Consider the following 57,007-nt stretch of genomic DNA (forward strand, 5'->3'; position numbering starts at 1 on the left):
CAGGGTTTCAGCAAATCCCCGTAAGGTAAATTTCTGCTAAATTTGCCGGATATGCGTATTACCCTTATCGGTTCGGGCAACGTAGCCACACATCTGGCAGCAGCCTTAAAAAATGCCGGGCACAAAATTATACAGGTTTATAGCCCCAACTATCAAAATGCCGTGTTGTTGGCTTACCACGTTGGCGCCGCAGCTATTGATGATCTGAGTGCTATCGATCAGCACACAGATATTTTTATTGTTTCGGTAAAGGATGATGTGATTGAAGAAATAGCCGCCAAATTAGCTCCGCATCAAAAACTTATCGTCCATACGTCGGGCGCAACGGCATTATTACCGGGTACCAATACAGGCGTTTTTTACCCGCTGCAAACCTTTAGTAAAACAAAGGAAGTTGACTTTAGACAGGTGCCTTTGTGTATTGAGGGCAGCAATGAGCAGATTACCGAGTTATTAGAAGAATTAGGCCGTACCATTAGCAATAAGGTGTCGTGTGTTAATTCCGGACAGCGTAAAATATTGCATCTGGCTGCTGTTTTTGCTTGTAATTTCCCTAATGCGTTGTATGCTATGGCACAAGGATTATTGGCAGATCATCAGCTCGACTTTAACCTGTTGCGCCCGCTTATCCTGGAAACAGCAGAAAAGGTGCAGCAAAACCTGCCTGCCAATGTACAAACCGGACCAGCCGTTCGCCGTGATCAGAAAACGATGGATAACCACCTGGAATTATTGAATGAGCAGCCTGTATTGCAGCATATTTACAAAACCCTTAGTCAGTGTATTATCAAAATGGATAATGACCTTAATGGCGATAAGTAATTTTGTTACTTTTGCATCAAATGAACGTTTTTACACTAAAGATAAATTTCGAGGAAAAGGATCATGATCCGGTTGAGCTGCCCATAGCAGAAGGCGAATCGGTATTGGATGTTTGCCTTGAAAACGGAATTGAATTACAACATAACTGCGGCGGCGTTTGCGGCTGCAGCACCTGCCATGTTTATGTTACTGATGGAATGGATAACATCCAGGAAATATCTGACAAAGAAGAAGATTTTATCGACCGCGCCGTTAACCCACGTATTACCTCGAGATTAGGTTGCCAGTGTGTGGTTATAGATGGTGATATCGCCGTTACTATTCCAGATCAGTCGCAATTTATGGGGCATTAATTTATAAATCAATCTACAATTTATGGATCACACAAAATTTGAACTCCCGATATATTGGGCCGATCACGAAGATATTGCTATGGGCCTTTACGAAAAGTTTGGCGACGATTTTGACGAGTCGAAAATATACCGCATCCGTTTTACCGATTTGTTAGACTGGATATTGAGCCTGCCTAATTTTGCCGGTACCCGCGAACAAAGCACCGAAGGCCATTTGGAACAAATACAATCGGCCTGGGTTTACGAGTGGAGAGATAACCAGTAAGAACAGATGCAAGAAATAAGAATCAGGAATCAAGATTTTTAAATAAGTGTTGATTTTTTGTCTTAACTCTCGATTCTTAACTCCTGATTATATGCTAAACAAGCTCAAGCAAATTACCACCTTTATCTTTGATGTAGACGGTGTATTAACCGATGGCTCCGTGTTTGTTACCGAAGGTGGCGATCAATGCCGTACATTTAATACCAGGGATGGTTATGCTTTACAGTTGGCTGTTAAATGCGGCTACCAGGTGTGTGCAATAACGGGTGCAAAATCCGAAGGAGTGAGGCTCCGGTTAAACAGTTTGGGTGTCACTAATGTTTATTTAGGGGCACATACTAAAATCGATTTGTTTAAAAGCTATATCGCCGGCAAAGGCATTGAGCCTGACACAATTTTATACATGGGTGATGATATCCCGGATATCGACATCATGAAACAGGTGGGCCTGCCAACCTGCCCGGCCGATGCAGCTGAAGAGGTTAAAGCAGTAGCTCAATATGTTTCGCCATTAGTAGGCGGGCGCGGTTGCGTGCGCGATGTGGTGGAAAAAGTATTGAAGATACAGGGCAAATGGATGAGCAGTAATGCAATGAGCATATAGTTCATTGGCTCATTAGTTCAATAGTTCATTTGTCTTATCGCTTTGTTATATTCGGACGTCACAACTTAATGAACAAATGACCAATGAACAAATGAACCTTCCCAAAGTAATTCTCGCATCAAAATCGCCACGCAGGCAAGAGCTTTTAAAGCTGATGAACATCGACTTTAGGGTGGTGCTGAAAGAAGTTGATGAATCATACCCCGATGGCTTAAGCCCTATAGAGATTGCCTTACACATTGCCGAAAAAAAATGCCATGCTTTTGACGAGATGGTTGAAGGCGAGGCAGTGGTTACAGCCGATACCATAGTGAGCATTGACGACCAGATACTGGGTAAACCCGAAACCCCCGAACATGCCATAGCCATGCTGCAAACTTTATCGGGACGTAAGCACCAGGTAATTACCGGCGTTTGTATCTTATATAACCAGCGGTATAATTTGTTTTACGATGTATCGGATGTGCTTTTCAGGGTACTTACCGATGAAGAGATCACCTATTACGTTGAGAAATATCAGCCACTGGATAAAGCCGGCTCATATGGCATACAAGAGTGGATAGGATTGGTAGGCATCGAAAGAATAGATGGTTCTTATACGAACGTGGTTGGCCTGCCCACCGAAAAATTATACCAGCAATTGCTAAAGTTGGGGTAACTCTTTAACCAGACTTGCCATTACACCTTCTTTTAACGAATAAGTCGACATCCCCACGTTGCTGATCTTCAGCTTATCCATCACAAACCGTGTAATCAGCGATGCTACCACGATCATATCCACGCGCAACGGGATAACGCCTTTCATTTGTGCCCGTTCCTGGTGGTTTGAATGGATGATCAGATTTGTGGCATCCATAAAATCGCTCAGGTCGAAATCATAGCTATGGGTTTGTTTTGCATCAAACTTGCGTTGGTTTTGCAGCTCGATCACTTCGGCAAAGGTTTCAAAGGCACCGGCCGAACCGATCAGTTTTTCGATAGGAGTGGCCTCAACTGCGTTAAACAGGTCGGATAGGGTTTCTTCGAGGTACTGATGTAAATCGCAGATGCATTCAGGTGTTATCGGGTCGATGCGGTGAAATTTGTCCATCATCCGCGCAGCGCCTATTTCAAAACTTTGCTTCCACAGTATCCCCGTATCGGTACACAAAATAAACTCGATACTGCCACCACCGATATCCATAATGAGCGAAGTACTTGCCGAAAGACACCCCGAAGCCTTAACGCCCTCGTAAATATAGGCGGCTTCCTGCTGGCCGTCTATCAGCTCGATCTCAATACTGGTTTGAGCTTTTACCTCGTCGATAAACTGTTGCCCGTTTGCCGCATTGCGCAGCATGGAGGTGGCCATACATTTTATTATACCTGCACGGTTAGCCTTAACTTGCTCACCGAATTTCTGCATGGCTTTGATACCCCGTTCAAATGCTGCCGGCTGAATAAAACCTTTATTAATGCCGCCTTCGCCTAATTTTACCGGCTCCTGTATGTGGTAAACCTCGCGGGTAATACCGTTTTCGGCTTCCGCAATAAGTAAATGAAAGGTGTTTGTGCCAAGATCCATTACGGCTATGCGGTTGCTCATGCAGCTATAAATTAAAAATCACCGTAAAGGTTTTAAAAAATTACAAAAGCCCAAAAACATAATCATTTTGGGCTTTCTTATCTTAATTCTTGACTCTTGTTTCTCGACTCTTACTCAAAATACTCCTTCATCCGTTCAAAAAAGCTCTTTTCATTTTTGCCCGGGTTAGGTTTAAAGTTAGGCGAGTGCTGTAGTTTTTCTAGCAGATCGCGCTCTTCGCGGCTTAGTGCCTTTGGTGTCCAGATATTGATATGCACCAGTTGATCACCACGCTGATAGCTGTTCACTTCGGGTACGCCTTTGCCTTTTAAGCGTAGTATACGTCCGCCTTGTGTTCCAGGGTCTATCTTGATCTTGGCCTTGCCGTCAATGGTAGGTACTTCAATACTTGTACCCAATGCCGCATCAACAAAGCTGATGTGCAGGTCATAGATCACGTTATTACCATCACGTTTTAAAGTTTCGTGCGGTATTTCTTCTATCAGGATGATCAGGTCGCCCGGCACTCCGCCACGTGGGGCAGCGTTACCTTTGCCGCCCATGCTCAGTTGCATACCTTCGCTCACACCGGCCGGGATGTTAATGGTAATGGTTTCCTCGCCTCGTACCACACCATCGCCATGGCAAACGCTGCATTTAGCAGTTATTTGTGTGCCTTCGCCGTTACAGGTAGGGCAGGTGCTGGTAGTTTGCATCTGGCCCAGTATGGTATTGGTTACCCGGCGAACAGCGCCCTGGCCGCCGCAGGTTTTACAGGTTTGAAACGATGATTTATCCTTCGCGCCTGTACCATCGCAGGTACCGCAAAGCACTTGCTTATTTACTTTGATCTTCTTTTCGGCGCCATTGGCAATTTCTTCCAGGCTCAAACGTACTTTGATACGCAGGTTACTGCCTTTGCTTACGCGCCTGCCACCGCCGCCGCGTTGCTGGCCACCACCAAAAAAGCCGTCAAACGGACTGCCGCCGCCAAAAATATCACCAAACTGACTGAATATGTCATCCATATTCATGCCGCCGCCATAACCACCGCCATTGGCAGATGACGCATTGGCAGCATGGCCGTATTGGTCATAACGTGCACGTTTATCAGCATTACTCAATACCTCATAGGCTTCAGCAGCTTCCTTAAAATTTTCTTCGGCCTGCTTATCATCCGGGTTTTTATCCGGGTGATATTTGATCGCCATTTTACGGTACGCCTTTTTTACCTCATCTGCCGATGAACCTTTAGGTATACCCAGTACGTCGTAATAATCTCTTTTTGACATGTATTTGTTAAGTATTATATGTTATTGAGTTATTGGGTTATTGGTTATTAGGTTGTTCTGATAAGTTTTGTGCCACTTAATAACCTAATAACTAAATAACTAATAACTTATCCTCCAACTACCACTTTTGCAAAGCGTATAACTTTATCATTTAAAAAATAACCTTTTTCCAGTTCATCAACCACTTTACCCTTCATGTCGTCTCCGGCAGGTATATTAGTGATGGCTTCGTGTATATCAGCATCAAAGGTTTCACCCTTGGTTTGCATTTCTTTTACGCCTTTGCCGGTTAAAATGTGCTTCAACTTGTTTTGCACAAGCGCCACACCTTCTTTAACAGAGATAATATCAGTGGCGGTTTCCATGGCTTTTAGTGCCCGGTCAAAATCATCAAGTACAGGCAATAACGCCGTCAAAACGTCTTTGCCGCCGCTCAATAATATTTCCTGCCGCTCTTTTGCTGTACGGCGACGAAAATTATCAAACTCGGCGTACAGGCGCAGATATTTGTCATTGGCCTCTTTTAACTCTTCCTTCAGTTTCTCTTCTGCAGATGGTTGAGCTTCTGTTTGTTCCTGATTATCCTCATCAACCTTTAATGGTTCCTGCGCGTCGTTTACATCCTGTATCTCACTCATAATTTCATTCGCATTTTCGGGAGCTTCGTGCTCCTTCTTTTTTTCTTTAACATGTCGTTAAAATTCATAATTACATCGGGCAAATCAACTACCTTGCCATTGTTCAAATCGCGACAAGCTGTCAGCGTAGCGCCATTTTTGTGAAACATTCTGTCCGGTTAACGGCTGTTGGCAGTAACCCTGACAGGTTTATTAAATTTTTGCGTCAGGGTATATTTGCGATACCGATCCATTATCTTTAACTCAAATTATTACCCAATGGAACCTCAAGGCACAAAAGCAAACCCCTGGAAATTAACCACTCCTCCCGGAACATCCGAATACGAAATGTACAGAGATGTAAAAGGCGGCAAAGAAGTAATTGTATGCGTGGGAGGCAAAACAACCCTGCTGTATGATGCCCGCTGTCTGGACGACCTGCACCAGATGCTTAAGCAGCACGGCGACTGGATGGACCTTGGTGGTGCCGACGAACAAAAGGAAGCCAAAGCCGGAACCGTTGAAGCCTGGGGCCGCGATACCGGTAACCCTGTTGGCGGCTGGTACGGCCTGAAGAAGGGCCTGCGCGGCCGTTTTGGCGTTTATGTACCGCCTTTGATGGAAGTACTTGGCCTGGCCGAGCTTACCCACGATGCAAAGAACAATAAAATGAAAGCCAGGTGAGCGTCATGCAATATCCCGGGATTTGATTTCGGCTTTATGATGATCCGGCTAATTCAATCATTCAAACTCAAAAAAACATAGGTATATAGGGTATTTTCACAATTTCCATCTTGATTCTTGCCTCCTGAATCTTTTTCAGGGTGGGTATTTGTCGGTATTTTTAATGAAAAATCAGGCAATATCCCTGTTTAAACGCTGTAAGGTGCTTTTATGGCTTTTTACACCCACCAAACAGGGTGGGTATGAGGTGGGTATACCCACCTCGTCCTTATCTACGCTCGCTTGTAACGGGTGCTTAACATGGTTTTGGGTTTAAACGCCACAAAAAACACATAGGTATTCTTCGGTATTTTTACGTGTTTTTTATCGAAAATCTCATTTAAAGCCAGAATTTGAGCTTTTTGTATCTTAAACACCGATGAAACACATAGGTATCACATCGGTATACCGATGTCTCTTTTTTTGTGCGATGAGATCAAAGAACTGTTTAGCCGAAACCCGGCTGAATTGTATAAATATACGGTTTTTTGGTGGGATAAGCAAGAGAATATCACCTATAATGGCGCAAGTCTTGTGCGGTTGTTTGCGGGCTGATGACTTGTGACTCTGCTGTTCGAAGTCTCCGACTTCGGATAACTGAGAAAATCACACCCTGATTATTAACTGTTTTACGTTATTTTAATACCGTTAAATAATTTAACAGTATTAAATTTAAGATCATTTAAACGTTTAAATGCCCTTTTAAATGCCTTAATGACTGGAAATGCTAAGTACTTGGTATAATTAAATAATTTAACACTGTTAAATTTGATTTGAAATCCAACTCTGCTGTTCGAAGTCTCCAGGCTTCGAACCTATATGCCCAGTAGTCTTCAGACTACATACATATTCATCCGAAGTCAGAGACTTCGAATAGCAGGGCTAATCATTATTACAACTACTTTAACAGAAACGGGCAAATAACCCTTTGGTTATTTGCCCGTTAACTTTAGCCCCTAACCTTTATTGTGCAACAGGGACATATAGACCGGACGTTTGGATAAAGTTCTATCGGGTCTCTTAAATACGACCCTGCATCGAAAAGATTGTCAATGCTTTTTATTTTTGATCATCAGATCATGTGTCATCATCACTAATTTTCTAAACTTCGCACCCGAAGTATCAGCTGGGTATTCGGGGTTACCAACTTTAGGCGTTATCATCAGGAACGACGAATTGCCGCCGAATCTTTGTGCAACACCGTGACAGCCCTGGCAGCCGCCCATGCTTAAAGGCACACCTTTATAAAACAAATTCGGGTTGTGATCATGCGGGTATTTAATGCTACTGCCATTAAAATTGGCCAGGGTTGAGTCGGTTTCAACCACAAAATTAGCCAGGAAGAAATTGGGATCATTGCCGGCATTGGTATAGTTTACCGGCGTTCCCTGTACACCTACCAGGCGGTAATATTTCCATATCGACTTCGGATTTTTTTGTTTGATCAGGCGATGAGCGTAGGCCGTAGCGCTATCGGCAATGGCAGTGATAGGGTGTAGCCTTTTGGCAGGCACCAGGTTTTTGCTGGGCACGGGTTGCAGTACCTGGTAGCTCATGCTGTCGGCAACCACGTTTACGTGCTCAAAAGTGGCAAAAATAAATGCAGGATAGTTTTTGGTTTTATGTATGATGTGCAGGCCTATTAAAGCGTACTTTTTGTTCTCATAATAAGCCTTGCCATTACCACCGCCTTTATAAACAATAACGTTACGCATAAAAAACCTGCTACTGTCCTCACCTGGTAACAACTGCCGCCATGCTGTTTTTACCTCAACGGCACCTTCCATTTTAGTGCCAAGCGTACCACATGGCAGGCACACGGCGCCATTTACCTTTTGCATATTGCAGGGGTCTGTCGAGATAAGCGAATCGTTTGCTGCGGCTAATTTGTTGGCGTTTTGCAAGGCTGCTGCAGTTTTAAAGTTAGCGGCCACATAATTATACTCTACTTTGTTAACCTTAGCCTGGTAAAGCACCTGATATTGTTTTTGGTATTGATTAGTGTGCGCAAACAAGTTGCACGAGCCGATCTCGCTCGCCTCGTCCAGGTTATCAAAAAGCGTATAACTGGCATTGTTTAACCGTGCCAGGCTTATACCGTAGCTATAATGCGGCTGCTTGTTGAAATTTTGTATCGAATCGCTATAAGGTCTGAATTCACTCCGGTGCGCATAGGTTTCCCATACAACATGGTCGGGGTAAGCCGCAGTAGTATCGCTGCCATAATTCCAGGTAGTGTCGGGGTGGTCGCGTAAACTATCTTTGCTGTACGACGATTTCCAGTTCAGCGCCAAAAACTCGTTCCAGGCAAAGGCTGCAAGGTCGCTGTCGCTTGCTGCGGCATGCAGGTCCGAAGGGATGGTGTCGCTAAGGCTAATATTAAAACCAGATGCAACGCCTTTTTTCGAACTATTGCTGCACCTGTTAAACATAAATACTACTGCAAGCAGCAATGTTAAATACAATAAGTACTTTTTCATAATGATAAGATTTTTAAGGTGTTAATTGGTATTAAATATATAAAAAGTATTTTTATTTTAATATATTTTACATTTAATAGATATTTTTTGCAGTAAAATGATCGCTGAGTAGGGTCGGGGACAAATATCATAACTAAAAAGTCCCGACAACCTTTCAGTTATCGGGACCATAGACTCATCAACATATCTTCAGTCTGTTACAGCATTTTTATTCCTCGTCTATGGGCCTAAACTTTTTTAGTATATCTCCTCTGCTGTTCGAAGTCTCCAGACTTCGAACCTATATGCCCAGTAGTCTTCAGACTACATACATATTCATCCGAAGTCTCTGACTTCGGATAGCGGGGAGTCAAATAAATGCCCTCTGTACTATGTTTTTTCTTTGTGACCCTTTTTGTAAAATCACTTCACGACTCCATAAACCCAGTCTGGTGAAATAGACCAATTATTCCATTAATTCTTTTAATATTTCTTTCCCTGTTAATGTTCGACTGGTTCTATTGTCATCTGTGATAATAGTTAATCTTAATTTATTATCACTTTTAAGAAACTCTGATGAAAATTTAATTTTTCCAATCACTTTCCAAGTTTGAGATAAGATTGGCATTCGTTGAATATTTATAGTTGACTCATTACCTTCTAAATTCAACTTATGGTGCACTTCATTAGTGAAATAATGTTCTACTTTGTTGCCATTTACTGTGCTGTTATATACATAATCGACCGCATTTTTAGAACCTGCGATAATAAAATCTACGTGATGTATTACTAATTGTCCAACATTTGTTGCCAAGACTTCGTATTCCATAGGAACTGATTTATCACTACTAAGCCAAACACTTTCTATCACTTTAGAAAAGCATGGTCTAAAGTTAATTTCAGCCTGTGTTCTTGTTTGTCTATTGATTATGTCTTTAATTTCCCAATCATCCATCGGCACTGACTGAAAATTATATCTTCTGTAATATTTTTTATCATAAGCTTGATGTGCCGTATTACTTGGTGGAATTTCAACAACATACACAACCTGATTATTGGCGGCAGAGCCAATTGTAATGGGGTGAATTAAAATACCATGAATAGTTGGATTTATTCTTGAATTAATAATTTGTTCCAAAGTTTCTTTTGAGAACAATGTTCTATCGATAGGATCAATGCAATCTGGTAAATATTGGGCCCCAACTTGTTTCTCGGTCATGCCATAGATAATTAACCCACCGTTGGAGTTAGCAAATGCAGATACGTCTTTAGAGATTTCTGTCTTTTTGCTGTCAGTATTTTGCAAAGAACCCGAAGCTTTATAATCAAGATTAATATTTTCTTCTATTTGATTATCAATGTATTCCTGCAACTTGTCTTGATTCCACATCGTGTGCTCCTTTATATAATACTCAATACTAAGCAACTAATCACAAATAAACAACCTGACCCTATAACTCCACAAACACACTCTTCAACCCAACACTCGCCACACCAACCATACTTTTACCTTTCCGCATGTCAACCGATATCTGCGCGCGGCCATTATAAGCCTGTACCTTGCGCGAGCCTGTCGAAGTACCCAGGTCATCCAGTAAAATACCGTCCCCGGCAAGGGAGAAATTGATCCAGTTGGCAGCATCAAGGCATTGCACGTTATTAGCATCATATAGTTTTACCTGCACGGTAGCAATACCGTCTTTCTCGCCAATTTTTTCCATCACCAGTTTGGCAGGTTTGCCCCATTTGTCGGTTTGGTATTGCTGGTCAATCTCGTCGGTAATGGTGGTTTTACCTTTTTTAGCGATCACCTTGATATGGTTATTGCCTTTGTTAAATACTACGTTCCAGCGCAGGCCCGCTGCGGGGAAATCCTGGCTGTTACGTTTTTTAATGCCGTAGCTTTTGCCGTTCACCCATAATTCGGCTTCATCGCAGTTAGAAAACACTTTTACCATCTTTTCTTCACCGGCATCGCCCCAGCGCACCGGCCAGGTATGCCCGTAAATATGCGCCATGGGCTTTTCGGCCCAGTACGATTGCACTACGTAATATTCTTCTTTAGGGGTCTGGTCATGCGCTACAACACCCTTCTGGTTAATAAATGGCACCGGGTTGTCCGGGCGCAGGGGAGTAGCGAAATCCTTAAAGGTCCAGAAAGCGGTACCGGTTAACCAGGGCATGCTTTCCTGCTCTTTCAGCGTCCAGTCGAACAGGTTGCAGATATAGCTTTCGCTCCAGTCGCCATCCTTCGAGTAGCTTACCTCAACTTTGGTAGTATCGCCAGGTTTTTTGGTTTTAGGTTTTACATATTCCGGGTTTTCCGAAAAACGGAACTGGTGGCTGTCGCCGCCCCATTCCACATGTAAAAAGTGCTTAACTCCTTTAAAACCTTTTTCTTCCAGGTCTTTATAATTGGTGTACAAACCCTTGCCATACCAGCCCGCCCAAATGGTAGGCGAATACACATCCACAATATCCTTGCAAAAATCGCAGCGGCGGATGGCTGTTTTGCGCGATGGGTCAAGGCGGTGCGCCAGATCGTTCTGCTCGCTCATAAAGGCGCGGATCTTTTGCTTGTCGAATTCCTCAAAATCGCCGGCCCAGTCGTTCTCGTTACCCAAACTCCAGATGATGATGGCCGGGTGATTATAATGCTGCTCTATCATATTGGTGAGCATGCTGCGGGCCTGATTTTTATACACATCGCTGCCAAGGCCGCCGCGGCACCAGGGCGTTTCTTCCCAAACCAGCAGCCCCAGGCTGTCGCACAGGTCAAGCACCAATTTCGATTGCTGGTAATGTCCCAAACGGATAAAATTGGCGCCCATATCTTTGATCATCTGCAGATCAATGCGCGTCATATCCTCGGTCATGGCGGCTGCTACACCGGCCTGATCGGCGTGCAGGTGTGTGCCGCGTAATAGCAAACGTTTGCCGTTCAGCATAAACGGGCCATTATCTACAAACTCAAAATTGCGGAAGCCTACCTTTTCGGTTTGTTTTACAGTGCCTGCATCGCTGGTCACAGTTACATCAACAGTATACAATTGCGGATTTGATGGCGACCAGATCACCGGGTTTTTCACCGCGAATAAACCAATAGGTTCATCAGCATTTAAGCTGCTCAGTTTGCTGCTTGTTTGATTGATCACCTTACCGCGCGGGTCGCTGATCACCACTTGTACATTTGCCTGGCTTACCTTGCCGGGATTATAAAAACGGGCCTTGATGTTGAGTTTACCCATCTTACCATCCTTATCCACTTCCGCTGCTGCAAAAACTTTATCCAGCGACAGGGCAGGGGCATACACTAAATTAAGATAACGGTATAACCCACCATACACACAAAAATCCGACATCCGCGAAGGAATACTTTCCACATCGCGCGAGTTATCGCAGCGGATCTCGATCGGCACTTTACCGTTAAAACGTTTCGTAAAGGCCTCGGTCTTTTTAAACTCGGCCACAGCATCGGTAATATCCACCGTCCATTCGTCATAACCGCCTAAATGATATCCCACCTTAGTGGTATACACATAAACCTCGGTTTTTTGGCCCGCGCCTTCAAAATGGAGCAATGTGCGGCCGTTGGTATAATTGTTTTGGATATCAAGTTTGGTGCGATACCATCCTGGCCCCTGGTAGTAATTGCCCGCAGGATCAACCGCATCGCGACTGTTAAAGCAATGCGGTAAAGTAACGGCTTGCCATACAGGTACTGCCTCGGGGTTATCGGGCGCAGGGATAGGGCGCACGGCTTCCCAAACACCACCCAGGTCTTGTTTTATAAACTCCCAGTTATTGGTTAAACGTATTTTTTGCTGGGCTAGGGCAGGTGCAAACCCACTGACAACAACTAACAGAACTGACAATACTTTTTTTACAGGCGACATAATTATGCGGAGATCGGTTTAAATCGAACCGCAAACTAAACATTTTTGCTGCAGCAATAAAAGTAAGTGTGATTAGTACACTAAAAGCAGCCAAAATAGTTTACTGATAAGCCAATTACGCATAATATTGAGGGCGTGATACTGCCTGGTTATGATTGATAAATTATTGTTTCTGCAGGCATCGCTTAACACCAAATTATAGCTTACTTTGTGGCGTTCATAAACACCCTACTATCATGACTTATTGCTTAGGCATTAAAGTAAAGAAAGGCCTTGTGGCTATAGCCGATACCCGCATTACTAGCGGTACTGATGTTACCATTAAAAAGAAACTGTCGGTATTTCAAAAGGAAAACTGTTCCCTGTTTATCATGACCAGCGGCTTACGCTCGGTACGCGATAAAGCCATCGTTTATTTTGATGAGTTGCTGGATACGGAATCCGACAGTTATAACAAGCTTTATAAAGTGGTTAACGCTTTTGGCGAACAGGTAAAACGTGTAGCTACAGAGGATAAAGCTACCCTCGAGAAATCAGGCTTTAAGTTTAACCTCAATACCATCATCGGCGGACAAATGAAGGATGATGACGAACACAAATTGTTCTTGCTCTATCCCGAAGGTAACTGGGTTGAACTGGGCGAGGGGGCACCGTATGTGATCATTGGTAATGCCGCACAGGGGAAGGCGATTTTAAATCGGATATTGAACCGGGATACCAGTTTAAAGCTGGCACTTAAAGCCGGTTTCCTGTCGTTCGATTCAACGCGTATCAGTGCAGCCGATGTCGACTTTCCGATAGACATCGCCCTTTATGAGAACGGAAGCTTTAACATGGTAGAACATCATTACGAAAAAGAAGACCTGCAGCGGGTTTCGGCACAATGGGATAAAGAACTTAAATCGGCATTGAAAAGTATTTCAAACCAATGGATGGATAGCGTGTTTAATCAGCTCGGCAAAGAAAATAAAAAGGATAAGAAGGGTAAAAAAGTATGAAGTTTAAAGTAACAGGGCAATTAGGGTACGATGTAAAAGGACCCAGTACATTTATATGGAACATCCACACCCTGCGTACTTCGGGTCAAACCGTGCTCGAAGAATCGTTCAACATTGAACCTTACTTTAAAATTGAAGAACTAAAATCGCAGCACACCGAAAACCGGTATGTACGTGTAGAAATTCCCGAACCTTGCTTTGTGAGTATCTATTACCAGGCTTTGGTTGATACCTCCTTTAAAAAAATTGATGGCGGTAAACTGGATAGTGTGCCGGTAACGCAGCTCGATCCATCGGTGTTGCCGTATCTGTATCCAAGCCGTTATTGCCAGTCGGATAAGTTGCACCGTTTTGCCAACAGCCGTTTTGGTAAGATCAGCAATGCCTTTGAAAAAGTGCTGGCCCTTACCAAATGGATCCACGATAACGTTGAATACCTCAGCGGCTCTACCAATTCGCAAACCTCGGCTTATGATACCGCCACCGAACAGGCCGGCGTTTGCCGCGATTTTGCACACCTGGGTATAGCGCTTTGCCGCACATTGGATATCCCGGCAAGGTACTTTACCGGTTACTCTTACATGCTAAAACCACAGGATTTTCACGCTTGCTTTGAGGCATTTTTAGGCGGCGAATGGGTAGTGTTTGATGCCACACATCTGGCACCGCTAAACGGCCTGGTGAAGATTGCTACCGGTCGCGATGCTGCCGATACAGCCATTGCTACCATTTTCGGTAACGTTATTTGTAGCACTACCTCGGCAAACTGCGAATTGGCCGAAGATAACTTTGAACCCGTTTACTACGACGGTAAAAAGCATTTCGGGTTTACTTATTTGTAGAATGCGGTATTAGCTGCTACTGCTACTAAACACTGCTACCCGTTCAAGCTATCTGCACGTCCTCTAACACTTTACCGTTTTCGCATTTAATAATCCGTGACGGGAAAGCTCTAATGATCTGGTAGTCGTGCGTAGCAACCAAAACAGCGGTACCGCTCTGGCTGATCTGTTTCAACAGCATCACCAAATCTTCCGATGTTTCGGGGTCAAGGTTACCGGTAGGTTCGTCGGCTAAAATAATCTCCGGGTCATTCAGCAAAGCGCGGGCAACAACCACACGCTGCTGTTCACCGCCCGAAAGCTCGTGCGGCATTTTATTGATCTTTGAGCGCAGGCCCACTTTTTCTAAAACGTCTTTGGTACGCTCGGCTATCAGGTTTTTATCGTTCCAGCCGGTAGCTTTCATTACAAACTCCAGGTTCTGGGCTACGGTACGATCGGTCAGCAATTGAAAATCCTGGAAAACGATGCCCAGCTTACGGCGCAAAAACGGAATTTCTTTATCCGTCAATTTTTTCAGGTCGTACCCGCAGGCATGGCCCTCGCCGTTATTGATTTTTAAATCACCATAAATTATCTTCATCAAACTACTCTTGCCCGACCCGGTTTGACCGATCAGCCAAACAAAATCGCCTTTATCCACATGCAGGTTTACCGACGACAATACCAGGTGTTTTTGTTGAAAAACATCAACACCGCTTAATTTTATAACAGAATTACCGATCATAGCTCAGAGTTCCAGTTTTAGTATCTGCCCGAATGGCAGCTCTTTTACAATATTCATTATATATTCGGCCTTATCCGCAAGCCCAACCTTATCCAGCGATTTTTCCGGCCTGTCTATCCTGAAATAGGCCAGCAGGGTAAATTTTTCATCGCGCAGCTGTACATAATCGGGTATTTTGGCAACGCCTTTTACTTTGATGATATACATTTTAGTTCATGGTTCATAGCTCATAGTTCATTGGTCATTCATAATTTTATTAAACTATGAACCATCAACCATCAACCATGATCTTTTTCTCAAAGGTAGTAATCCGTTTATAATTTAAGGAGTGAAATTATAAACATCAGGTTATATAGGGCACCCCAGATCGGGGCACCCTGTTTTTTATTAGCTACTCGCCACAAACGGCGATTTCCTGATGAATTGTTTGTCATCAATTTGACTGATCAAAAAATCAGCGAGATCACTGGTATTGATATTTTCGCCGGGGCAATCTTCAAGGCTTATTGCCAGCTTCCCTTTTTCCTCGGTCTGTATAATCATCGGCAAACGCACCATCGTCCAATCAATATCACTTGCGGTAACAATATCATAAGCTTTTTGCTTATCCGCTACCACAACCGGGAAATTGCTGCGCATCCATTCGGATTTGGCAATGTTTTGCTCGCTTTTCCCGTCGCCAGGTACATCAATATTCAACCCGCAAACAAAAATGTAGCGTTTAATGCCGCATTGTTTCATTAGGGTAGTGATGTTGATTGCTGCCGGGCCCGATATCAATGGCTCGTCCTTGCCTTGCCCCAGCGTGCTGATCACTGCATCGCACTCAGTTAACAGCTCTTTGATTGCCGGTATATTCTGAATATCGCCTTCTACAACACGGAGCTCCGGGTGGGCGAGGGTATATGCGTTCGGTTTACGGATTAGGGCTTTAACACTATATCCATCCTGCAAAAGTTGTTTGACGAGGTATTTACCGGCTTTACCGGTAGCGCCGATAACGGCGACTGTTATATGTTGATTCATGTGATTGTCTTTTAATAAAATAATGAAATAGCCTGCATCAAAAAGTAATGCAAAGCCTGCAGACCAGAGATAGCCTGCGTTTAGAGTTCGTTCAATATTTTATTAAGACAGTAAGATGCCACTAAGATAGCATTAATCGCTAAAAGAATTTGCACATCTGCACATTTACTCATCTGCACATCAGGTTACAACCCCGCCAAAAATGCCATCGTATCCACACCATCTGCATAATCCCACAGTTTAGGCTTCTGGCTTTCGCCGAAACCGACGATCTGATTATCCAGGTGTAATTCGGCATCGCTTACGATGCATTGGATCTGTTCGTTTAAACCGGCCAGCCGTATCTGCGCATTGTCCAGGTCATCATAGTATTCAAAATACAAAACCGCCAGGGGCGAGGCCATCCGCTCATCTTCCTTCAGCAGCAAAAAACCATTGTCAAAATGCTTATCGCCGTTAACCAGGTAAATCGACTTATTATAATCGTAATTGTTATTGTATTTATGATGGTTGATGATCGGCTGGTGAGGCTCTATAGCTTCAAAAAAGGGCACAAAATCATAGCCTTTAGGTACAAACAGCTTCGATACGTTGCGGCATCCCAACCCAAAAAAATCAAAAATATCATGCCCCAATAAAAACAGCTGTTCTGTACTTTCCTTATCGGTAAGCACGGCCACGCTATTGCGGTTTTTGCGGATAATGTTCGGTACCTTGCCAAAATAATACTCAAAATAACGCGAGGTGTTATTGCTTCCTGTAGCGATAACGGCGTCAAAACCGGCCAGCCGATCAACAAAGCTAAAGCTGTCTTTAAACTCTGGTGCAATCTCAACAAGCATGTACAAAATGTATTTGATCAGTCTCGCATCCTGGCTCGAAGCTTTGATCACAGCGTGATGACCACTTGCCAGCACACACAGCACATCATGAAAACCAACTAAGGGGATGTTACCGGCTAATATTAAACCAATTTTTTTGATGGAAGAGGGATGAGGTACGATGGAAGATGTGTTTTCTCCATTATCCATCTTACCTTTTCCATCTTCCATATCGAGCCATCTTTCCAGGTCTTCACCATTAAGCATCTTCCCGATAGCCTTAACCGCGTTCAGGGTGTTCAACGGGGTAAACCAGGCATTATAATGTTGCTCGCTTTGTATAATGGCTGATAATTGCTCATCGGGATCGCTTAATTGTGCTCCCAACTGCGAAAGTCTATCGATTAAGTATATTTTTTTTGCTTGTGACATATTAATGGCATTGAGTGAAACTGCAAAACGGATTTTTTGTTATATTTGCAGCGTAAGAGCCGAAGGGCAAAGTTAATTTTAGTTAGATATATATTTATAAAAAAAACATGGCAATAAAAATCACTGACGAATGCATCAACTGCGGAGCTTGTGAGCCTGAATGCCCAAACAATGCTATTTATGATGCAGGCGCAGCGTGGCGTTTCTCTGATGGTACTGATTTAAAGGGAGTTATAGACTTTGGCGATGGTAATACCTTAAATGCCGAAGAAACCCAGGCGGCTTTAAGCGACGATGTTTATTATATAGTACCTGATAAATGTACCGAGTGTGTTGGCTTTCATGATGAGCCACAATGCGCTGCCGTTTGCCCGGTTGATTGCTGTGTAGACGATGAAGACGTGCGCGAAACTAAAGAAGAATTGCTGGCCAAAAAAGAATGGCTGCACATACAAGGATAATTTTTTAAACGATTATAGTTAAAAGGGAATACATTTTTAAATGTATTCCCTTTTTGTTTACAGATGTATCTCCATTCTGATATCAGCACGCGCGTAAGGCGATGCGTCGATTGGTATTTCAATAAAGCCCGATTTTTTATACAGATTAATTGCAGGCACTAATTTGGTGTTTGATTCGAGCCACACGCGTTTGGCGTTTAGCTGACGGGCCTTATCAACGGTGGCCAACAATATCCGTTCACCAATTTTACGGCCGCGGAAACGCGGACTGACAGCCATCTTAGCTAATTCGTATTCTGCTTCCCCGGTTTTAACCAGTGCACAGGTAGCGGCTATCTCACTCCCCAGTTTGGCAAATAATATGGCGCCTCCATCATTTAAAATATGCTCTTCCGGATGGTTCAGTTGCTCCAGGTCGTGCTGCTCAACGGTAAAATGGGTGTTTATCCATTCAATATTTAAGCCTTTAAAGTACTTGCTTAATTCCGGTCTGTAGTCCAGTATCTGTATCTCACTTTCAGCTACCGGCGAAAACATAGCTTGAAACCGTTCATAATACGGCTGGCTTGCTAACAGCGCTTCGGTTTCTTTAATTGCCGTTAACAAATTGTATTGCTGACTTTCGAACAGCTCTTTATTTAACCTCTTGATCTTTACCCATACCTCATCAAATTTAGCTAACGATTCCTTACCCTTCTTCGAAAGCCTGAGCATGCGCTTCCTGCTATCCTTGGCTGATTTGAAAGATTCGATATAGCCCAGTTTCTCTAATTCACCCGCCAAATGGATCACGCCGGGGTGGGTAAGGTTAAGTTTATCAGCAAGGTCGGTAATGCTGGTTTCGCCCTCTCTGCTTAAAAGGTAATAAAGCGTAAAATACTTGGGTTCGAATTCAAGCTGCTGATCCTTATAGATCAGGGTTACGTCTTTCGAGAACATTTCGTAAAGCCTCTTCATTCGCGCGCCGATGGCTAACTCCTCCAGTTCATCAATTATGCCAATATTCATAATAAAACTATTTACGTAAGTACTTACCAAATTTATGACGACAGATTTATATTTCCAAATGTTTTGTTAAGTTTTACCAGTAGTCTAAGTTTGCGCTTATGGAATACGGAATAGCTAACCTGGCAGTAGTGCCTTTACGTGCACAGCCTAAACACGCCGCCGAGCAGGTATCGCAGTTGTTATTTGGCGAAACCTTCGAAATTATGGAGCGCCACGAAAACTGGCTGCGCATCATCACCGGTTTCGACGGTTACGAAGGCTGGCTTAACGAATTGCAGTTCGCACCGATAGATGCTGATACTTATACAAAAGTTTCGTCGCCCCAAACCGTAACCACCAGGTCCTTCGTCGCCGCAGCTTTAAAAGAAGCTGACAACTCATTGTTATACATACCTTTTGGAAGCACATTGCCATTTTTTGCCAACGGCAAATGTACCGTCGGAAGCGATAGTTTTAGCGTCGACACCAACGGCAACATGGAAAACCTGTTGGAGATAGCTTATTCGTTCATTAATACGCCATACCAATGGGGAGGCCGTACACACTTTGGTATCGACTGCTCGGGTTTTGCACAGGCGGTTTTACGTACCCAGGGCGTTAATTTACGTCGCGACGCCTGGCAACAGGCCGACCAGGGGCAGGTGGTCGACTTTTTACAAGGCGCTACCTTAGGCGACCTTGCCTTTTTTGATAACGAAGAGGGCCGTATCACCCACGTAGGCATCATGCTCAATAACGAAATGATCATCCACGCATCCGGCAGGGTAAAAATGGATCAGATCGACGATCAGGGCATCTACTCAGCCGAGCAGAAAAAATATACGCATAAGCTGAGGATAATTAAGAGGTATATTTAAAACGATGTCATCTCGAACGATAGTGAGAGATCTTCTGCGGGTGACTGGTCTACGGCAAGCATATCACTTACGTGTCATTGCGAGGAACTAAGCAATCGCACGGAGAAAGGTGTACGCTCTGCTAAGCCGCTCTGTATAGCAAGCGATTGCCACGTCATCACTGCGCTCTTTCCCGCAATACCATCGTTTTTAATACGGGATACAAAACAAAAATACCAGCCCGCATAAGCAAACTGGTATTCAATCAAACTATAGTAAAAAACAGTCTTTACCGCTGATTCTCGTATGATTAAATGATTTCGCTGATTTTTATCGGTGAAATCATTTTTAAAATCACTGAAATTTCCTTCAATAATCAACGGAATCAGCGTAATCAAAAAAATCAGCGGTCTTACATTGCTTCCGATACCACCTCGGTAACCTCAGGCACCATGCGTTTAAGCAGGTTCTCGATACCCGATTTTAACGTAATGGTTGACGATGGGCAGCCGCTGCACGAGCCACGTAGCTCCACGGTAACCACACCTTCGTTAAACGATTTATAAGTTATTGCGCCGCCATCCTGCTCAACAGCCGGGCGAACGTAATCCTGTAATATCTGCTGGATCTTAATTTCCGACTCAGTGCCTTCAAAAACAACTTCTTCCTGCTCTTTCAGTTGAACCAATAGTTCAGATTCAACCGCGCCCTTTACAAATTCTTTCACAATTGGTTCCACATCGTTCCAGTCGCTGCCTTCGGTTTTGGTAACCGTTACAAAGTTGCTGGCGAAGAAAACTCCGTTAACAAAAGAAAACTTGAATAACTCTTTGGCAAAAGGCGATTTTTCGGCACTCTCTTTAGTAGGGTAGTCAACACTGCCGTTGATCAGCAACTTGTTTACAATAAACTTCATTGTTGCCGGGTTCGGGGTCGATTCGGTATATACGTTGATATTCATGACTTTTCTTAAATATGATACGACAAAATTACTTAGCTTTTTCCAGTTTCAAACACACTCGCTATAGTATGACCTGTAAATGACACCTTGAATATCGAACGCTGAATGTTAAATGACGAATATCAAAGTTTTTTACTTCATCATTCAGTATTCGATATTTCTTTTTTTCAAATCCCTGTATAACTACCCGGACTAATCATCCTGATCTCCGCCTTCACATCTTCGCCAACATTCAGCGTTTCCACAAAATCAGCAATCGTATTGGCATTGATCTCCTGGTTGGTACGGGTCAGTTCCTTTAATGCCTCGTATGGGTTGGGGTATCCTTCCCGGCGAAGCACAGTTTGTATGGCCTCGGCAACCACGGCCCAGTTAGCTTCCAGGTGCGCATTTAAGGCCGCCTGGTTCAGCAGCAATTTACCCAAACCCTTCATGGTCGATTTCATCGCGATCAGCGTATGTGCTACCGGAACACCGATATTACGCAACACGGTCGAATCAGTCAAATCACGCTGCAAGCGCGAAATAGGCAATTTGGCTGCTAAATGTTCAAACAAAGCATTGGCAATACCCAAATTACCTTCCGAGTTTTCAAAGTCGATCGGGTTAACCTTATGCGGCATAGCCGATGAACCGATCTCGCCTGCCTTGATCTTTTGTTTAAAATAATTCATCGATATGTACGTCCACATATCCCGGTCAAGGTCGATCAAAATGTTATTGATACGTTTCAGTGCATCGCAATGTGCCGCAAAATTATCGTAATGCTCAATCTGTGTGGTGTTTTGCGAACGTTTTAACCCTAAGGTATTATTTACAAAGCTGTTGCCGAATGCTTTCCAGTCGTTAGCCGGATAGCCTACAAAGTGTGCGTTAAAGTTACCGGTTGCCCCGCCAAATTTAGCCGAGTAAGGTACTTGCGCAAACAGCTCCAATTGCGCTTCCAGGCGTTCAACATACACCATAATTTCTTTGCCAAGCCTTGTCGGCGATGCCGGCTGCCCGTGGGTATGCGCCAGCATCGGTATGTTTTTCCACTCTTCGGCATAGGCGTTAAGCTGAGCTATAACTGCTTTGATGTTGGGCAGGTAAATTTCGTCGATAGCCAGTTTAAACGAGTAGGGTATGGCCGTATTGTTAATATCCTGCGATGTTAACCCAAAGTGAATGAACTCCTTATGCTCGGATAAGCCAAATTCGTCAAACTTGCTTTTAATAAAATATTCTACCGCTTTTACATCGTGGTTTGTTATTTTTTCCGTATCTTTAACAACCTGAGCATCGTTCTCCGAAAAATTTTGATAAATATCCCGTAACTTTTTAAAAAGTGATTTGTCAAAATGCTGCAGTTGAGGCAGCGGTATCTCGCATAAAGCGATGAAATATTCAATCTCAACAAATACCCTGTATTTGATCAGTGCGGCTTCTGAAAAATAAGACGAAAGTTCTTTAGTAGTATTGTAGTAACGGCCATCAACAGGTGATACCGCCGAAAGTGGTGAAAGCATTCTCTTTTTGGTTTTTTTGCAAAGATAGCAAATTAACAAGGTGCATTTAAGGGCGCAACAACTAAAACTTTACCTTTTATAATTGTCAGCTTAACGTAATGATAACACTTGGAAACTTTAAAATCAAAAAATGTTTCCATAGTTTTGCATCATTAAAATTAATCGTACTTGTCCAATTTTAACAATTTGGATAGTTATAGCAGCAAAATGGACGCGTCGGTCAAAAAAGCGATGATACAAAAAGAGAGAATATTAGCGGGAGCGGAAGAGCTTTTTTTTAAAGCGGGGATACGTAGTGTAACCATGGATGACATTGCCAGGCACCTTGGCATCTCAAAAAAAACCATTTATGTGTTTTTTAAAGATAAAGACGAGGTAGTAACGGCGCTGGTTCATCAAAAACTCCAGGAAGATAAAGAGAGGATGTGTGGTATCGTCGAAACATCGGACAATGTGATGGAGGAGCTCATTTTTATGATGAAATGCGCCGAAGAATTTTTTTCAAAGATCAATCCCATCCTCATCCACGATATGCAGAAATATCACCCTGAGTCATGGCAGTTACTGCAAAAGTTCAAAGCCGAAGTAGTGGTCGATAACCTTACGGATATATTAACACGCGGCGTTGCGCAGGGTTATATCCGCGAAAGTGTTCACCCGCGTATTATGGCAAAAATGCATATGTTCCAAACCGAGGCAGGCTTTAACACAACGTTATTTCCGCTGGCCGAATATAATACCTGGACCGTGCAGATGCAGTTTTTGGAGCACTTTTTATATGGAATATGCACAGGCGAGGGCCGCGCAATATTAGACGATTACAGAAACATTTATACAACAGCAATAAACAAACCTTAATATATATTCTACAATGAAACATTTATATCTGATAGCCGCGTGCTTGATATTATACGCAAACACAGGGCGAGCCCAAACAACACAAACATCTGCAACACCCGTTGGCTTTAGTTTAGCCGATTGTATCAACTATGCTTACCAGCACCAGGATTCTATTAAAAATGCACAACTTGATCTTAAAAATTCCGAATACACCATAAAGGAGCTTATTGGTCAGGGTTTGCCCCAGGTTAACGGTTCTGCATCTTTTCAGGACTATATGCAAATACCGGTATCATTGGTACCCGGTGAGTTTTTTGGCCAGCCCGGAACCACCATCCCGATCAAATTTGGTGTGAAGTATCAATCGTCGGTAGGGTTAAGTTTAGATCAAAAACTTTTTGATCCAACATACCTCATCAGTTTAAAAAACCGTAATGTTTATACCGAATTGTTTACCAAAAACCTTACACGTACCAGGATACAAACTAATGTAAGCGTAACTAAGGCATATTACCAGGTTTTGGTAAGCAACGAGGCCATCACTCTTTTAGATGCCAATATCAGTCAGCTAAAACAACAGCTCGATCAAACAACGGCACAAAACAAACAGGGCTTTGTTGAAAAAATTGATGTCGACCGTCTTTCGGTTTCCTACAATAACCTGGTTACCAGCCGCGAAAACGTGATCCGCTCGCTGGCTTTAAATTACGAATTGCTCAAGTTTCAAATGGGGATGCCTATCAGGCAGAACATTACCCTCACCGATAAATTGACCGATATTAAAGATGCTAACGTTGATTATCCCGAGCTGGCAAACGACACTTCTTTTTATAAAAACCGTATCGAATACAGTTTACTGCAAACTAACGAGCACTTAAATCAAATAGATGTTAAGCGTAAAAAAGCGCAGTTTTTACCGTCGGTTTCATTTTTCGGAAACGCCTCAAGCGTTTATCAGGAAAATACATTTACCAATTTGTATGGTTCTAATTTCCCTACCAGTTATATTGGTTTAAGGCTAAGCATGCCCATATTTACAGGTTTACAACACGTTTATCAAATAAAACAGGCTCAAATTGCCCTGCAAAAAGCGCAAAACAACCTGGATGATGCCAAAAACTCGCTTATCCTGCAGGCAAGCATTGCCCGTACTACTTATATGAACGGTTTGCAATCGCTCAGGAGCCAAAAGCTTAACCAGGATCTGGCCCGCGAAGTATTGCGTGTATCTAAAATTAAATACCAGCAGGGTGTAGGTTCAAGCATTGAGGTTACACAGGCTCAAACATCGCTCGAAATTGCTGATAATCAATACATACAAGCTTTATATGAAGCATTGATCAGCAAGGTCGACCTGAACAAGGCATACGGTAAAATTAACTAATCAACTATCAAACAACAGCTTATATAAACACAATGAAAACAAAAATATTACTGGTAAGCGCCATTGCATTGCTGGCCGCTTGTACAAATAAACCCAAAGACCCCAAAGCCGAATTAGCCGATCTGAAAAAGCAGCAGGCAGAGATCAACGCTAAAATACAGGCGCTTGAAACTAAAACCGGTAAAACCGATTCGGTAAAATTAACTGATGTGTCGGTAGTGGAAATTAAACCCGGCACTTTTACCAATTATGTGCAACTACAGGGTAAAATTGATGCTCAGGATAACGTAGTAGCCTATCCACAGGCATCGGGTACTATAACAGCCATTAATGTTAAGGCTGGCGATCATGTGAGCAGGGGTCAGGTTTTGGTTCAATTGGATAACAGTGTTTTAAAACAAAACATAGCCCAGGCCCAAACACAAGCCGATCTGGCCAATACTGTTTTTCAGCGTCAAAAAAACCTGTGGGATCAAAAAATCGGCACCGAGGTTCAATACTTACAGGCAAAAGCCAATATGGAAGGCGCTCAAAGACAAGTAGCATCTTTACGCCAGCAAGCCGATTATTATCGTACCATATCACCCATTAGCGGGACCGTTGATCAGATGGATCTAAAGTTGGGGCAACCAGCCGGCCCGGGTATAAACGGTATCCGTATTGTAAATACCGATAACTTAAAAGTAAAGGCCGATGTGCCCGAATCATATGCAAGCCGCATAAATCAGGGCCAAACCGTAAAAGTGCTTTTCCCGGATGCTAACGATTCTCTAACAACTAAAGTTACGTTTGCTGCTAAGGTTATCGATCCGGCATCGCGTAGTTTTAGTGTCGAGATCAAATTGCCCAACAGCAAAAACCTGCGTCCAAACATGACAGCCATCTTGAAGATTGCCGATTACAGTAAAGCCAACTCTGTTATCATCCCATTAAAGGCGGTTCAAAAATCAGAGCAAGGCGACTATGTGTTTGTTGAAGTTAATGGCGTAGCTAAACGCAAAGCAATTAAAGTAGGAACAACCTATGGTAGTCAGTCCGAAATTTTATCAGGGTTAACCGCCGGCGATAAACTGATTACCGAAGGTGCATCCGATATCGAAGATGGTGACAAAGTAAAAGTTTCTCAATAAAGTACTCACTTAAACCAAATGATCTGATATGAAAGATCTCGAAAAAGAATTTAAGCCCTCAAGCTGGGCCATCGATAATAAAACGGCGGTATATGTGCTCATATTCCTCATTACTGTATTGGGGCTGATAAGCTACAATAACCTGCCGAAAGAAAACTTTCCTGACATAGCGCAGTCAAAAGTATTTGTTACAACCCTGTACCAGGGCCAGTCTCCTCAAAATATTGAGCTGTTGGTAACCAGGCAGATCGAAAAGCAGTTAAAATCGCTAAAGGGCCTCAAAAAAGTTACCTCAAACTCGTCGCAAAACGTATCGTTAATTACAGCCGAGTTTAACGCTAACATCGCGATAAAAGATGCTAAGCAGGATGTAAAGGACGCGGTGGATAAAGCCAAGCCTGATCTTCCGCAAAATGACGCCAACCTGAAAGATCCAACTATTTCTGATATCAACGTAGCCGATTTACCTATTTTATACATCAATATATCCGGCAATTACGATCTTAAGAAGTTAAAAGAATATGCCGATAATTTAAAGGATGATATTGAAAGCTATAAAGAAATATCAAAAGTAGAAGAAGTTGGCGCACTTACACCTAACATTCAGGTTAATGTCGACCTGAATAAAATGTCGGCTGCCCAGATAGGTTATGGCGATATCATCCAGGCCATCGGTACCGAAAACATTATCAGTTCGGCCGGTAACGTCATCATTGATGGCGTGCAGCGCCCGATAGATATCAAACAGGATTTTAAAAATGCTGATGAAGTAGCCGCTATGGCTATTCGTAACCCCCAGGGCAGGGCTATTTATTTAAGGGATATTGCCGAAATTAAGGATGGCTTTAAAGATCAGGAAAGTTATGCGCGCTTAAAAACCAATGATAACCCTGATTTTAAAAACGTAATTACCTTAAATATCAGTAAACGTGCCGGCGAAAACCTCATCCAGGCTTCCGATAAGATCAATAACCTCATCGTTCAAAAGCAAAAAACAGTTTTCCCTAAAGGCTTAAATATTACCGTTACCGGCGATCAGTCTGATAAAACACGTTCAACTTTAAACGATCTGATCAACACCATCATCATCGGGTTTATCTTGGTAACCGTTATCCTGATGTTTTTTATGGGTACAACAAACGCAGTGTTTGTGGCCTTGTCGGTGCCGTTGTCGTGCTTTGTGGCGTTCCTGGTAATGCCGGCCATCGGGTTTACCCTCAACATGATCGTGTTGTTCTCGTTCCTGCTGGCATTAGGTATTGTGGTTGATGATGCCATTGTGGTTATCGAAAACACGCACCGCATTTTTGCCAATGGTAAAATACCTATTAAGCAGGCTGCCAAAATAGCCGCCGGCGAAGTTTTCTTACCGGTATTTTCGGGCACCATGACAACCCTGGCGCCGTTTGTTCCGTTAGCTTTCTGGAATAGCTTGATAGGTCACTTTATGTTCTTTTTACCTATTACGCTCATTATTACCTTGCTGGCATCGTTGCTGGTAGCTTATATCATGAACCCGGTTTTCGCGGTCGATTTTATGAAGCCGCACCACGAGGGCGAGCATGATAATCCAAAATTCGACAAAAAGGTACTCAAATCGCTGGCTATTTTTGCAGTAGTAGCTGTTTTAGCTTACCTGATGAATAAAGGTTTAGGCAATTTTGTAGTGTTTGCAGCTTTCTTATACCTGCTTAACCATTTCTTGTTGTTAAGAATGATAGATGCTTTTCAAAACAACCTTTGGCCTAAGTTCCAGTCGTGGTATGCCCGCCGTTTAGAGTGGGCCGTGCGTAGGCCGGTCACCATATTGATCGGTACTATTGTTTTGTTCTTCTTTACGTTTGTATTTATGGCCATACGCTCGCCAAAAGTTGAGTTTTTTCCAAGCGGCGACCCTAACTTTGTGTACGTGTACGTTACTTTGCCGATCGGTACCGATCAGGCCCATACTAACCAGGTTACCGAGCAGTTAGAAAAACGCGTTGCCAAAGTGGTTGAGCCCGATAAGGATATCGTATCGTCCATTATATCCAACGTAACCGTAAGCGTTACCGATCCGCAGGACGAGGACCAGGGTAAATATCCTAACAAGGGAAAAATTACCGTAGCTTTTGTTGAGTTTGGTAAACGTAATGGTAAGGATACCAAAAAGATACTGGCCAATATCCGTCGCGAAGTACAGGGTTTACCGGGTGTGAAAATAGCCGTGGCTCAAGAGCATGGCGGCCCGCCTACACAAAAGGATATCAGTCTTGAAATTATAGGCGATAATCTCGATTCGTTGGTTAAAACTGCCGACAGATTGAAGAAATATATCAACAGCCAGAATATTGCCGGCATTGAAGAGTTAACACCCGATGTGCAAAGCGATAAACCAGAAATTGTATTTGATGTTGACCGTGAACGCGCTAACCGCGAAGGAGTAAACACTAATCAAATAACACAGGCATTGGGTGCAACGGTTTATGGTGCAAAGGCCGGTGATTTTAAAAATACCAAAGAGGATAACTACGAGATCACCGTTCGCGCCAACGAGCAGCAGCGCGATAATATTGATGCTATCCGTAATCTTAAAATAACCTATCGCGATATGGCTATGAACGGCGCTATTCGCCAGGTACCTATATCGGCCTTTACCGATATCAGGTTTACCAATACTTACAGCAACATTAAGCGTAAGCAGCAGAGGCGCGTGTTAACCTTAGGCTCAAACGTGGTGCAGCCATATAATGCCAATGATGTTAACGCCAATATATTAAGGGCCATTAAAACCTTTAAACATGCCGATGATATTACTATCCGCCAGGGTGGCGGACAGGAAGATCAGGCCGAAGCCGCAACATTCCTGTTAACCGCTTTGGGCGTATCGTTTGGGTTGATCCTCATTATTTTGATGATCCAGTTTAACTCTGTCGGTAAAACTTTTATCATCATCAGCGAAATATTCTTCAGTATCATTGGTGTATTTCTTGGTGTGAGCGTTTGGGGTATGACGATCTCTATCGTTATGACAGGGGTAGGTATCATTGCACTTGCGGGTGTGGTAGTACGTAACGGTATATTACTGGTTGAGTTTACCGATATGCTGTTGGAGCAGGGCAATAACCTGCACGACGCCGTTGTTGAAGCCGCCCGTACCCGGATGACACCGGTATTGTTAACGGCTACTGCAGCCATCTGTGGATTAATACCACTGGCTGTTGGTTTCAATATCAATTTCGTGGGCTTATTTACCGAGTTTAAACCGCATATTTATTTTGGTGGTGATAACGTTGCCTTCTGGGGGCCATTGTCATGGACAATGATATTTGGTTTAGGTTTTGCAACTATCATCACGCTTATCCTTGTTCCATGTATGTACATCATCCGTGTACACATGAAAGATTGGTTCGCAAAATTAGGCGGCAAAAATGCTCCAGCCACTTCAAAAAAAGAACTGAAAGCAGAAACTGTATAAAGTAATACAGGTATATAAAAAAGATCCTTCGTAGCTTATACCGCGAAGGATCTTTTTGTTTACAAACTAAACGATTAAGCATAAAAAAAGCCGTTGCGAAATCACAACGGCTTTTCAATTTCTTAAAAAAAGAATTACATTTTTTTAGTAGAATCTTTTTTAGTGCTGTCGGTTTTAGTCGAATCCATTTTCATTTTTGATGAATCAGCCGACATTTTCATTGAATCAGCTTTTGCAGTTGAATCAGCAGCAGAAGTTGATTTTTTACCAGAGCACGAAGCGAAAGAAACCGCTAAAGCCAAAGCTAAAGCGCCTAATTTGATTGAATTTTTCATTGTTAGTTTTTTTTAAGTGATTAATTGTTACGCTTAATACCTAAAACATAAAAAGGTAACCCGCTCATTTAAAAAAAATGAGAAGATTACCTTTTTTACTATTTATTGCTAAAAATTATTTTTTAACAGTATCAGTTTTTGGTTTCACTGAAGTATCCGGCGGGTTTGTTAATGAATCTTTTTTAACTGAATCAACTTTTGTAACGGTTGAATCGGTGGTTGAGGTTGATTTGTTTCCAGAGCAAGAAGCAAAAGAAACTGCTAAAGCTAAAGCTAAGGCGCCTAATTTAATGGTGTTCTTCATTTTTTTAATTTTAAATTGTGATTAATTACAAGTTAATACTATAAACTATAAAAGGTAACCCGCTTTTTTTAAATTAACCCGCAGTATAATTTAAGTTTGTCTTGCTGATAAGCTAAAACAAAAAAGGGGCGAACAAAATTGCCGCCCCTTCAATTCTCAGTTTGCAGAATTACTTCTTTTTGGTTGCAGTGTCTGGATTTGCTACTTTAGTAGTGTCATGTTTTGCGGTGTCTGGGTGCTGTACAGAATCTTTCTTAGCTGTAGTGTCAGCGGTTGAAGTTGATTTGTTTCCAGAGCAAGAAGCAAACGATACGGCTAAAGCTAATGCCAAAGCACCTAATTTCAGGGTGTTTTTCATGTTTTGTTTAATTGTGATTAATTTAAATTGAATAGCCTAAATATAAAAGTTTAGCATTAAAAATCAAATAATGCTGCAACATTTTTACGTAAAGCATAAAAAAAGGTTAAGCAGAATAATCTGCTTAACCTTTTTACTTAATCACTTAAAAAAAGAATTACATTTTTTTAGTAGTGTCAGTTTTAGTAGTGTCAGTTTTTACACTGTCAACTTTAACAGTAGTGTCTTTTTTAACAACGGTCGAATCAACAGTAGTTGTCGATTTGTTACCACCACAAGCTGCAAACGATACAGCTAATACTAAAGCTACTGCGCCTAATTTGATTGAATTTTTCATCGGATTATCTGTTATTTAATTATAATTTAACGTTAATACAGAAAACCGAAAAAGGTAACCCCACAAAATGAATAATTTTTACATTTATTTATTACTGGTTAAAAAAACGTAATTATTATGCAAGGTTGGCGTTGATTGATAGGTAGTTGTGTGCATAAATTGCGATGTGTAAAAATTATATCCGGTTACACGTTACATTGCCGGCTAATGTTTGTGGTATTAAAAAATTACTTTTGTTTTTTTAATTAACGGAGCCTAATTTATTTAATAATTGTTGGGTTACTATTCGGTATAAAGTGTATTAATAGTGAATAAAAATATAAATATTTCAGCACCAACAGATAACGAAGCTATTTTAGGCATACTTAACAACTCGGAAAGTATGCTCAAACGTATTTACATAGCCTACTTTCCAATGGTGCTGCAATTGGTAATGAGCAACAACGGTAACGAGGACGAAGCTAAAGACGTTTACCAGGAAGCTATAATTGTTCTTTATAACAAAGTAAGATCTGGCGATTTTGAGTTAAGTAGTAAACTTAAAACCTACATTTATTCAATATGCCGCAGGCTTTGGTTAAAACGCCTTAGCCAGATGAGTAGATACGGAGGGGATATTCACGATTTCCAGGAGTATTTACCTGTCGAAGAAGATTTGATATCGCACGAGGAAAAAGACATTCAGTTCAGTAAAATGGAAGGGGCTCTCAGCCAGCTAGGCGAACCCTGCAAAACCATTATTGAAGATTTTTATATTAAAGACAGATCGATGCAGGAGATCTGCGAAAAATTTGGCTATACCAATGCGGATAATGCCAAAACACAAAAATACAAATGCCTGCAACGGCTGAAGAAGTTGTTTTTTCAGCAAAAGTAAAGGAGCGAAAAATGAGTGAGATTGAATTATTATCAGTAATAGAGCGTTATTTGAACGACGAGATGAGCGCCGAAGAGCGTGCCCGTTTCGAGGCATTGCGCCATGATAATCCAACGGTTAACAGCCGCGTTATCGAGCATCAGCAATTTACCGAACGCTTAAAAAAATACGGCGAGCGCGTTGAGTTTGAAGGCATGTTAAATGCCATCCACAACGAGATCGACGTTCAGGCATTGAAAGATGAGTTTATTCATCATCCGTCGCCAATTGTCCGCATGTGGCGTAATCACCATTCTAAAATATCGCTGGCAGCGTCAATCACTATTTTTGTAGCACTAAGTATTTTATTTTTAACAGGTTATCTTAAGTCCTTAAAGACTGATGATGCTTATACCAACTTAAGGAAGGATGTAGAAAAGATCAAGCAGACCAACAAAAACTTTGCTACTTCTATTAACCACATTAATAACAACCGCAACAGGGTTGCCCCAAGCAATTACGGCGGCGTGGGTACAGGTTTCGCACTATCGTCTGATGGATACATTGCTACCAACTTTCACGTAGTGCAGGGTGCTGATTCGGTGTACGTGCAAAATGCCAACGGCGATGGTTATCACGCCAAAATTGTTTCCGTTGATCCAGCTTCGGATTTGGCTGTTCTTAAAATTACCGATGCCTCATTTAAATCATTGGGCGCGTTACCTTATGGTTTCAAAAAGGGTAAATCAAGCCTGGGTGAAGATCTGTTTACCATTGGTTACTCAAAAAATGATGCCGACGAGCCCGTTTATAATAAAGGTTATTTAAGTTCGGCCAACGGCTTGAAAGGAGATACCTTAAAATATCAGTTAGCTTCCATGGATGTTAATTTTGGTAACAGCGGTGGCCCGTTACTGGATAGCAAAGGCAATATAGTAGGGGTGATCAGCAATAAGATCGAAGGCGCTTCTTACGCCATCAAATCCCGGTACCTGTTAAAGGCGGTTCAGTCCGATTCGCTGATCAATAAGTTGTCGCTAAACACCAAAAGCCGTATCGCAAATCTGAGCCGTACTCAACAAATCGATAAAGTACAGAATTACGTTTTTATGGTTAAAGTGTATAACCGATAACATATATCATCTAAATAAAAAAGCCTTAGCTGTAATTCAGTTAAGGCTTTTTTATTTAGTAGCACAGAATATCTTGATTCTTGCCTCTTGATTCCTGACTCTTTTCAGCGGTCTACTTCTCCCAATACAAAATCTATCGAACCCACAATAGCTATCAAATCGGCTATCATTACACCCTGCGCCATCGCCGGTAAAACCGAAAGATTATTAAAGCTTGGCCCTCTGGATTTTACCCGAAAAGGTATCTCTGTATCAGCCATTCGCACATTCCCGGTTTTATCGTATTCAATATTTTGCTTGTGCATAAAATAAAACCCTAACTCACCTTTGGGGTTCTCCGCGCGCACATAAAAATCCTGTGGTTTAGGTACTAACTTACGCGGTAACTTTGCGCGCGGGTCAAAATCAGGTGTGCGTTTCAGTTCTTTTTGCAAACGCTCCAGGCATTGTTCTATTATTTTAACCGATTGCTCTATTTCATCAACACGCACCTTATAACGGTCCCAGCAATCGCCAACTGCACCCATCAGGCCGGTGCCTACCGGTACATCAAATTCAAGTTCCGGATATGCCGAGTAACCATCAATTCGCCTTAAATCATATTTTAAACTTGATCCGCGCAGCATGGGCCCACTGCAGCCATAGTTAATGGCCACGTCGAGTGGTAATATGCCAACATTGGCGGTGCGGTTAATAAATACCTGGTTATCGGTAAGCAGCGCATTCAGTTCAACCATTTTAGGCTTGAAATAGTTTATAAACTCTGTGCAACGCTCTTCAAAGCCAACCGGCAGATCGTAAAATAGCCCGCCAACCCAAATATAGTTATATAACATCCGTGAGCCCGATGCCCATTCCAGCATGCCCATAATGTGTTCCCGATCGCGAAAGCACCATAAAAAAGGGGTAAAGGCGCCTATATCAATACCATAAGTGCCAATAGCTATCAGGTGCGATGCTATACGGTTCAGTTCGCAAACCAATACCCGTATGTATTCAATCCTTTTCGGGATATCGTGGTCTATACCCAGCATCCGCTCAACACCCATTATAAAGGCGTGGCTGTTATTCATCGATGCCAGGTAATCCATCCGGTCGGTAAATGGGATGGTTTGCTGGTAGGTTAATGATTCGGCATGTTTTTCAAAACACCGGTGCAGGTAGCCAATGTGCGGAATAACCTCGCGTACTATCTCGCCGTCCGTAATCAGTTCCAGGCGCAAAACACCATGCGTAGACGGATGCTGCGGACCCATATTGAGCACCATTTCACCTGCATTAACACTGGCTATTTTTTCACGGTAATTAGCTAAGGCCTGGGTATACTTCATCGGGAGATACTAACGGATACGGCCGCTAAAATCGTTATAAAAACTCTTAAATAAAATTAAAAATAGTTGTAAGGTTATCCATTAATTACCGACTAACTATATTTATATAAAACTATCACTTTTAAATCTGGATTAATGACTGATGATATCATAGCGACAGACCCGCGACGGTGGGTTGGTACGTATGCCGATTATTTATACGCTTTTGCACGCAAACGCATTGATGATGATGAATTGGTTAAAGACCTGGTACAGGAAACTTTTTTAGCCGCTTTGCAAAGGGTACAGAGTTTTGAAGGTAAAAGCTCCGAGCGCACCTGGTTAACTGCGATCCTAAAGAACAAGATCATCGATGTGTATCGTAAAAAGGCGTCGGTCATCGTGTCGTCCGATATTGTAAATGCCGAACGCGAGCAACAGGATTTTTTTGCCGAAGACGGGCATTGGAATAAAGAACATTGGCCCGTAGCCTTCGGAATTGAAGGCCACCAGGCATTGGAGAATAAAGAATTGAATAAAATATTAAAGCAATGCATGGAAAAGCTGCCTGCCTTATGGCTGGCGGTTTTTACTATGAAACACATCGATGATGAATCGTCAGAAACGATATGTACGCAGCTAAAGGTTAGTGCTTCAAACTTTTGGGTAATTATTCACCGTGCCAAGTTAAACTTGCGGGCCTGCCTGCAAAAAAACTGGATTTAATTTTTGCGATATGAGTACGTTAAAAAAAATAATCTATAACTGCAGGCAGGCCACCTTACTGCTCGATAAGAGGGAGTTTGTTAAACTAACCTTCCGCGAAACGATCGAGTTGCGTATCCACCTGTACAAATGCGGGGTGTGTAAATTATACGGGCAGCAAACGCATATTATAAACAGCATGGTTCAACACCTGTTCAAAAACCAGGAATATCGGCTTGATGATGGTTTTAAACGAGAACTGCAAGATCGTATCGACCAGGAGTTGAATAAAGAATAAAAAAGATGTAAGGTTGCTGGTATGGTGCCGACTAAGCGGGAAATAAACTAATCACTTAAAACACCAAAAATGAAAACCAACAAGACTACCAGTTCACTTTTCCCGGCAATGATTATTGCATTTGCAATTTCAATTGGCTATGTAAATGCAAACGCAGCTTCAATTAACTACAACTTACCAGCCGACACGTCAAAAATGGCGAAAGACAAAATGAAGATGGATAAGATGAAGAAAGGAAAAATGGATAAAATGAAAATGAAAAAAGACAGCACCTCAAAAATGTCATCAAAAATGTAAAACTGTTTTTATTGTAGAAAGAATAGAGTTTTCTCTAAGCATGGCCGGAAGAATATTCTTCCGGCTTTTTTGTTTTTATAGAACTGCTTTTACTTTACCATACCGTGGTTCATTGCTAAAAATTAATATTGTACGAGTGTTTATTCTCGCACATTACAAAAGTACTATGGGTACTACCTATACTGGTCACCGATCCTAACTTGTTAAAAACAAAATCCTGGTAGTGTTTCATATCTTTCGCGTAAACTTTGAGCAAAAAGTCGAAATCTCCGGAGATGTTATAACATTCTGCAACCTCCTGTAGTTTAGTAATGTCATTAACAAACTCATAACCAATGCTTTTATCGTGTTGTTTTAGTTTGATATTAACAAACACGATCAAGCCGTAGTTCAATTTTTCAGCATTGATCAGGGCAATGTATTTTTTGATATAACCATTGCTCTTTAGCTTTTTAACCCGCTCAAAAACCGGGGTATGTGATAGGTTCACCCTGGTTGCGAGTTCCTTAATTGTGATCTCAGAATCTTCACCCAGTAATCTTAATAGCTGTTTATCTGTGTCATCAAGCTCATCCATAGAATAATCGTCTTTTAAATTGTATATCGGTATACCTGTTTGGCTTATTAATCTACATAATATTGTAAATATAGGTTATTTTACCTATATATTTTCGTTTATAAAGTAAATAAATCTTTATCAGTAGCTTTACCGAAACAAAAGTTCTTTCTTTGCTTTATCAACCGGAAAAGGTTTCCCAGTAATAATTTGGGAGATTAAAGGGGAACCATGTGTAAATCATGGGCTGTCGCGCAACTGTAAGTAACAAAAGTTTCAGTCATCAATGTCCACTGAGTACTAAGGGCACTTGGGAAGGGCGGCTGTAATGTTATAAGTCAGGATACCTGCCTGTTCCGGAAGGACAATGCTTTCGCGCAAAAAGTAAACGGTCTGAGCTGATTTAACAACGGAGGCAGAAGTATATTGCCTTATTGTCAGCACCTGCCTTTTTGATGATGCGGTCGCATTGCGAAGTTTAGCCAAAGCGCTTTTAACAGATTTATTCATTTAATTATTTAAAAGAAAATGCTAACGCAAAACCTGGGCTATCCGCGAATTGGTAGCCAAAGACAACTGAAGAAAGCCTGCGAACAGTACTGGGCAGGCAAAATTACCAGGGCTGATCTTTTTTCGGTTGCCCGCGACATCCGTAGAGAAAACTGGAAAACCCAGCAAAATGCAGGTATCGATCTTATTCCCTGCAACGACTTTAGTTTCTACGATCATGTGCTCGATACATCACTCATGTTAGGTGTTATTCCCAAACGCTATTCTGCGGTGCTCAGCCAAAACAAGACCAATCACGATATCGACCTGTATTTTGCCATGGCCCGTGGTTATCAAAAAGATGGATTAGATATTACTGCCATGGAAATGACCAAGTGGTTTGATACCAATTATCATTACATCGTTCCCGAATTTACTGCCGGACAGCAATTTAAGATCTTCTCCGAAAAAGTTTTCGAAGAGTTTAACCTGGCCAAACAGGTATTAGGTATAGTACCTAAACCGGTTTTAATTGGGCCGGTATCTTATTTACTGTTGGGCAAAGAAAAAGAAGCGAGTTTTGATAAGATCGACCTGATTAAAAAACTGGTGCCTGTTTACGTGGAGATATTGAAACGTTTAAAAGACCAGGGCGCTGTTTGGATACAATTAGACGAGCCGTTTTTAGCTTTGGATCTGTCTGAAAAGCAGAAGGATGCCTATAGCTATGCTTACGCTGAGATCAGGAAACAATGCTCCCAGCTTAAAATTTTATTAACCACCTATTTTGAAAGCTTGCAGGAAAACACCGGATTAGCTGTTAACCTTCCGGTTGAGGCCCTGCATATCGACCTGGTGCGGGCACCAGATCAGTTAGACGAAGTTTTAAAGCTGATCCCATCAACATTAAGCCTGTCATTAGGTGTAATTGATGGCCGCAACATTTGGAAAAACGATTATATCCGTTCGATTGGCCATATTAAAAAAGCGTTAGCCGCTATCGGTAAAGATAGGGTAATAATAGCACCGGGTTGTTCATTGCTGCACTCGCCGGTTGATCTGGACCTGGAAACAGAAATTACGCCTGAAATTAAAAACTGGATGGCTTTCGCCAAACAAAAGCTGAACGAGGTAAATGAGCTGAACCAGATCTTGGCACACAACAACAACGGCCTTTTGCAGGATAACCTGAAAGCAGTATCAAGCCGTAATTTGTCAAAGCTTATCCATAAACAAGTTGTTAAGCAGCGTATGGATGCAATAACCAACGCAGACGCCCAACGAATAAGCGAATTTGATGAGCGCCAGAAAATACAACAGGCTAAGTTTAAACTTCCTTTGTTCCCAACAACAACCATTGGCTCGTTCCCTCAAACTGATGATATCCGCCAGTTAAGGGCGAAATTAAAAAAAGGCGAACTAACGCAGGATGACTATGACGATCAGATCGCGAAGGCAACTGTTGACGCCATACGCTGGCAGGAAGAGATAGGTATTGACGTGTTGGTGCATGGCGAATTTGAGCGTAATGATATGGTGGAGTATTTTGGCGAACGTTTAGATGGCTTTTTGTTCACCAAAAACGGATGGGTGCAAAGTTATGGCAGCCGCTGTGTAAAACCGCCGGTTATTTATGGCGATGTGAGCCGCCCAGGCGATATGACGGTGCGCTGGAGCAGCTTTGCCCAGGCCAATACCAATAAGTTAATGAAGGGCATGTTAACCGGCCCGGTAACCATATTGCAATGGTCTTTCGTGCGCGACGATCAGCCCCGCTCCGAAACTACTTACCAAATTGCTTTAGCTATTCGCGATGAGGTTGTTGCTTTAGAGCAGGCCGGTATCCAGGTTATTCAGATAGACGAACCTGCCATTCGCGAAGGTTTGCCTTTACGGAAGGCCGATTGGGCAACCTATCTTGATTGGGCGGTTAAAGCGTTCCGGATCTCGGCAAGCGGGGTAAAAAACGAAACCCAGATCCATACGCACATGTGCTACAGCGAATTTAATGATATTATCGAACATATAGCCGCTATGGATGCCGATGTGATCACGATTGAAACATCGCGCTCGCAAATGGAATTGTTAGAAGCTTTTGCCGATTTTAAATATCCCGCCGAAATTGGCCCCGGGGTTTATGATATCCATTCGCCACGTGTACCAACCGTTCAGGAAATGCTAAGCTTGCTTAAAAAAGCTGCAAACCTATTACCGGCAGGCAATATTTGGGTTAACCCCGATTGTGGCTTAAAAACGCGTAAATGGCCCGAAACAAAAACGGCCCTGATCAATATGGTGCAAGCCGCCAAAGATGCCCGCGAAATATTTAGCACACAGGCAGTTTAATAGTAAAATCAAAGCCGTACAGTATTTGCTGTGCGGCTTTTTTTGATCAGCTAATAGCCTGCATCACATAGTTTACGATCACATCGCACCTTACCAGGTTAAATTCAAAAAGCTGTTGCGGCTGCCAGTAGCTTGTCAATTCGTCACGCAGCAGCTCTTTAGCCCGTTTTAAACGGATCTTTACATTCGATTCGCCAATGTTTAACGCTTCCATGGTTTCGTTAGTGCTCATTTCCTGTACTTCGCGCATAACAAACACCATCCGGTATTTCTCCGGTAAATCGGCAACTGCTTTTTCTAAAATGCCTTTTAATTCTTTATTTACCAATCCTTTTAATGGAGTATCATTGTGGTACTCATTTGTTGTGTTTTCCATGAGCATTTGTTGAAGCTTTAACTTTCTCTTTTTGTGCAGTAAACTTTCGTTGATCAGTATGCGGGTTATCCATGTACTAAAACTCGACCGGTTTTGAAATTTGTGTAACTGCTGATACGCGTTGATATAAGTTGTCTGCATAATATCTTCCGCTTCTTTATCGTCGTTAATTATCGACATACTGATACGGTACAGGCAGAGATTAAACCTGCGCATCAATATTTCGTATAGGTGCTTTTCTCCCTTAAGTATCCTTTCGATAATCTCTTCGTCGCTCAAATTCAAACTAATAGCTGCACTTATTGGTTTCATTAATGGGATGTTAATTATAAAGATAGAGTATCGGGGGCTAAAAGGGTTACATTTTTTGTGAGGATTTATTTTGTAACCCTTTTTTATCAGTTTCTCTCTAATGGTTAAAACAAACAATCACAGATCATGGAAGACAACAGCAAAAACCTCAAAAACGTTAAAACTATCTTGAAACTCACTTTCGGCCTTGTACCAATAGTAGCGGGCACCGATAAGTTCACCAATTTATTAACCGACTGGGCGCATTATCTAAACCCCTCACTTAAAGCGGCATTATCATTCAGCGATCATGGATTTATGATGATAGTTGGTGCAATTGAAATAATAGCAGGTATATTAGTATTGTTCGATCCTAAAAAAGGTGGTCTGCTGGTAAGTGCCTGGCTGGTACTCATCGCGTTAAGCCTGCTGGCCAGTGGAAACTATCTGGATGTAGCAGTACGCGATCTGGTAATGGCGATAGGTGCATTTTGCTTGTCAAAGCTATCGGGCGTTAACGATTTAAAACAAACAACATAATGGAAAAGCACATTGTAAAGGTTTTGCAAACCAATTTTGTAACCCATAACGTTAAACATTTTGTAATTGAAAAACCTGCCGGATACACTTTTGTATCCGGCCAGGCTACTGATGTTTCGATCAATAGGCCCGGTCTAGAGGACGAATTGCGCCCCTTTACCTTTACCTCGCTTAACCATTGGGACAACCTTGAATTTACCATCAAGATATATACCGACCATGATGGTGTAACCAATAAACTGCTCAGCGTAAATGCCGGAGATGAACTCATTATCCACGAAGTATTTGGCGCCATCGAGTTTAAAGAGCCCGGGTTATTTATTGCCGGCGGGGCAGGGGTAACGCCTTTTATCTCAATATTACGACAGTTAAACGTTCAAAACAATTTAAAAGGCAGCATCTTGTTGTTCGCTAATCACACCGAAGCTGATATTATATTACACCACGAACTAAGTGTAATGCTTGGCGATAATTTAATCAATGTGATCAGTCATCCTAATGATGGTACGAAAGGGGAGATCATTAACAAAGCCATGCTTTCCAGGTATGTAAACAAAGAAACAGCCAATTATTACGTTTGCGGCCCGGATCAGTTTATCGAACAAATGATAAACGACCTGAAAGAATTAGGTGTAAAAGAAGATCAGATAATTTACGAGCACTAACAAGCCGTGTAATATTCTTCCTTTTCGGTAGTATGGATCCGGATAACACCCGAGAGTGCAAGGTTAACAATAATGCGCTGCGCTCCGCGGCGGGTCATTTTTAGCAGCTGGCAGTATTCTTTAATATTGATACGTTCGTTAGTGTCAAGGTATTCAAGCAGGGCTTTTTCTTTGGTCGAATATTCAATCAGCACACCTTCATCCTGTACCGATCGTTTCAGCACGTCCACCACAATTTTACTGGCAAGTACGCTTTTATCCTTTACGCGGATGTATACCCACCATTTGCCGTCTTCGGCAAGGGCGTAGTGTGGTTTTTCGGGGCTGGGCGGAATATCTACCACCAAAACCAACTTATCATCTACATAAATTTCTTCAAAAACGGGTTCAAGGGCGGGTCGGGCAAACAAATGCGCAGCACGCGTGATCATATAACGCTCTTCGTCTTCTGATTTTACACCCTTTATGGTACCATCATCATAAACACCAATCAATAAGCGGCCGCCTTTATTATTGGCAAATGACACCATGGTACGTGCGATCTTTTCGCAGCTGGTAATGGTTTTCTTAAAATCCAGAGATACACTTTCTCCCTCCGAAATCAATTTTTTGATGTTCATTTTCTCCCTCCATTTATTGTTGATCAATGGTTTGATAAGGTTGATAGATCTGCATCCATAGTTCCGGCTTATCTATCGGTGTAAAACCAAATTGTGCGTAAAGTTCATGCGCATCACGTGTTGCCAAACTCCATCTGCGCACCCCATCAAAAGCCGGGTATTGCGTAATGGTTTGTACGAGCCATTTTGACAAGCCCAATTTGCGGTATTCGGGCAATATAAATACGTCGGCCAAATAGGCAAAAGTAGCCTGGTCGGTAATAACCCGTGCAAAACCTGCCTGTTTTTTATCGTGGTAAACACCAAAACAAATGGAATGTTCAATGGCTCTTTTTAACCGGTCGGCCGGGATGCCCTTGGCCCAGTATGATTCCTGACCGAGATAATGATAGATAACATTAAAGTCGAGCAGGTTTTTATCGGTTGATATCAGGAAGCCTTTTGCAGTAAAATGGCTATCGTTCACTATTACGGAAGACATGGTAGGGTGCATTACTATTGCTAAGTTAACGATACTGCCTTATAAAGGTTATCTAAATAGCAAAACAACTTATTAACAAATTAAATTTAACCAACATTAATAAGCGATGGTGCTCTTTTCGTCGGTATATAAATTACGTACATAAACCTCATTTATTATGGATACGCAATGCTGGCCGTTCTTATCGTACATCTCAACCGGGAAGGCTTTGACAAATTTGCCTACAGTTTTCAGGATATGCTCGGCTTCGGCAATTTCTTCTTCGCTGATGCTTATCTTAAAATATAAATTAGTACGGCCGGGTTTTAAATATTGTATCTGTGCCGATTTTAGCCACACCCGCACCTTAAATCCGCGACGCTGTAATATCTGGTCGAACAGCAATGCATAAAACGGGTCGGCAGCAGCGAAAATTGTACCGCCAAAAATGGACGCATTATAGTTTTTGTTCAAAAAGCTTTTGCTCACCTTAACCTCAACACTGGTAAAGCCCTTGCCAAATTTTTGTACCCAAATGCGTTGCGACAGCAATGGAGGGTATAAACGCATAACCCATTTTAAAACTCTTTCGGATATTACCATTGGTAAATGTGCAGATTACTAATGCGCAAATATATGGATGTGCAAATGAGTAAATGTGCAGATATGCAAATTATGATACTGATAAGATATAATGCAAATCAATTTACATCAAAAACTCACGTTCCAGATCTGCACCAGTTTGTCATCACTAACAGAAGCCAGTTTTCTTCCCTCATCAAACCAAGCCAGTTTATTAATTGACAGGCGATGTATTGGGTAACCCTTTTCGCGGCTGATATTTTTATACAGTTTAAAGTCGTCGCTACCCCATAGCTTAATGCTTTTATCCATGCTGGCGGTTGCAAAGTAAGGTTCGGTAGGGTGGAAGGCAATATGATTAACGGCAAATAAATGCGCCGGGATATTTTTGATCTCGTTGTAAGTCACACTATCCCATACTTTAACCTGCGCATCGCGCGCGCCCGATACCAGGTAAGTGCCATCGGGCGAGTAAGCTAATGCAAACACCGCCATGCTATGCCCGGGTACAACTTTTATTAAACTATAATCTTCGGCATCATACACCCTGATCATGTTATCGCGGCAGCCAAAGGCTATTTGTTTTTCATCGGGCGAGATGGCAATGGCTCTCACGGTATCATGCGATACTTTGATGCTGTGCAAAAAACTTAGATCGTTTAGGTTCCAGATCGAAACGGTGCCATCTTCGGATGCGATCAATAACTCGTTTTTGCTTTTCAACGATTTAATATCAAATATCGGTTTTAAATGATGCTTTAACGATGGCAGTAGCTGTTGCTTTATAAAATCGAACACAAGCACCTCACCGCTGCGCAAGCCTGTAAACAGCAAGGGGAAATTAACCGTACCATGTATGGCATAAACCGACGCCCTTACCGGGAACATCACTTTGATAAACGAATTATCCTTCAGGTTCCACTCAACCACACCCTTGTCATTACCGCCGGTAAACAAAATACCCGGTTTCTGCGAAAGCTCCAGTGTAAATATTGGATTAGTGTGCCCCGATAGCTCGGCTATTTTTTCGACGGTTATCATTGGTTCATAGTTGATGGTTCATAGATCATAGCCATTTTGGTGCAAAAGTACTGTTAATATCATAATCTAAAACCATGAACTATTTGCTAAATTCATAATCCCACACAGCTTTGGCTATCCGTGCCATTACATCTTCGCGGGTCGGCAAATCGGTGGTGGCATTGCTTACAAATATAGCTATGGCAAGGTGCTTTCCGTTTGGTAAGGTAATTATCCCCACATCATTGGTTGCTGCGGTAATGCCCTGGTCGTTAGTGCCCGAGCGGCCGGTTTTATGAGCTACGATAGTCCCGGCAGGTAGTAAACCCTTTATTTGCTTTGGCCCGGTACGGGTTTCCTGCATGATCTTCCACAGGTAAGCATGGCTCTCTTTTGATAAAAAGTTTGGCTTATTGGCAATATCCAGCAGTCGTACCATTTCAAAAGGCGTTGTCCAGTTGGTAAATTGAACATCCCAGCCTTGTGCCATTTGATATTCTGTGGCCTTTACCGCTATTTGCTTTACGCCGAAACTATGCATATAATTTTCAACGTGTGGAGTTCCGCCAATCTCTTTCAATAGAATATCGCAGGCGTTATTATCGCTTAACGATACCATATAGCTTAACAGCTCACGAATCGATATATCGATATTTCCTCCCGGAAATTTATCACGCAGTGGACTATAAGTATCTGGTTTCAGATCAACTTTTTCAACGTGCACCTTTTCATCCAAAGTAAAACGGCCTTCATCAATATCATTCAAAACTGTGATCGCTATCGGGAATTTCATAACGCTTTGCATAGGCAAATGCAGGCGGCCATTGTATGATACAGTGTCACGGGTTTCAATATTCATCATGCAGACACCTACGGTTCCTTTAGCGTCCTGAGCTATGTTTGCGATAATATTCCGCAGCGAATCAGTCTGATGAGCATAGCTAACTGAGGTGAAGGCAAAAATTAAGAATAGGATAGAAGCGAACTTGGTTCTCATAATAAAACTATGGACTATCGACCATTGGCTATGGACTGCTATTTATGCCTCGACTCCAGATTTTTAGCTATCGTTTCCAGGTTTAAATTCTTCTCGCGCAGTAAAACCAGCAGGTGAAACACCAGGTCGCTTGCCTCGTTGATCAGGTCGGCTTCTGTTTCGGCTAAAGCAGCTATCACAGTTTCAACACCCTCTTCGCCAACCTTTTGTGCTATTTTATTTAAACCTTTACTACGGAGTTTGTTAACGTAGCTTCCTTCCTGCGGATCGGTGTACCGGTTGTTAATGATGTTTTGCAGCTCAAATATAAAGTTATGGTTATAACCGGTATTGAAGCAGCTGCGGGAGCCGGTGTGGCAGGTTGGCCCATCGGCTTTAACTTTAATTAAAAGGGTATCATTATCACAATCAAGAGCTATACTTTTTACATGTAAAAAGTTATTACTTGTTTCGCCTTTTGTCCACAAACGGTTTTTTGAACGCGAAAAAAAGGTAACAATACTTTCCCGAACAGTTTTGTCATAGGCTTCCTGGTTCATGTAACCCAGCATCAGCACTTCGAGTGTCTGCTCGTCCTGTATCACCACAGGCACTAAACCATCCGTTTTATTAAAGTCGATATTCATACTGTGTATTTTATTTACCCGTCATTGCGGGATTAATGGTACGCACCTCAATGCCTTTACTTTTCAATATATCTTTCAAATCCGGTATCAATATCTCACCATAGTGAAACACCGATGCAGCCAAAGCAGCGTCAACATTAGCCTGCTCAAATACATCAACAAAATGCTGAACAGAACCAGCACCGCCTGAAGCGATAACCGGGATATGAACGGCGTCATTAATGGTTTTCAAAAAGCTGCAATCAAAGCCGGTCTTTGTACCGTCATGATCCATCGACGTAAGCAGTATCTCGCCCGCGCCACGGCTTTCGGCTTCCAGTATCCAGTCAAAGGTTTCTTTTTCTGTCGGGATGCGGCCACCATTCAGGTGGACAATGTTTTTGCCCTCGCTGTGGCGGGTATCCACCGCTACAACCACAAATTGTACACCAAAGGCTTTGGCCAGTTCGTCAATTAAAGCAGGGTTACGTACTGCTGCTGAGTTGATGGAGATCTTATCGGCACCGGCATTTAACAGTGCGTCAGCATCGGCAATTTCGTTAATACCGCCCCCGATAGTAAAAGGGATATTGATATTTCGGGCAACGGATTTCACCAGTTCCACCATCGTTTTACGACGCTCGTGTGTAGCCGTAATGTCCAGGAAAACCAGTTCATCAGCGCCCTGTTGTGAGTATTGCCAGGCCAGTTCAACAGGGTCGCCGGCATCCCGCAGGTCGACAAAGTTAACGCCTTTTACCGTACGTCCGTCTTTAACATCAAGACAAGGGATGATTCTTTTAGCGAGCATAATTTTACTCCGCGTTATTACCAGGAACGAAGCAATCTCTATGCTATACAGGTCCGATTGAATTTGTCGATTGTCCTAAATAGAGATTGCTTCGCTATCGCTCGCAATGACGGTTTATATTGATATTAAAGATTCCAGGTTCCAGTTTTTGATCTCTTCGATACTGATCTTGTTTTCGTAAATAGCTTTACCTACCACACACGATTCTACTTTAATTTTCGACAGGTCTTCGATATCTTTCATCGAACTTACACCGCCCGAAGCGATCAGTTTAATGAAAGGAGAGTGGTCAAGCAGTTTTTCGTATAGCTCAATGCCTGCGCCGCCTAATTTGCCGTCTTTATTAATATCGGTACACAAAAAGCGGAAAAAACCGAGGTTAAGGCATTTGTCAACATAGTCCATCAGTTTGATGGGTGAGCTTTCCATCCATCCGGAATATTTGATCACCTCGTCCAACACGTCGATCGCCACAACAACCCGATCTGAACATCTCGAGCTTCCGCAGATGGATTTACTCAGTTCGTGTAAAAAGTTTGGATTGGTAATGGCCTGTGTGCCAACGATAACGCGGTGGATGCCTGCATCTATCAGTTCTTTAACCTTATCAATACTCCGCACGCCGCCGCCATATTGTACTTTCATGTCGGTTTTACGGATAATATTGAACAGATATTCCTGGTTGCTAAAATCGCTCTTCGCACCATTCAGATCGATAATGTGGATATATTGGGTGCCTTGCGACTGGTATTTCTCGATCATTTCTTCGAGCGTAACTTCATATTGGGTTACTTGCTCGTAATCACCCTCACGTAGTCTTACTACTTTTTTGTCAAGGATGTCAATTGCGGGAATTATGTACATTGCAGTTGTTTAAAGGTTTGCAAAGTTAGTTAAAAGATTCTCTCCAAACGTGCCCGATTTTTCAGGGTGAAATTGCACGCCGTAAAAATTGTCTTTAGTGATAGAAGCCGAAAATTTCAAACTATAATCTGTTGATGCTAAACTATATAAAGGATTGTGTTCAATAAAATATGAATGCACAAAATAAAAATGCGAGCCATCCGGGATGTTTTTGAACAGCGGGTTTTCCTTGTCGGGATAAACGCGGTTCCAACCGGTATGCGGCACCTTATATTCGGCGCTGTCAGCAAAGCGCAGGGTTTTTACGGGTATAATGTCTAAAAGGTTAGAATCACCTTCTTCAGAGTAAGCAGTCAGCAACTGCATCCCCACACAAATGCCAAGTGTAGGCTTTTTTAACGCTTTAATGGCCGGTACCAAACCAGTACTTTCCAATTTGGCCATAGCCGCGCCCGCATGCCCCACACCAGGAATAATATAACGGTCGTATTGCTCAAAATCATCTTCGGTACGGATCATGCCGTAGGCAATGCCCAGCCTGTCTAAAGCCGAAGTGAGTGAAAATATATTGCCTGCGCCGTAATAAACTGTGCCTATCATTTGTTTTTGATGAAAGATTAAGGAGCAAGGAACAATGATCAATGCTTTCCTATAATTTTATGTCTTTGTTCTTTAAATCCTTGCTCTTTGTTCTAGAGAACTCCTTTAGTTGAAGGTAACACCATATTATTTACATCGCGCCTAACGGCCATTTTTATGGCTTTGGCAAATGCTTTAAATATGGCTTCGATTTTATGGTGTTCGTTTTGCCCTTCAGCCTTGATGTTCAGGTTGCATTTTGCCGCGTCGCTAAACGATTTGAAGAAATGGTGAAACATTTCCGTAGGCATTTCGCCTATTTTTTCACGTTTAAATTCGGCATCCCAAACCAGCCAGTTGCGGCCGCCAAAATCAAGCGCAACCTGTGCCAGGCAATCATCCATCGGCAAACAAAAACCGTAACGTTCAATGCCGCGTTTGTTGCCCAGGGCGGTTAAAAAAGCTTCGCCTAAAGCTAAACCGGTATCTTCAATGGTGTGGTGCTCATCAATATGCAAATCGCCTTTAGTGGTTATTTCCATATCTATGCTGCCATGACGCGCTATTTGATCGAGCATATGATCAAAAAAATGCAAACCGGTGCTCACCTTCGCATCGCCTTTGCCATCAAGGTTTAGTTTGATCAGGATGTCGGTTTCTTTGGTCTCCCGGCGATGTTCGGTAACACGTTCGCCAAGCTTTAAAAACTCGTAGATCTTTTTCCAATCAGGGGTTTCAATAGCTACCACACTGCTTAATTCAGCTTTTTGCTGATCGGTAAACTCGTGGGTTCCTAAATCAGGATCATTATTTAGCCAGATAGCTTTACCGCCTAAATTCTTTGCCAGCAGCACATCATTCATACGGTCGCCAATTACAAACGAACCTGCAAGATCATAAATTGCAGCGTCAAAGTATTTTGTCAATAGCGCAGTACCAGGTTTGCGGGTAGGGGCATTGTCTTTGGCAAAAGTACGATCTATAATCATATCGCTAAACTCAACACCTTCATTTTTTAGTGTTTGAAGAATGAAGTTTTGTACCGGCCAAAAGGTATCTTCCGGAAACGAAGAAGTGCCCAAACCGTCCTGGTTGCTCACCATCACCAATTCAAAATCCAGTTCTTTGGCAATTTTAGGCAGATATTGTAAAGCTTCGGGATAAAAAACCAGTTTGGCGAACGAGTCGATCTGTTCGTCGGCCGGTTCTTTGATCAACGTGCCATCACGATCTATAAAAAGTATGCGTTTCAGTTTGTTCACAGGGATACTAAATTAAGCTTTTAAATTTAAGTTCTCGAGTTGTTCAACCAGTACAGTGTTCTCTTCGGGCGTACCAACGGTTACACGCAGGCAGCCTTCGCAAAGTTCAACTTTCGAGCGGTCGCGTACAATGATGCCCTGGCCAACCAGATGATTGTATATGCCTTTGGCATCGGTGGTTTTTACCAGGATGAAGTTGGCGTCGGATGGGTAAATATCCAGCACAAAGTCAAACTCTTTTAAGGCTAAAACCAGTTTATCACGCTCGATCAAAGTTTGTTTGATCCATTCGTTCACCTGGTCGACATTCTGCAAAGCTTTTAACACCAACTGCTGTGTAGCTTCATTAATATTATATGGTGGCTTCACGCGGTTCATCACCTCAATGATCTCTTCGCTGGCAAAAGCCATACCCAAACGTAAACCAGCCAGACCCCAGGCTTTTGATAAGGTTTGCAGCACCACCAGGTTGCCATATTCAGTTAACTCCTGTATAAAGGTTTTTTGGCGGCTATAATTGATATAAGCCTCATCCACCACCACAATACCGTTAAAATTGGCTAACAGTGTTTCCACATCGGCGCGGTTAATTGAATTACCGGTTGGATTGTTAGGCGAACAGATAAAGATCATTTTAGTGCGCTCATCTATCGCTTCGGCAATACCTTCGAGGTTAAGCTGATAGTCGGCAGTAAGGTGAACCTTGCGCGCCTCAACATCATTAATATTGGCCGATACCTGGTACATGCCGTAAGTAGGCGGCACAATAATTACGTTATCCACACCAGGGTTGCAAAAGCTGCGGAACAGAATATCGATAGCCTCATCGCTGCCATTACCTAAAAATATGTTGCGGATAGGTACGCCTTTGATCTCCATCAGGCGTTTTTTAACGTTGTATTGCACTGGGTCCGGGTAGCGGTTGTATTGTTCGTCAAGCGGCGAGCCGAATGCGTTTTCGTTGGCATCCAGGTATACGCTGGCCTCGCCCTGAAACTCATCGCGTGCAGATGAATAGGGGGTGAGGTTTTTGATGTTTTCTCGTAGTATGTTATTTAAACTAAACATGTTCAATTTTTTAAAATGATGAAGTAAATCTCCAGGTCTGGCTTACATTCAGTTCGAACAGTATGCTGTCGCCTCTCTTGTTTTTATGAGGTGATGCGTAATGTCCGCTATCGTCTGTATCAAGGTCATCATCCAATAAATAATGACTTTTGGTTTGATTTGTCGATGGATCAAATTGTGCCGCAAACACCTTCATCGTTGCGTTATTACCTTTATCGATCAGTTGCCAGAAATAAATTTTACCATCTATAGCTTGCGGCGAAGAAAAGTAATTATCAAAGTGCTTTACTATACTGGCAAATTTGACCGTTTGGTTATTCGTGTTTAAGATATAGTTGCCTGTTTCAAGCACAAATTCGCCGGAATTGTCGGGAGTACCTGCATGTAATAACTGGTACAGGTAAACATGGTTGCTTACTTTTTGCATTTCAACTCCAAGGTCGATCGTGTCTGTCTTGTTTTCCCGCTTCACTATCGCATACAATCCTTCCATCGGCCCGTTGGTGTATCTACCGGTATCAATCACCATATAATCATCGTTCAATTGATATGGAGTTATAGCAGTATGCTTTTTAACAGCTTTTTTGATTGTATCGATACTGGTTTGGCTAACTATTGTTTGAGGTGTGTCAGTATATACAGGTTGTTTAACCGAGTGCGTGGTGCAACCGGCTATTACAAAAATCAACGCTATGAATAATGATGCTCTCAATTTGATTACTTATTCTTTTCAATTCTCACAGTAACCGCGTTTTTATGGGCGTGCAGCCCTTCTAACTCGGCTAAAATTTCTACGCTTGGCCCGATGTTCACAATACCATCTGGCGTGATATGCTGAAAAGTGATCTTTTTAACGAAGGAATCTACCGAAACACCTGAGTATGCCCTCGCATACGCGCTGGTTGGTAAAGTGTGGTTAGTTCCTGATGCATAATCGCCCACACTTTCGGGAGTTAAATTCCCTAAAAATACCGAACCTGCGTTCACAATATCGCCGGTGATCTGCTGCCAGTTTTCTGTTGCCAGGATCAGGTGTTCGGGAGCATAAAGGTTGCTGAAAGCCATAGCCTGTTTCAAATCATCTACCAAAACAGCGTAAGAGTTTTCGATAGCCTTACCGGCGATCTCTGCACGAGGCAATACCGGCAATTGTTTCTCCAAGGCTTCAATTGCACCATCAATAATCTTTTGTGAGGTAGCTACTAAAATCGATTGACTATCGGCACCGTGCTCAGCTTGCGCCAGCAAATCGGCAGCTATAAATTCAGGGTTTGAAGTTTTATCAGCTATCACCAACACTTCTGATGGGCCCGCCGGCATATCGATGGCGCAGGTGGTAGTTGATTGAATGATAGTTTTGGCCTTGGTTACAAACTGGTTGCCCGGCCCGAATATTTTATCAACAGACGGGATGGTTTTAGTACCGTAGGCCATTGCTGCAACCGCCTGAGCGCCTCCCGCAAGGTAAATTCTTTCAATCCCAAGCAATTGAGCAACATAAGCTATAAAGGCGTTTACCTTGCCGCTTTTTTGCGGCGGCGAGCAAACCACAATTTCTTTACAACCCGCAATTTGTGCCGGTATGCCCAGCATCAATAAGGTGCTCGGTAATACCGCGCTGCCACCCGGGATATATAACCCTACACGCTCAATAGCCCGTGTTTCGCGCCAGCAGGTAACACCGGGCATGGTTTCAATCTTATCTTCGGCTTTTAGCTGTGCAGCGTGGAATTTTTTGATGTTATTATATGCAGTCTGCAAAGCAGCTTTTTGCTCCGGTTGCAGTGCAGAGGCCAGTTCGGCTAAGTCTGCTTTATCCAGATACAGTTTTTGCAGGTCAACCTTATCAAACTTATACGCATAGTCCAACAAAGCATCATCGCCGTGTTTACGCACATTGGCAATGATCTCTTCAACTATGTTACGGATCTCATTCGCCGGGTCAACGTTGCGTTGAACCAGGTCTTTGAGTTCGCTGTTTGTAAGTTCGTTGTATTTGTATGTCTTCATAATGGTTGTGTGTCTCGTGTTGTGCGTTGTGTGTTTTTGAATTGACCCGCAACTCGCAACACATAACCCGCAACGCACCTAAACTATTATCTTCTCAATCGGCATTACCACAATGCCTTGTGCGCCGGCTTGTTTCAGTTTGCTTATTTTATCCCAAAAATCACGTTCGGGGATAACTGTATGCACTGCCACCCAATCATCCTCGGCCAATGGCACTACCGATGGGCTTTTTACGCCCGGAAGTAACGCAATAACCTGTGGTAAATTTGATTTGGCCACATTCAATACCACGTATTTGGTTTCTTTAGCGCGTAGTACTGATTGTATGCGTGCGATCAACTCTTCGATCAGATCCTGGTTTTCGATGTTTTTGTTACCGATCAGTATCGCTTCTGATGATATCACATCGGCAAAAGGTTTTAAACCGTTAGCTTTTAAAGTACCGCCGGTTGATACGATATCAAAAATGGCATCACTTAAACCCAAACCCGGCGATATCTCTACCGAACCGGATATCATCCGGATATCCGACTGAATATTGTTTTCTTTTAAAAACTTACCTAAAATAGCAGGGTATGATGTAGCTATAGCTTTCCCGCCAAGGTCGGCCAGGGTTTTAAAATCACTATTATTGGGTACGGCAATCTTTAGGGTACATTTACCAAAGCCCAGGCGTTGCAGGTAGTTTACATCAACCTCGGTCTCCTGGATCATGTTTTCGCCAACAATACCCAGGTCGGCAATACCGTCCTGTACGTATTCGGGTATATCATCATCGCGCAGGAACAATATCTCGAGCGGAAAATTTGATACCGGCGAGATCAGCGAGCTTTTGTAGTTATCAAAGCTTAAGCCGCAGTTTTTTAGTAATTCAACAGATTTTTCGTTCAAACGGCCCGATTTCTGGATCGCTATTTTCAGTGTTTTCACAAATATGTGGTGTTAAGGGTAGTAAAAGGGTAAACGGTTAAAAATTAAACATACGGACATTGCTATCGTTACTTGGTACGATGATGCAGATGCAGTTGATGTATGTTAATACCGTTCATATGTTTACTCGAGGTAAGTTGGGGCAAATATAGAGATATGTCGGGATTTACAAAATTATTTTGGTAGAGAAGCTATTATAATGATGATTTGGGCGTTCCCTATGGGCCGCGCTTTACGCTCATACTGCACAGGCCTTAACCACAGGGCCGGTATCCGCTGCAATCGCTAACGCAGTCTTTCCATTACAACTGATCCCTAACTTCCAGCAAAAAGCTTTTCAGGTTTTCGAGCGCGTTAATCACATTCTGGTTATCCTTACTTTCGTTCAGGTTTTGCTTTAAATGATCTTTAGCGCCTTGCAGGGTATAGCCCTTATCGTTGATCAGGTGGAAAATGATCTTGAGGTTCTCAATATCTTCCGGGGTAAAATAGCGGTTGCCTTTTTTGTTCTTTTTAGGCTGCAGAACGTCAAACTCTTTCTCGTAAAAGCGCAGCAGCGATTGATTGACATCAAACATGGCCGATACTTCGCCCATGGTATAGTACATTTTGGTTATGTCGCGTTCTTTGTAAGGCATGCACAAAGATATATCGGATTTCGGATTTTCGATTTCGGATTTGAAAAAAAACTATATTTAATCTGGATTAGTTTAATTCAGCAATCAAAAATCAAATAAATCCGAAATCCCACATCCGAAATCCGATATCAAAAAATATCTTTGCACTTTAATATAATACACCCATGACCGCATCCCAGATACGCCAGGCTTTTTTAGATTTTTTTGCTTCAAAAGGACACACCATAGTGCCATCGGCACCTATTGTTGTTAAAAACGACCCTACACTGATGTTTACCAACGCCGGTATGAACCAGTTTAAGGCAATATTTTTGGGTGAAGAAGCAGCTAAATCTCCACGCGTGGCTGATACCCAACGTTGTTTGCGTGTATCGGGCAAGCATAACGACCTGGAAGAAGTAGGTATAGATACCTATCACCATACCATGTTCGAGATGCTGGGCAACTGGAGCTTTGGCGATTACTTTAAAAAGGAAGCCATTGCCTGGAGCTGGGAGCTGCTTACTGAAGTTTATAAACTGGATAAAGACCGTCTGTACGTTTCCTATTTTGAAGGCGACGAAAAAGAAGGTTTACCTGCTGATACCGAAACGTTGGAGCTTTGGAAGCAATTTGTTGCCGATGACCATATCGTAAAAGGAAACAAAAAAGATAACTTTTGGGAAATGGGTGAAACCGGACCCTGCGGGCCTTGCACCGAAATACATTATGACAGTCGCCCGGATGAATATCGCCTGAAAGTAAGTGGCAAGGGTTTAGTAAATGGAGATAGTGATCAAGTTATCGAAATATGGAATAACGTTTTTATGCAATTTAACCGGTTGAAAGATGGGAGCTTACAGTCTCTACCTGCTCAGCATGTTGACACTGGGATGGGCTTTGAGCGTTTGGTGCGGGTGCTGCAAGGTAAGACATCTAATTACGATACTGATGTTTTTCAACCGTTAATCCAATTTATTGCTGAGAAAAGCGGTATAAAATATGGAGTAGAAGAGCGTGCATCTACAGGTAACTTAGTTGTTAATATGGCTACTGACGTTGCCATGCGTGTAATGGCCGATCATATTCGCGCTATTAGCTTTGCCATTGCTGATGGACAGTTGCCATCAAATAATAAAGCCGGTTATGTTATTCGCAGGATACTACGCCGCGCTGTTCGTTATTCTTACCAATATCTTAACTTTAAAGAACCATTCCTAAATCAACTGGTGCCCCTGTTAGCTTCGCAATTTGTTGGGGTATTCCCTGAGTTGGTTGAGCAGAAAGACTTTGTACAGAAAGTGGTTTTAGAAGAGGAAACTTCCTTTTTAAGAACGTTAGAACAAGGAATTAAGAAATTCAACGAAATAGACGCCCAGGTTATTGCCGGAGAACTGGCATTTGAACTATCAGATACTTACGGATTCCCAATCGATTTGACTGAGCTAATGGCTCGTGAGAAAGGTTTCTCTGTTGATTTGGAAGGTTACGAAACTGCCCTGCAACAACAAAAAAACCGCTCACGTTTAGCTACAACTGTTAACGCCGGTGATTGGATTACTCTCCGCGGCGGCGATACCCATTTTGTGGGTTATGACCAATGGATGGTTGAAGGCACCGAGATCATCAAATACCGTAAAGTTGTTGCCCAGGGTAAAGAGCAATATCATATTGTGCTAACCGAAACACCTTTCTATCCTGAAGGCGGCGGCCAGGTTGGTGATACCGGGCAATTAACAAGCGAGTGGTACAGCGAGCAAACCGGGCCTTTAGTATTTGATGTAAAAGATACCAGGAAAGAAAATGGCCTGATCATTCATATCTGCGAGTTGATGCCAACATGGACACCAGAGGGTGGAGAGAAACCAACAGTTCCGCCAAATCCGTTCCCTCGCCGTTATTCAGCCTATATTAACCAGGGGTTACGGATGTATACCAATGCCCATCACTCGGCAACACACTTGTTAAATGCTGCTTTGAGGCAAATATTAGGCGATCATGTGAGTCAGAAAGGTTCGCTGGTTACACCAGAGTACCTGCGTTTTGATTTTTCGCATTTCAGCAAAATAAGCGACGGCGACCTGGAAGGTATCGAACGCACCGTAAACTCAAAAATACGTGAATGCATCCCATTAAAAGAAGAGCGTAACGTACTTTATCGCGAGGCTATTGAGCGCGGCGTTACTGCTGCCTTTGGCGAAAAATATGGCGATTGGGTACGTGTGATCACTTTCGATTCGAACTTTAGCCAGGAGCTTTGTGGCGGTACGCATGTTAAAAACACCGGCGAGATCGGCTTCATAAAAATCATCTCCGAAAGCGCAGTAGCGGCAGGGGTTAGGCGTATAGAGGCCGTAGCAAGCGTTTTTGCGGAAAATTATGTTTCTGAGCAGCTTACTGCTTTAAAAAGCGCCAAAGAAGTACTTAAAAACCCTAAGGACCTGGCTAAAGCTGTTGCCGACCTGATGGAAGAAAACAGTAAACTAAAAAAGGAACAAGCTAAAGCCTTAATGCAAAAAGCAACAGGTTTAAAACAAACCATTGCTGATAAGGCGCAAAACATTAACGGCATTAATTTTATTGCCGAAATGGTAGAGCTGCCGAATACCGATGCAGTTAAAACTTTGGCTTATAGTATCAAAGATGTGGTATCCAACATGTTCCTGGTACTGGCTGCCGAAATTGAAGGCAAACCAAATCTCACGGTAATGCTGAGTGAAAACCTCGTGAAAGAAAAAGGCCTTGATGCCGGAAAAATCGTACGCGAACTGGCAAAAGAGATACAAGGCGGGGGCGGCGGTCAACCATTTTATGCAACGGCAGGAGGGAAGGACGCCGGCGGATTGCAAAGAGCATTAGACAAAGCTAAGGACTACATCCCTGCTTAAAACAAAAGCGCCCGATAACTACCGGGCGCTTTTTTTATCTGAAACGAATTTTATTAGTTACCATGTCCGTGGCCGTGGCCACCTTTATCATCATGACCTTTGTTATCATTGCCATGTTTTTGATCTTGCTGGTTACCGCGATTATCATTACCGTGATTTTTTTGGTCACCTCGGTTGTCATGTCCCTGATCCCTATGGTCGCCATGGTTGTCGCGGTTATCGTGATTATCATATTTTTTAGCCTGGCCCGGCGGCATGCCGTGCGGGTTGCCACCATGGCCATGGTAACGCTCGTCTTTTGAGTCGCGTATTACCACCTGGTGCCCACGATATCCCCGGTAACGGGCATATTGCACCCTGTCCTGGTTAAAGTTTAAATACGGCCGTGGCCTGTTTACAACTACTTTATATCCTGAATACAGGTCATAATTAGCATATCTTGGCGGTAAATTATTCGTATATACCCAGCGTCCGCCGTTCATATAAATAAACTGGTGGGTTGACACGCTGTAGTAACTTTCAATATCGGGCATGTAATAATAATCAGCCTGATCGTAACCCTCGGGTCCCCATACGGGTTGTGTGCCTATATTGAGATGGAAACTGATCTGTGCTTTTGTTGGCACTGTGGTACATAGCAGCAAAATACTGCTTACAATACCAACTAATAAACGCTTCTTCATGTTCTGTTTTGTTTAAGTATACTGCTCAAGATATTCAATTATAATGCCGCTTTATGTATTAAACATGTAGTAAAACCCCGCATCGATTTAAAAAAAAGAAATTTTATGTAAGTTTGGCAACGTTAATCCGTCTGATGGAGCAACGAGAACAGAGAATGACAAATACAACCCTTATTAACACCGATAAATATGAGTTAGTTGTAGGATTAGAGGTACATGCACAACTATCTACAGCAAGCAAAGCCTTCTCGTCCGATTCAGCTGCTTTTGGTTCAAAACCCAATACCCATATCAGCCCGGTTTCATTAGGTCACCCGGGTACTTTACCGCGCTTAAACAGCAAAGTGGTTGAGTATGCCATTAAAATGGGATTAGCCGTTGAAAGCAGGATAAATCTGCATAATCATTTTGCCCGTAAAAACTACTTTTACGCCGATCTGCCGAAAGGCTACCAGATAAGCCAGGATACCGAACCTATTTGTATAGGCGGCAACGTGGAAGTAAAACTAAAGAGCGGCGAAGTGAAAAAGATAGCCATCCACCATATTCATATGGAAGAAGATGCTGGTAAAAGTATGCACGATCAGCATGATACCGAATCGCTGATCGACCTAAACCGTGCGGGCGTACCGTTGCTGGAGATCGTATCAGAACCGGATATGCACAGCTCAGAAGAAGCCCACCAGTATTTAACCGAAATACGCCGTTTGTTGCGTTACCTGGATATTTGCGATGGCAATATGGAAGAGGGTAGTATGCGCTGCGATGCCAATATTTCGGTTCGGTTAA

General features: G+C 42.6%; 61 protein-coding genes and 1 riboswitch (1 of these 62 cut by a window edge). Of the genes, 26 read left to right on the forward strand and 35 right to left on the reverse strand.

Annotated elements, in window-relative coordinates; genetic code table 11:
• The first annotated feature begins 51 nt into the window (after positions 1-51).
• The 5 genes from ACFGVR_RS18165 (at position 52) to ACFGVR_RS18185 (ending at position 2,702) form a co-directional block, all read left to right on the forward strand.
• Positions 52-822, forward strand: coding sequence for a Rossmann-like and DUF2520 domain-containing protein (locus tag ACFGVR_RS18165; RefSeq protein ID WP_448698797.1), 771 nt, complete (start codon positions 52-54; stop codon positions 820-822).
• 20 nt (positions 823-842) lie between these two features.
• The gene (locus ACFGVR_RS18170; RefSeq protein ID WP_448698798.1) at positions 843-1,175 is read left to right on the forward strand and encodes a 2Fe-2S iron-sulfur cluster-binding protein; all 333 of its coding nucleotides are present in this window, start codon (positions 843-845) and stop codon (positions 1,173-1,175) included.
• A 22-nt stretch (positions 1,176-1,197) separates the two neighbouring features.
• A complete protein-coding gene (gene iscX / locus ACFGVR_RS18175) occupies positions 1,198-1,440 on the forward strand; it encodes a Fe-S cluster assembly protein IscX (protein WP_448698799.1) in 243 nt (80 codons plus the stop codon).
• Between the two features lie 91 nt (positions 1,441-1,531).
• A complete protein-coding gene (locus tag ACFGVR_RS18180; RefSeq protein WP_448698801.1) occupies positions 1,532-2,044 on the forward strand; it encodes a KdsC family phosphatase in 513 nt (170 codons plus the stop codon).
• A 76-nt stretch (positions 2,045-2,120) separates the two neighbouring features.
• Positions 2,121-2,702 carry a Maf family nucleotide pyrophosphatase gene (locus ACFGVR_RS18185; protein WP_448698802.1) on the forward strand — a complete coding sequence of 194 codons (582 nt, stop codon included), beginning with the start codon at positions 2,121-2,123 and terminating at the stop codon, positions 2,700-2,702.
• Here the strand turns inward: ACFGVR_RS18185 and ACFGVR_RS18190 are convergent.
• From ACFGVR_RS18190 to ACFGVR_RS18200, 3 genes are all read right to left on the reverse strand, one after another.
• Positions 2,688-3,629, reverse strand: a complete 942-nt coding sequence (locus ACFGVR_RS18190; protein WP_448698803.1) for a Ppx/GppA phosphatase family protein — start codon at positions 3,627-3,629, stop codon at positions 2,688-2,690. The genes ACFGVR_RS18185 and ACFGVR_RS18190 overlap by 15 nt on opposite strands.
• Positions 3,630-3,739: 110 nt before the next feature.
• Positions 3,740-4,900, reverse strand: coding sequence for a molecular chaperone DnaJ (gene dnaJ, locus ACFGVR_RS18195; RefSeq protein ID WP_448698804.1), 1,161 nt, complete (start codon positions 4,898-4,900; stop codon positions 3,740-3,742).
• Positions 4,901-5,007: 107 nt separating this feature from the next.
• Positions 5,008-5,538 carry a nucleotide exchange factor GrpE gene (locus ACFGVR_RS18200; RefSeq protein ID WP_448698805.1) on the reverse strand — a complete coding sequence of 177 codons (531 nt, stop codon included), beginning with the start codon at positions 5,536-5,538 and terminating at the stop codon, positions 5,008-5,010.
• Positions 5,539-5,796: 258 nt separating this feature from the next.
• Between ACFGVR_RS18200 and ACFGVR_RS18205 the strand changes: the two genes are divergently transcribed.
• Complete coding sequence (locus tag ACFGVR_RS18205) at positions 5,797-6,201, forward strand: DUF6855 family protein (protein ID WP_448698806.1); 405 nt, start codon at positions 5,797-5,799, stop codon at positions 6,199-6,201.
• A gap of 450 nt (positions 6,202-6,651) precedes the next feature.
• Positions 6,652-6,795, forward strand: coding sequence for a hypothetical protein (locus ACFGVR_RS18210; RefSeq protein ID WP_448698807.1), 144 nt, complete (start codon positions 6,652-6,654; stop codon positions 6,793-6,795).
• Positions 6,796-7,289: 494 nt separating this feature from the next.
• Here the strand turns inward: ACFGVR_RS18210 and ACFGVR_RS18215 are convergent, their stop codons facing one another.
• From ACFGVR_RS18215 to ACFGVR_RS18225, 3 genes are all read right to left on the reverse strand, one after another.
• Complete coding sequence (locus tag ACFGVR_RS18215) at positions 7,290-8,720, reverse strand: hypothetical protein (RefSeq protein WP_448698809.1); 1,431 nt, start codon at positions 8,718-8,720, stop codon at positions 7,290-7,292.
• 445 nt (positions 8,721-9,165) lie between these two features.
• Complete coding sequence (locus tag ACFGVR_RS18220; RefSeq protein ID WP_448698810.1) at positions 9,166-10,089, reverse strand: AlbA family DNA-binding domain-containing protein; 924 nt, start codon at positions 10,087-10,089, stop codon at positions 9,166-9,168.
• Between the two features lie 61 nt (positions 10,090-10,150).
• On the reverse strand, positions 10,151-12,595 hold the full coding sequence (locus ACFGVR_RS18225) for a glycoside hydrolase family 2 TIM barrel-domain containing protein (protein ID WP_448698812.1): 2,445 nt from the start codon (positions 12,593-12,595) through the stop codon (positions 10,151-10,153).
• Between the two features lie 236 nt (positions 12,596-12,831).
• Between ACFGVR_RS18225 and ACFGVR_RS18230 the strand changes: the two genes are divergently transcribed.
• Both ACFGVR_RS18230 and ACFGVR_RS18235 read left to right on the forward strand, forming a co-directional pair.
• Complete coding sequence (locus ACFGVR_RS18230; protein ID WP_448698813.1) at positions 12,832-13,593, forward strand: peptidase; 762 nt, start codon at positions 12,832-12,834, stop codon at positions 13,591-13,593.
• A complete protein-coding gene (locus ACFGVR_RS18235; protein WP_448698814.1) occupies positions 13,590-14,435 on the forward strand; it encodes a transglutaminase-like domain-containing protein in 846 nt (281 codons plus the stop codon). Before ACFGVR_RS18230 ends, ACFGVR_RS18235 begins: the two co-directional genes overlap by 4 nt.
• Before the next feature lie 43 nt (positions 14,436-14,478).
• Here ACFGVR_RS18235 and ACFGVR_RS18240 read toward each other — a convergent pair whose 3' ends face one another.
• From ACFGVR_RS18240 to ACFGVR_RS18255, 4 genes are all read right to left on the reverse strand, one after another.
• Positions 14,479-15,162, reverse strand: a complete 684-nt coding sequence (locus ACFGVR_RS18240; protein WP_448698816.1) for a cell division ATP-binding protein FtsE — start codon at positions 15,160-15,162, stop codon at positions 14,479-14,481.
• A gap of 3 nt (positions 15,163-15,165) precedes the next feature.
• Positions 15,166-15,369 carry a fructose-6-phosphate aldolase gene (locus tag ACFGVR_RS18245; RefSeq protein ID WP_448698817.1) on the reverse strand — a complete coding sequence of 68 codons (204 nt, stop codon included), beginning with the start codon at positions 15,367-15,369 and terminating at the stop codon, positions 15,166-15,168.
• A 180-nt stretch (positions 15,370-15,549) separates the two neighbouring features.
• Positions 15,550-16,188 carry an NAD(P)-dependent oxidoreductase gene (locus ACFGVR_RS18250; RefSeq protein ID WP_448698818.1) on the reverse strand — a complete coding sequence of 213 codons (639 nt, stop codon included), beginning with the start codon at positions 16,186-16,188 and terminating at the stop codon, positions 15,550-15,552.
• 185 nt (positions 16,189-16,373) lie between these two features.
• Positions 16,374-17,441: an acyl-CoA reductase gene (locus ACFGVR_RS18255; protein ID WP_448698819.1), complete on the reverse strand. Its 1,068-nt coding sequence runs from the start codon at positions 17,439-17,441 to the stop codon at positions 16,374-16,376.
• A gap of 107 nt (positions 17,442-17,548) precedes the next feature.
• Between ACFGVR_RS18255 and ACFGVR_RS18260 the strand changes: the two genes are divergently transcribed.
• Entirely contained in the window at positions 17,549-17,902 is a 354-nt protein-coding gene (locus ACFGVR_RS18260; RefSeq protein ID WP_448698820.1) for a 4Fe-4S dicluster domain-containing protein, read from the forward strand.
• 57 nt (positions 17,903-17,959) lie between these two features.
• On the opposite strand, the gene ACFGVR_RS18265 is transcribed toward ACFGVR_RS18260, so the two are convergent.
• Positions 17,960-18,910: a bifunctional helix-turn-helix transcriptional regulator/GNAT family N-acetyltransferase gene (locus ACFGVR_RS18265; protein ID WP_448698821.1), complete on the reverse strand. Its 951-nt coding sequence runs from the start codon at positions 18,908-18,910 to the stop codon at positions 17,960-17,962.
• 98 nt (positions 18,911-19,008) lie between these two features.
• On the opposite strand from ACFGVR_RS18265, the gene ACFGVR_RS18270 reads away from it, so the two are divergent.
• On the forward strand, positions 19,009-19,767 hold the full coding sequence (locus tag ACFGVR_RS18270) for a C40 family peptidase (protein ID WP_448698822.1): 759 nt from the start codon (positions 19,009-19,011) through the stop codon (positions 19,765-19,767).
• Positions 19,768-20,158: 391 nt separating this feature from the next.
• Here ACFGVR_RS18270 and ACFGVR_RS18275 read toward each other — a convergent pair whose 3' ends face one another.
• Together ACFGVR_RS18275 and purB are read right to left on the reverse strand one after the other, a co-directional pair.
• Complete coding sequence (locus ACFGVR_RS18275) at positions 20,159-20,707, reverse strand: NifU family protein (protein WP_448698823.1); 549 nt, start codon at positions 20,705-20,707, stop codon at positions 20,159-20,161.
• A gap of 167 nt (positions 20,708-20,874) precedes the next feature.
• On the reverse strand, positions 20,875-22,215 hold the full coding sequence (gene purB, locus ACFGVR_RS18280; protein WP_448698824.1) for an adenylosuccinate lyase: 1,341 nt from the start codon (positions 22,213-22,215) through the stop codon (positions 20,875-20,877).
• Positions 22,216-22,383: 168 nt separating this feature from the next.
• Between purB and ACFGVR_RS18285 the strand changes: the two genes are divergently transcribed.
• Genes ACFGVR_RS18285 through ACFGVR_RS18300 form a run of 4 tightly spaced genes read left to right on the forward strand, consistent with a single transcriptional unit; the run spans position 22,384 to position 29,026 of the window.
• Positions 22,384-23,073: a TetR/AcrR family transcriptional regulator gene (locus ACFGVR_RS18285; protein WP_448698825.1), complete on the forward strand. Its 690-nt coding sequence runs from the start codon at positions 22,384-22,386 to the stop codon at positions 23,071-23,073.
• 13 nt (positions 23,074-23,086) lie between these two features.
• Entirely contained in the window at positions 23,087-24,439 is a 1,353-nt protein-coding gene (locus ACFGVR_RS18290) for a TolC family protein (RefSeq protein WP_448698826.1), read from the forward strand.
• A 32-nt stretch (positions 24,440-24,471) separates the two neighbouring features.
• Positions 24,472-25,569: an efflux RND transporter periplasmic adaptor subunit gene (locus tag ACFGVR_RS18295; RefSeq protein WP_448698827.1), complete on the forward strand. Its 1,098-nt coding sequence runs from the start codon at positions 24,472-24,474 to the stop codon at positions 25,567-25,569.
• A 28-nt stretch (positions 25,570-25,597) separates the two neighbouring features.
• Positions 25,598-29,026: an efflux RND transporter permease subunit gene (locus tag ACFGVR_RS18300; protein WP_448698828.1), complete on the forward strand. Its 3,429-nt coding sequence runs from the start codon at positions 25,598-25,600 to the stop codon at positions 29,024-29,026.
• Between the two features lie 134 nt (positions 29,027-29,160).
• Here the strand turns inward: ACFGVR_RS18300 and ACFGVR_RS18305 are convergent, their stop codons facing one another.
• Positions 29,161-29,361: a hypothetical protein gene (locus ACFGVR_RS18305; protein WP_448698829.1), complete on the reverse strand. Its 201-nt coding sequence runs from the start codon at positions 29,359-29,361 to the stop codon at positions 29,161-29,163.
• Between the two features lie 77 nt (positions 29,362-29,438).
• On the opposite strand from ACFGVR_RS18305, the gene ACFGVR_RS18310 reads away from it, so the two are divergent.
• On the forward strand, positions 29,439-29,690 hold the full coding sequence (locus tag ACFGVR_RS18310) for a hypothetical protein (RefSeq protein WP_448698830.1): 252 nt from the start codon (positions 29,439-29,441) through the stop codon (positions 29,688-29,690).
• 144 nt (positions 29,691-29,834) lie between these two features.
• Here the strand turns inward: ACFGVR_RS18310 and ACFGVR_RS18315 are convergent, their stop codons facing one another.
• Together ACFGVR_RS18315 and ACFGVR_RS18320 are read right to left on the reverse strand one after the other, a co-directional pair.
• On the reverse strand, positions 29,835-30,023 hold the full coding sequence (locus ACFGVR_RS18315; protein ID WP_448698831.1) for a hypothetical protein: 189 nt from the start codon (positions 30,021-30,023) through the stop codon (positions 29,835-29,837).
• Positions 30,024-30,180: 157 nt separating this feature from the next.
• Positions 30,181-30,360, reverse strand: a complete 180-nt coding sequence (locus ACFGVR_RS18320) for a hypothetical protein (RefSeq protein ID WP_448698832.1) — start codon at positions 30,358-30,360, stop codon at positions 30,181-30,183.
• Between the two features lie 307 nt (positions 30,361-30,667).
• Here ACFGVR_RS18320 and ACFGVR_RS18325 point away from each other — a divergent pair, with 307 nt between their 5' ends.
• Both ACFGVR_RS18325 and ACFGVR_RS18330 read left to right on the forward strand, forming a co-directional pair.
• Positions 30,668-31,237, forward strand: coding sequence for an RNA polymerase sigma factor (locus ACFGVR_RS18325; protein ID WP_448698833.1), 570 nt, complete (start codon positions 30,668-30,670; stop codon positions 31,235-31,237).
• A gap of 11 nt (positions 31,238-31,248) precedes the next feature.
• On the forward strand, positions 31,249-32,349 hold the full coding sequence (locus tag ACFGVR_RS18330; RefSeq protein WP_448698834.1) for a S1C family serine protease: 1,101 nt from the start codon (positions 31,249-31,251) through the stop codon (positions 32,347-32,349).
• 104 nt (positions 32,350-32,453) lie between these two features.
• Here ACFGVR_RS18330 and ACFGVR_RS18335 read toward each other — a convergent pair whose 3' ends face one another.
• The gene (locus ACFGVR_RS18335; RefSeq protein WP_448698835.1) at positions 32,454-33,680 is read right to left on the reverse strand and encodes an NADH-quinone oxidoreductase subunit D; all 1,227 of its coding nucleotides are present in this window, start codon (positions 33,678-33,680) and stop codon (positions 32,454-32,456) included.
• Positions 33,681-33,815: 135 nt separating this feature from the next.
• Between ACFGVR_RS18335 and ACFGVR_RS18340 the strand changes: the two genes are divergently transcribed.
• From ACFGVR_RS18340 to ACFGVR_RS18350, 3 genes are all read left to right on the forward strand, one after another.
• Positions 33,816-34,385 carry a sigma-70 family RNA polymerase sigma factor gene (locus tag ACFGVR_RS18340; protein ID WP_448698836.1) on the forward strand — a complete coding sequence of 190 codons (570 nt, stop codon included), beginning with the start codon at positions 33,816-33,818 and terminating at the stop codon, positions 34,383-34,385.
• Between the two features lie 10 nt (positions 34,386-34,395).
• Entirely contained in the window at positions 34,396-34,662 is a 267-nt protein-coding gene (locus tag ACFGVR_RS18345; RefSeq protein WP_448698837.1) for a hypothetical protein, read from the forward strand.
• Between the two features lie 69 nt (positions 34,663-34,731).
• On the forward strand, positions 34,732-34,959 hold the full coding sequence (locus ACFGVR_RS18350; protein ID WP_448698838.1) for a hypothetical protein: 228 nt from the start codon (positions 34,732-34,734) through the stop codon (positions 34,957-34,959).
• A gap of 115 nt (positions 34,960-35,074) precedes the next feature.
• Here the strand turns inward: ACFGVR_RS18350 and ACFGVR_RS18355 are convergent, their stop codons facing one another.
• Complete coding sequence (locus ACFGVR_RS18355) at positions 35,075-35,536, reverse strand: Lrp/AsnC family transcriptional regulator (RefSeq protein WP_448698840.1); 462 nt, start codon at positions 35,534-35,536, stop codon at positions 35,075-35,077.
• Between the two features lie 154 nt (positions 35,537-35,690).
• A riboswitch (cobalamin riboswitch) is annotated at positions 35,691-35,884 on the forward strand.
• 159 nt (positions 35,885-36,043) lie between these two features.
• On the opposite strand from ACFGVR_RS18355, the gene metE reads away from it, so the two are divergent.
• Complete coding sequence (gene metE / locus ACFGVR_RS18360; RefSeq protein ID WP_448698841.1) at positions 36,044-38,350, forward strand: 5-methyltetrahydropteroyltriglutamate--homocysteine S-methyltransferase; 2,307 nt, start codon at positions 36,044-36,046, stop codon at positions 38,348-38,350.
• A gap of 46 nt (positions 38,351-38,396) precedes the next feature.
• Here the strand turns inward: metE and ACFGVR_RS18365 are convergent, their stop codons facing one another.
• Positions 38,397-39,038: a sigma-70 family RNA polymerase sigma factor gene (locus ACFGVR_RS18365; RefSeq protein WP_448698842.1), complete on the reverse strand. Its 642-nt coding sequence runs from the start codon at positions 39,036-39,038 to the stop codon at positions 38,397-38,399.
• A gap of 126 nt (positions 39,039-39,164) precedes the next feature.
• On the opposite strand from ACFGVR_RS18365, the gene ACFGVR_RS18370 reads away from it, so the two are divergent.
• Positions 39,165-39,557 carry a hypothetical protein gene (locus ACFGVR_RS18370; RefSeq protein WP_448698844.1) on the forward strand — a complete coding sequence of 131 codons (393 nt, stop codon included), beginning with the start codon at positions 39,165-39,167 and terminating at the stop codon, positions 39,555-39,557.
• Positions 39,557-40,222, forward strand: a complete 666-nt coding sequence (locus tag ACFGVR_RS18375; RefSeq protein ID WP_448698846.1) for a flavodoxin reductase — start codon at positions 39,557-39,559, stop codon at positions 40,220-40,222. The genes ACFGVR_RS18370 and ACFGVR_RS18375 overlap by 1 nt, the downstream gene beginning before the upstream one ends.
• Here ACFGVR_RS18375 and ACFGVR_RS18380 read toward each other — a convergent pair.
• The 15 genes from ACFGVR_RS18380 to ACFGVR_RS18450 all read right to left on the reverse strand — a co-directional run bounded on the left by ACFGVR_RS18380 (position 40,219) and on the right by ACFGVR_RS18450 (position 52,668).
• Positions 40,219-40,842 carry an AlbA family DNA-binding domain-containing protein gene (locus tag ACFGVR_RS18380; protein WP_448698847.1) on the reverse strand — a complete coding sequence of 208 codons (624 nt, stop codon included), beginning with the start codon at positions 40,840-40,842 and terminating at the stop codon, positions 40,219-40,221. The genes ACFGVR_RS18375 and ACFGVR_RS18380 overlap by 4 nt on opposite strands.
• Positions 40,843-40,855: 13 nt before the next feature.
• On the reverse strand, positions 40,856-41,323 hold the full coding sequence (locus ACFGVR_RS18385) for a GNAT family N-acetyltransferase (protein WP_448698849.1): 468 nt from the start codon (positions 41,321-41,323) through the stop codon (positions 40,856-40,858).
• Positions 41,324-41,419: 96 nt separating this feature from the next.
• Entirely contained in the window at positions 41,420-41,905 is a 486-nt protein-coding gene (locus ACFGVR_RS18390) for a DUF4442 domain-containing protein (RefSeq protein ID WP_448698851.1), read from the reverse strand.
• A 108-nt stretch (positions 41,906-42,013) separates the two neighbouring features.
• Positions 42,014-42,925: a WD40 repeat domain-containing protein gene (locus tag ACFGVR_RS18395; RefSeq protein ID WP_448698852.1), complete on the reverse strand. Its 912-nt coding sequence runs from the start codon at positions 42,923-42,925 to the stop codon at positions 42,014-42,016.
• Between the two features lie 79 nt (positions 42,926-43,004).
• The gene (gene bla, locus ACFGVR_RS18400) at positions 43,005-43,901 is read right to left on the reverse strand and encodes a class A beta-lactamase, subclass A2 (protein ID WP_448698853.1); all 897 of its coding nucleotides are present in this window, start codon (positions 43,899-43,901) and stop codon (positions 43,005-43,007) included.
• A gap of 38 nt (positions 43,902-43,939) precedes the next feature.
• Entirely contained in the window at positions 43,940-44,527 is a 588-nt protein-coding gene (hisIE, locus tag ACFGVR_RS18405; RefSeq protein ID WP_448698854.1) for a bifunctional phosphoribosyl-AMP cyclohydrolase/phosphoribosyl-ATP diphosphatase HisIE, read from the reverse strand.
• A 10-nt stretch (positions 44,528-44,537) separates the two neighbouring features.
• Positions 44,538-45,317, reverse strand: a complete 780-nt coding sequence (hisF, locus tag ACFGVR_RS18410) for an imidazole glycerol phosphate synthase subunit HisF (RefSeq protein ID WP_448698856.1) — start codon at positions 45,315-45,317, stop codon at positions 44,538-44,540.
• Between the two features lie 114 nt (positions 45,318-45,431).
• Complete coding sequence (locus ACFGVR_RS18415; protein ID WP_448698857.1) at positions 45,432-46,181, reverse strand: 1-(5-phosphoribosyl)-5-[(5-phosphoribosylamino)methylideneamino]imidazole-4-carboxamide isomerase; 750 nt, start codon at positions 46,179-46,181, stop codon at positions 45,432-45,434.
• A 9-nt stretch (positions 46,182-46,190) separates the two neighbouring features.
• Positions 46,191-46,781 (reverse strand): imidazole glycerol phosphate synthase subunit HisH, encoded by a 591-nt coding sequence (gene hisH / locus ACFGVR_RS18420; protein ID WP_448698859.1) that lies wholly within the window; start codon positions 46,779-46,781, stop codon positions 46,191-46,193.
• A gap of 92 nt (positions 46,782-46,873) precedes the next feature.
• Complete coding sequence (gene hisB / locus ACFGVR_RS18425) at positions 46,874-48,013, reverse strand: bifunctional histidinol-phosphatase/imidazoleglycerol-phosphate dehydratase HisB (RefSeq protein WP_448703045.1); 1,140 nt, start codon at positions 48,011-48,013, stop codon at positions 46,874-46,876.
• Between the two features lie 21 nt (positions 48,014-48,034).
• Positions 48,035-49,090 (reverse strand): histidinol-phosphate transaminase, encoded by a 1,056-nt coding sequence (gene hisC, locus ACFGVR_RS18430; RefSeq protein ID WP_448698861.1) that lies wholly within the window; start codon positions 49,088-49,090, stop codon positions 48,035-48,037.
• Positions 49,091-49,100: 10 nt separating this feature from the next.
• Positions 49,101-49,802 (reverse strand): hypothetical protein, encoded by a 702-nt coding sequence (locus ACFGVR_RS18435; protein WP_448698863.1) that lies wholly within the window; start codon positions 49,800-49,802, stop codon positions 49,101-49,103.
• 5 nt (positions 49,803-49,807) lie between these two features.
• Positions 49,808-51,100 carry a histidinol dehydrogenase gene (gene hisD, locus ACFGVR_RS18440; protein ID WP_448698864.1) on the reverse strand — a complete coding sequence of 431 codons (1,293 nt, stop codon included), beginning with the start codon at positions 51,098-51,100 and terminating at the stop codon, positions 49,808-49,810.
• A gap of 78 nt (positions 51,101-51,178) precedes the next feature.
• Entirely contained in the window at positions 51,179-52,030 is an 852-nt protein-coding gene (hisG, locus tag ACFGVR_RS18445) for an ATP phosphoribosyltransferase (RefSeq protein ID WP_448698866.1), read from the reverse strand.
• Between the two features lie 302 nt (positions 52,031-52,332).
• Entirely contained in the window at positions 52,333-52,668 is a 336-nt protein-coding gene (locus tag ACFGVR_RS18450) for a MerR family transcriptional regulator (protein ID WP_448698867.1), read from the reverse strand.
• A gap of 164 nt (positions 52,669-52,832) precedes the next feature.
• Between ACFGVR_RS18450 and alaS the strand changes: the two genes are divergently transcribed.
• Positions 52,833-55,535, forward strand: coding sequence for an alanine--tRNA ligase (alaS, locus tag ACFGVR_RS18455; RefSeq protein ID WP_448698868.1), 2,703 nt, complete (start codon positions 52,833-52,835; stop codon positions 55,533-55,535).
• Between the two features lie 53 nt (positions 55,536-55,588).
• Here the strand turns inward: alaS and ACFGVR_RS18460 are convergent, their stop codons facing one another.
• Positions 55,589-56,218, reverse strand: a complete 630-nt coding sequence (locus ACFGVR_RS18460; RefSeq protein WP_448698869.1) for a hypothetical protein — start codon at positions 56,216-56,218, stop codon at positions 55,589-55,591.
• 155 nt (positions 56,219-56,373) lie between these two features.
• On the opposite strand from ACFGVR_RS18460, the gene gatB reads away from it, so the two are divergent.
• On the forward strand, positions 56,374-57,007 hold the 5' portion of the coding sequence (gene gatB / locus ACFGVR_RS18465) for an Asp-tRNA(Asn)/Glu-tRNA(Gln) amidotransferase subunit GatB (RefSeq protein WP_448698870.1). It continues 839 nt past the right edge of the window; 634 of the gene's 1,473 nt are visible here — the first part of the coding sequence; it begins with the start codon at positions 56,374-56,376; the stop codon falls past the right edge of the window.

The sequence above is a fragment of the Mucilaginibacter aureus genome (assembly GCF_053514885.1).

Coding starts and splice junctions, on each gene's coding strand:
- ACFGVR_RS18165 (WP_448698797.1), top strand. CDS start 52: ATGCGTATTACCCTTATCGGTTCGGGCAACGTAGCCACACATCTGGCA.
- ACFGVR_RS18170 (WP_448698798.1), top strand. CDS start 843: ATGAACGTTTTTACACTAAAGATAAATTTCGAGGAAAAGGATCATGAT.
- iscX (WP_448698799.1), top strand. CDS start 1,198: ATGGATCACACAAAATTTGAACTCCCGATATATTGGGCCGATCACGAA.
- ACFGVR_RS18180 (WP_448698801.1), top strand. CDS start 1,532: ATGCTAAACAAGCTCAAGCAAATTACCACCTTTATCTTTGATGTAGAC.
- ACFGVR_RS18185 (WP_448698802.1), top strand. CDS start 2,121: ATGACCAATGAACAAATGAACCTTCCCAAAGTAATTCTCGCATCAAAA.
- ACFGVR_RS18190 (WP_448698803.1), bottom strand. CDS start 3,629: ATGAGCAACCGCATAGCCGTAATGGATCTTGGCACAAACACCTTTCAT.
- dnaJ (WP_448698804.1), bottom strand. CDS start 4,900: ATGTCAAAAAGAGATTATTACGACGTACTGGGTATACCTAAAGGTTCA.
- ACFGVR_RS18200 (WP_448698805.1), bottom strand. CDS start 5,538: ATGAGTGAGATACAGGATGTAAACGACGCGCAGGAACCATTAAAGGTT.
- ACFGVR_RS18205 (WP_448698806.1), top strand. CDS start 5,797: ATGGAACCTCAAGGCACAAAAGCAAACCCCTGGAAATTAACCACTCCT.
- ACFGVR_RS18210 (WP_448698807.1), top strand. CDS start 6,652: ATGTCTCTTTTTTTGTGCGATGAGATCAAAGAACTGTTTAGCCGAAAC.
- ACFGVR_RS18215 (WP_448698809.1), bottom strand. CDS start 8,720: ATGAAAAAGTACTTATTGTATTTAACATTGCTGCTTGCAGTAGTATTT.
- ACFGVR_RS18220 (WP_448698810.1), bottom strand. CDS start 10,089: ATGTGGAATCAAGACAAGTTGCAGGAATACATTGATAATCAAATAGAA.
- ACFGVR_RS18225 (WP_448698812.1), bottom strand. CDS start 12,595: ATGTCGCCTGTAAAAAAAGTATTGTCAGTTCTGTTAGTTGTTGTCAGT.
- ACFGVR_RS18230 (WP_448698813.1), top strand. CDS start 12,832: ATGACTTATTGCTTAGGCATTAAAGTAAAGAAAGGCCTTGTGGCTATA.
- ACFGVR_RS18235 (WP_448698814.1), top strand. CDS start 13,590: ATGAAGTTTAAAGTAACAGGGCAATTAGGGTACGATGTAAAAGGACCC.
- ACFGVR_RS18240 (WP_448698816.1), bottom strand. CDS start 15,162: ATGATCGGTAATTCTGTTATAAAATTAAGCGGTGTTGATGTTTTTCAA.
- ACFGVR_RS18245 (WP_448698817.1), bottom strand. CDS start 15,369: ATGTATATCATCAAAGTAAAAGGCGTTGCCAAAATACCCGATTATGTA.
- ACFGVR_RS18250 (WP_448698818.1), bottom strand. CDS start 16,188: ATGAATCAACATATAACAGTCGCCGTTATCGGCGCTACCGGTAAAGCC.
- ACFGVR_RS18255 (WP_448698819.1), bottom strand. CDS start 17,441: ATGTCACAAGCAAAAAAAATATACTTAATCGATAGACTTTCGCAGTTG.
- ACFGVR_RS18260 (WP_448698820.1), top strand. CDS start 17,549: ATGGCAATAAAAATCACTGACGAATGCATCAACTGCGGAGCTTGTGAG.
- ACFGVR_RS18265 (WP_448698821.1), bottom strand. CDS start 18,910: ATGAATATTGGCATAATTGATGAACTGGAGGAGTTAGCCATCGGCGCG.
- ACFGVR_RS18270 (WP_448698822.1), top strand. CDS start 19,009: ATGGAATACGGAATAGCTAACCTGGCAGTAGTGCCTTTACGTGCACAG.
- ACFGVR_RS18275 (WP_448698823.1), bottom strand. CDS start 20,707: ATGAATATCAACGTATATACCGAATCGACCCCGAACCCGGCAACAATG.
- purB (WP_448698824.1), bottom strand. CDS start 22,215: ATGCTTTCACCACTTTCGGCGGTATCACCTGTTGATGGCCGTTACTAC.
- ACFGVR_RS18290 (WP_448698826.1), top strand. CDS start 23,087: ATGAAACATTTATATCTGATAGCCGCGTGCTTGATATTATACGCAAAC.
- ACFGVR_RS18295 (WP_448698827.1), top strand. CDS start 24,472: ATGAAAACAAAAATATTACTGGTAAGCGCCATTGCATTGCTGGCCGCT.
- ACFGVR_RS18300 (WP_448698828.1), top strand. CDS start 25,598: ATGAAAGATCTCGAAAAAGAATTTAAGCCCTCAAGCTGGGCCATCGAT.
- ACFGVR_RS18305 (WP_448698829.1), bottom strand. CDS start 29,361: ATGAAAAATTCAATCAAATTAGGCGCTTTAGCTTTGGCTTTAGCGGTT.
- ACFGVR_RS18310 (WP_448698830.1), top strand. CDS start 29,439: ATGAGAAGATTACCTTTTTTACTATTTATTGCTAAAAATTATTTTTTA.
- ACFGVR_RS18315 (WP_448698831.1), bottom strand. CDS start 30,023: ATGAAAAACACCCTGAAATTAGGTGCTTTGGCATTAGCTTTAGCCGTA.
- ACFGVR_RS18320 (WP_448698832.1), bottom strand. CDS start 30,360: ATGAAAAATTCAATCAAATTAGGCGCAGTAGCTTTAGTATTAGCTGTA.
- ACFGVR_RS18330 (WP_448698834.1), top strand. CDS start 31,249: ATGAGTGAGATTGAATTATTATCAGTAATAGAGCGTTATTTGAACGAC.
- ACFGVR_RS18335 (WP_448698835.1), bottom strand. CDS start 33,680: ATGAAGTATACCCAGGCCTTAGCTAATTACCGTGAAAAAATAGCCAGT.
- ACFGVR_RS18340 (WP_448698836.1), top strand. CDS start 33,816: ATGACTGATGATATCATAGCGACAGACCCGCGACGGTGGGTTGGTACG.
- ACFGVR_RS18345 (WP_448698837.1), top strand. CDS start 34,396: ATGAGTACGTTAAAAAAAATAATCTATAACTGCAGGCAGGCCACCTTA.
- ACFGVR_RS18350 (WP_448698838.1), top strand. CDS start 34,732: ATGAAAACCAACAAGACTACCAGTTCACTTTTCCCGGCAATGATTATT.
- ACFGVR_RS18355 (WP_448698840.1), bottom strand. CDS start 35,536: ATGGATGAGCTTGATGACACAGATAAACAGCTATTAAGATTACTGGGT.
- metE (WP_448698841.1), top strand. CDS start 36,044: ATGCTAACGCAAAACCTGGGCTATCCGCGAATTGGTAGCCAAAGACAA.
- ACFGVR_RS18365 (WP_448698842.1), bottom strand. CDS start 39,038: ATGAAACCAATAAGTGCAGCTATTAGTTTGAATTTGAGCGACGAAGAG.
- ACFGVR_RS18370 (WP_448698844.1), top strand. CDS start 39,165: ATGGAAGACAACAGCAAAAACCTCAAAAACGTTAAAACTATCTTGAAA.
- ACFGVR_RS18375 (WP_448698846.1), top strand. CDS start 39,557: ATGGAAAAGCACATTGTAAAGGTTTTGCAAACCAATTTTGTAACCCAT.
- ACFGVR_RS18380 (WP_448698847.1), bottom strand. CDS start 40,842: ATGAACATCAAAAAATTGATTTCGGAGGGAGAAAGTGTATCTCTGGAT.
- ACFGVR_RS18385 (WP_448698849.1), bottom strand. CDS start 41,323: ATGTCTTCCGTAATAGTGAACGATAGCCATTTTACTGCAAAAGGCTTC.
- ACFGVR_RS18390 (WP_448698851.1), bottom strand. CDS start 41,905: ATGGTAATATCCGAAAGAGTTTTAAAATGGGTTATGCGTTTATACCCT.
- ACFGVR_RS18395 (WP_448698852.1), bottom strand. CDS start 42,925: ATGATAACCGTCGAAAAAATAGCCGAGCTATCGGGGCACACTAATCCA.
- bla (WP_448698853.1), bottom strand. CDS start 43,901: ATGAGAACCAAGTTCGCTTCTATCCTATTCTTAATTTTTGCCTTCACC.
- hisIE (WP_448698854.1), bottom strand. CDS start 44,527: ATGAATATCGACTTTAATAAAACGGATGGTTTAGTGCCTGTGGTGATA.
- hisF (WP_448698856.1), bottom strand. CDS start 45,317: ATGCTCGCTAAAAGAATCATCCCTTGTCTTGATGTTAAAGACGGACGT.
- ACFGVR_RS18415 (WP_448698857.1), bottom strand. CDS start 46,181: ATGTACATAATTCCCGCAATTGACATCCTTGACAAAAAAGTAGTAAGA.
- hisH (WP_448698859.1), bottom strand. CDS start 46,781: ATGATAGGCACAGTTTATTACGGCGCAGGCAATATATTTTCACTCACT.
- hisC (WP_448698861.1), bottom strand. CDS start 49,090: ATGTTTAGTTTAAATAACATACTACGAGAAAACATCAAAAACCTCACC.
- hisD (WP_448698864.1), bottom strand. CDS start 51,100: ATGAAGACATACAAATACAACGAACTTACAAACAGCGAACTCAAAGAC.
- ACFGVR_RS18450 (WP_448698867.1), bottom strand. CDS start 52,668: ATGCCTTACAAAGAACGCGACATAACCAAAATGTACTATACCATGGGC.
- alaS (WP_448698868.1), top strand. CDS start 52,833: ATGACCGCATCCCAGATACGCCAGGCTTTTTTAGATTTTTTTGCTTCA.
- ACFGVR_RS18460 (WP_448698869.1), bottom strand. CDS start 56,218: ATGAAGAAGCGTTTATTAGTTGGTATTGTAAGCAGTATTTTGCTGCTA.